This is a genomic window from Actinospica durhamensis, assembly GCF_018139695.1.
In the GTDB taxonomy this organism is placed as follows: domain Bacteria; phylum Actinomycetota; class Actinomycetes; order Streptomycetales; family Catenulisporaceae; genus Actinospica; species Actinospica durhamensis.
The window spans coordinates 56,575-113,184 of sequence record NZ_JAGSOG010000001.1 but is presented as its reverse complement, the minus strand read 5'-3'; the positions used below and the strand labels follow the sequence as shown (position 1 = coordinate 113,184).

Genomic DNA, 56,610 nt, shown 5'->3' with positions numbered 1-56,610 from the left:
GGCCTCGACGGGCGCGAAGTAGGGCATCAGGCGAGACAGGGCGTGCAGGGTGTCCACGCCGGCCGCGGCCACGAGTGTGGTGAGCGGGATTCCCTCGTCGACGAGCTCGACGATCCAGGTCGACCTGGCCCGGCCGAGCAAGATGCCAGGGTCATCCGATCCCCTGCGGGCGCGTGCGACGAAGTTGGCGATGATGTTCTTGCCGCGCGTCGGCGCGTCCGGCCGGATCAGGAACTGGTCCGGCTCCAACGCTCCTGCCGCGTCGATCAGCAGTTTCTCCCAAGCGTGACGGCACACGGTGATCCGGTGCCTGGTGCCGGTCACCTCGACCCGTACCGCACCGTTCTCGGCATCCCGACGCACGTGCCGGGCGCGCACCCACTGGGCTTCGGGAGTATCCAGGCCACAGCCCAGGCCTAGCGCCATGAGGCTCTTCATGCCCGTGCGCAGGTACGGAGTCGGCCGGCTATTGGCCCACTCCCATCGGTCGGTGAGCTCCGCCGGCGAATACGGCCTGGATGAGCGGGACCCGGAAAGGCGTGCGGGATCGCCTGAAGCGAGTTCCGGTCCGAGGACGGCTGCGCGCAGGCGCCGCAGCCTACTGCGGTAGTTGCCCTGCGTGGACTCCGTCACGTGCGCACGCCGCGAGGTAATGAACGCTTCGATCATCTCGTGCGTCAGCCACGCCTCGGCGCTGGCGACCATTCCGCGCCCGTCTGCGAAAAGCGCGAGCTGCGCCATGACGTACACCAGTTGCCTGGCTACAGGCGCCGCTGTTGGCTGGGTGCGCTTGACGGCGCGGCGTACCTCGCCGGCCACCCGTGGCCATGCCGGGCCCGCGTTATGCGGGGCATAGGCGTCGATGACGTGCGTGCCCACCATCCACTCCCAGTCCAGTACCCCGGGCGCCGATCTACCTACAAGATCGCACGGGGCGGGTTCGGAGGTAAGGGGAGCAGGCGGATCTGCGCAGAAGAGTGCTGATTGGACTTCTCGGCGTGCCGAGCCGTCGGTTTCTCCGGAACCGTGGGGCTTGCGCATACCCATGGGACATCTCGTTTCTCCCGTGCCGCATGGTTGCGGACACGGAGGGACGAGGGCGCGGCGCAATCCCAGCCGACATCGAGGAGTCGAGTATCGTGCTGAGAGAACACCGACCCTTTTGCTGGAATCGTGCTGTTCATCGGCCGCCGTCGAGCTCTGAACCTCGACGGCGGCCACCTGTTTCTTTATGCCCCGGCGGACCTCTGATCGATTTCGAAGTCGTCCGCCGCGCTGCCCCGAGTCTGCGCAGGGACGCCTGGCTCAGCTTTGTACGTAGCCAGAAGAGGGCTACCCGCGGGCAGGAACGATCCGTCGGCGAGACGAACGGCAAGACCTGCGGCGGCCAGATCCAGCAACGCGTGCCGGGCGCCTTCCCGCGCTGTCTTGGAAATCGGCTGGCCCTTGCCCTCGTACGCTTCGGCGACATCGCGCGCGCGGACTGGCCGGGTCATCCCGATCGTGTTGAGCACCTGCAACGCCACCTCTCGACGTGAGACCGTGCCCCGCAGCGCCTGGACTTCCTGGTCAGACAGAGTGCGCGGCGGCGAGTCCGCTTCGGGATCTGCTGCCGGCTCCGGCCCGGGGCAGTCGCTTGGCCCGCTCCACGTGCTTTTGCGCCGGGCGAGTTCGCGTCCGACCGCTTCGGCGAGCAGCCGATTGTGCTCCATCTCCTCGCGAGTCTGCGCCAGTTCCTTTTCACGGAAGGCTAACTCGGCCATCAGACGCTCGTACTCCGCGCGCACGCCGTCCAGCGTGGCTTGCAACGCGTCGCTCAACGCGTGGTCTTGCACCTGCACGATTCGCCTCTCAACGCGCCGATTCCCCCAGAACCGCATCGTAGGCACCGTGATGATCATAAAGAAGCACATTGCGCCTATGCCGGGCGCGTGTCGCGCATCATGCCTCGCGGGGTGCCTATTCGGAAAGACCCGATAAGTCGGACTATCCGGATAGGCTGCATGTCGCTTTCAGACTCGGCGATACCGCTGGTGAGACCACACATTCCACACGCTGGCGGCGGGCGTGAGCGGCTCACGCAGCAGCCGCCGTACCGGGCGTGGCATTGGCACCCCTGGTGGTACCAGTGCAGCACCTGTGCGCGGCTGTGGGCGACCCGGCATGTCCACGGCACCTTGCCCAGGAAGGGCTTTCAGACATGGTGATCCTGCTGGCGAGACCACGCCTTCGCTACGTACCGGCGGCTATGAGCAGCTCCCGTCGCGGCCGCCGCGCCGGGCGTGGCATTGGCACCCCTGGTGGTACCAGTGCAGCACCTGTGCCAGGCGGCAGCCGACCGCAGTGCCGCATCAACCAACGTCCGCTCGGTTTCCTGCGGTTTTTTATGGATGTTCGCTCCACATGCGTGGACCCGATGTGGCACGGTGGTAGCCGCCTACATCGACCCGGTGCTGATAAGCCGAATCCCATCGACGACGGCAATCACGGCGAAGATCGCGAATATGCCGCAGCCCACTCGGTTCCATCCCACCACGAACCTCTGCTGCTCTGGATCGGACGATCGCCCTGCCCAAGGTACGCGCTGGGCGAAACCATGGAAGTCAGCTGCAATCGCCGCAAGCAGCAGCAAAGCGACGACACTGATCACCAGAACGATGACACCCGTTCCTCGACCGTGGAGCTGCGTAGCCGGAGCAGCCTCATACATCAACGACATGGACCCCTCTCTCATTCGGACCTGAATCGTAGCTGGATGACAGCAGTGGCAACCACTTTGGAGTCAACCGCGCGGACGTTCCCGGGGGTAGCACTAGCTGTCGGCTCCGGCCGGCAGGATCCCCCGCCGTGGGCCGGTACCGTCCAGAGCAGCCCCGCTTCTGCCCCTGAGCTCCGGGACGTACTTGTAGATCGTCGAGCGGGAGACGCTCAGCAGCCGGGCGATCGATGCGACCGAGTTCTCGGGCCGCGACAGAAGATCGCGAGCATGCGCGACCTGCTCCGGCGTCAAGGCTGGCGGGCGCCCGAGGCGCTGCCCGCGAGCCCTCGCCGCCTCAAGCCCTTCGCGGGTACCTTCGACGATCAGTTCTCGGATGAACTCAGGGCGGCGAAGACGTGGAAGACCAGCCTGCCGCCTGGTGTGGTGGTATCGAGCGCCTCGTGCAACGAGGCGAAATCGATCCCGCGGCGGCGCAGTCCGGCGACGATCGAGATCAGGTCCGCGAGGGAGCGGCCGAGCCGGTCGAGCGAGGCGACCACCAGAGTGTCGCCAGGGCGCAGGAAGTCCAGTGCCTTCCACAGTTCCTCGCGCTTGATGTTCTTGCCGGACTTCTTGTCGGCGAACACCCGGATGCACCCGGCTGCCGTGAGCGAGGCAAGTTGGCGGTCGAGAGGCTGCCCGGCGGTTGAGACCCGGGCGTAGCCGATCTTCGCGCCGGTGGCGAGCGGCGGATCGAGTTCGAGTTCGTTCACGGCGGCCGAGTGTAGGGAAAACGGCGCCCCGACCCGGGACTACGGCTGGATTTTGCAACAGCGTTTCCGCGACAGTCGGGGCGGGCCGACAACCACCCGCGCGGGTGAGGTTGCGCCGGTGTCCGCGAATCGTTCGAATATCGACGACGTAGTCGCGGAGGCTGTCAGTGCTGGCTGGCAATCGGGCAGACCGGTCTACGACTATGTGTAACGTGTTGCCGTGCGGAGCTGGAAGCTGTCGTAACGCTCGGCTGGGTCGCTGTTTGCGGCCAGGATCAATACTGAACAGGCCGTCAAATTAGCCACTGCATCGCCTGGCCATGGCCCCGGGCCCATGCGAGCGGGCGGCCATCCAACGCCAGCACGTTGTGCAGGGTTTGGTCCGGCGGCATCGGAAGCCCGGCGAAGGTCACGACGTCCGGAGCCTCGACCGAGATCCAGTGGCCGGGCTGCGCGCGTACCGCGTTGAGGAACAGACTCCGGCGCGCGGCGGGCAACTGGTAGAGCACGGAGGTATGGAAGACCACCAGCGTCGCGTCGGCTGGCGCACGGGCAACCAGATGCGCCAGGTCGTCGACGAGGTCGCCGCGGATGAGTGTCGGCGGGTCCGCGGCCGCGATCGCGGCCGCGGACCGAAGCCGCTGTCGGCGATCGTCTTGCTCCGGCCAGATCAACGCCTCCAGCCAGGCGAGGTCGGCCGGGTCGGTCACATCGAGCGGATTCAGGTCCAGACCGGCCCGCCAGACGATCTGCGGCAGCCGGGCCGGCGGAGCTGTGCCGGTGAGTGCGCACTCGAGAACCGGGCCGCCGGTTCCGATTCGGTGGCGGCCGTAGCGGTACGAATACCGGTCCGGGTAGAGCCCGAGCCCGGCCGCCGCGCCGACCTCCACCAGGGCCAGCGGTTGCCGTAACGCCGCGAGTACCGGCAGCAGCAGCGCGCAGCGGCCGACCTCGTTGGTCTGCGTGGCCCGGCTGCGCAACTGCTCCTCGACCGCTGGCCAGTTGGCCATGGTGAAGTCGTGGAACGCGCTTGCGTCATCGACCGGTCCGCCAAGCAGCCGCACCACGGCGAGTAGCAGGTTCGGCTGCCGCTTCGGGGCGGGCACCCGCTCTAGCAGCGTGAGTACATCCGTATCCCGCGAGATGGCGAGCGACAACCGCTCATACGTCGGCGATGCACCGCGAGCCTCGCGGGTGGCGAATTCGGCATACATGGTCGCGACCGGCATGACGCGAGGATTCCACACCAACCTCGTCCAAAGCCGCCAGCGGGAAAGGATCAAGGGGAACGTGGGAATTCATCCAGTGTTTTGGCGCTCCAAGACTGGTCAGGGCCGTTCCGTCGGTGCACCACTCAGGTGCACCGACGCAAGTCGGGAGCACAAGTGGCGAAAGCCGCGACGGGATGAGCCCGGCAGAAGTGATCTAGGTCACTTCGGCCGGGCTTCTTCGTGTTCCGGGGTAGGTCGCTCGGCTGTGTCGGCGGGTCGCCGCGGTGGAAACGGGCCCAGCGCAGTACGCAGTAGGCCGGCCGCGCTGGAGGCGACACCGCCGCCGCCGTTGTCGGCCCGGCTGTCCTTCCATTCGCGGGCGATGACGCTGAACCCGACCTGACTGTAGGAGGCGCGGGGCCGGGGGCTGTTCGGGCTCCAGATGGTCCTCGACGGACTTGAGCGCCGGATAGAACGCACGAACACTGACACGGCGCGCGGTGCCGGGACGAGCGTCCCATGGGGATGAGCCCGGCGGCATGAGTCGGCAGAGGTGATCAAGGTCACTCGGGCCGGGCTTGATCGCGTTCCTGGGCGGTGCGGACGTGGCGCGGCGCCCTGGCCGAGACCAGGGCGCCGCACGTGTCCTTCTGGGTTGTCGCTTTGCGTTCGGGCTACGGGGTGACCAGCCCGGCTTGGACCGGGGTCATGTCGGGGCGTTCGCAGACGTTGCTCAGGGTGCCGAGCGACGTTGCGGTGGCAGAGTCGGGGGCGAACACCGTGAGGGTGTTCGGACCGGGGTAGGTGCAGGCCACGCCGGCCGCGTTGTCGCCCCAGTTCAGGATCGCCGAGCCGGTCGCGCCGGGAGAGAGCGTGATCTGTGCCTGGGAGTAGTTCTTCGCGGTGTAGGGGTCATGCGGGTTGTCGCCCGCGGTGACGAGTGTCTTGCCTGCGCTGCTGACCAGCGTGGTGGTCGGATATCCCTCGACTGTGCAGGTCGATCCGCTGATGTTCGTGAGGACCAGGACCCGGTAGTGGGCACCGTTGGTGCTGTAGGTGCCGCTCGAGCCAAGGGTGATCTTGAGATCACCGGTGCCGCAGACCGGCGAGCTGCCGGAGTGGAGATCACCGGCAAGGCTCCGGGTGAGCTGTTGGACCATGGTCGGGTCGAGGGTGCCGTAGTCGACCGTGGAGAGATACGCCGACTTGTCGAAGTTCACCGTCAGGTCGACGGCCTCGATCACGTTGCCCTGCTGCACGAAACAGGCATGGTCGGATGTGCCGTCGCCTGCGGGGTGGCCGGTCGGGGTGGTGACGTTCGACCAGCACTGGCTCTCGGCCGCGGAGCTCGTCTGCGTGGTGGTTCCGGTCGTCTCGCCGCCCGTCGTCGGGTTCGTGCCGGAATCCGTGGCGACGCAGTGGTGGAAGCCCGAGCCGATCGCGTTCCACGCGGAGCTCGCCGCGGAGGAGTCCGAGTAGAAGTAGACGAGGTGTTCGACGTCGGCCGCGATGGCGTTGTCGGCGGTGCTCAGGAAGGTGTTGTTGTCGGCCCCCGTGTAGTCCTCGTACTCGGTGGCTGGTGCGGCGTTCAGCGAGGAGATCTGACACCCGTCACCGAAGTAGGCGAGGTTGGTGGAAGCGCCGTCGCCGGACGACTCCACTTCGCCGACGTTCCCGCCGATCCTCGTCCCGAGCATGTCGGAGACGGGCACCCAGACGAGCGTGGACGAAGCCAGCGGCAGATCGGTGGGCTGGTACCAGTTGCCCGGGCTGTAGGTTCCGGGCACCAGCGAGCTGGTCGGGTTCGACGTGGCGGGGTTCGCGGACGTGCTCGCGCCGGCCGGGGTGCTCGGGGCCGAGTCAGGGCTCGGAGAGGCCGGTGTGGAAGCCGACGCCGAAGCCGATCCGGTGGGGACCGCCGCGCCGGTGTGGCCGGTCGGCAGCGGGGTGCCGTGGCCCTGGCCGAGGCTGGTGGCGGCCACGCCTCCGGCGGTGCCGAGCAGCGCCAGGCTCAGCGTGGAGGCGGCCAGACGCTGCCGGGTGCGGCGCTGCCTGCCGCGCTTGCGGGCCAGGGCGGGGCCGGGGGCGCTGTGCGCGCCGGCCGAGTCGACCAGGCCGGCCATGAGGTCGTCGAACCGCTCAGACATGGGGGACACGCTCCTCACGAGACTTGCTCGGCTTGGACTTCGGCTGCTTGACGGTCGCCGGCGCGGATTCGGCGAATTCGGACAGGTGCGGAGCCAGGGCCCTGCGGCCGCGGGCGAGGCGGGCCTTGACCGTGCCGGTCGGCGCGCCGGTCTCCCGGCTGATCTCCTCGACCGAACGGTCCAGGAAGTGGTGCAGCACGATGACCTGGCGCTGCTCGGGCGTGATCAGGCGTAGCGCGTTCATGATGGCCAGCCGATCGGGGCTCAGCGCGGGCTGCTCCTCGGACTGGGCCTGGCGCTTGTGGGCGGTGAAGCGGCTCATCGTCTTGCGCCAACTCGAGACCGAGATGCGGAACGCGACGGACCGTACCCAGGCCTCCGGGTCCTCGTACTCGCTGATCTTGTTCCAGCTCTGCCAGGCCCGTGCGTAGGCTTCCTGCACCGAGTCCTCCGCCTCGGCAAGGCTGCCCGTCATCGCGAAAACCTGGCCGACCACGCGATGGAAGGTCGCATGGTAGAACTCGTCGTAATCGAGCCCTGCGGCCACTTCTGCCCTCTGCTTCACTTGCGTCTCCGGCGCCGCAGCGGGCGCGTTCGAGGTAACACGTACGACCCCGCGGGCCGGTTGCCTCGAGAGCCGGGGAATTTCCGAGACGCGCGAAGCGCCGCACTCGCGCTGCCCGGCGAGGACGAGACGGCCGTCGCGTACCGCCGCCGACAGCAGCAGTGCCCCGGACCATGAGCGGTCCGGGGCACCGGTGTGCTGGGTGATGCGGTGATGCGGTGATGCGTGATGCGGTGGTGCGGTGGAGCAGTAATGCGGTCTAGCGGTCGTGCGTTGTGCCTGGTGTCAGCGCGCGAACGCCGACCCGCCCAGCCGTGCGGTCGGGGCTGCCACGGCGTTGCCGGCCAGCGGGGACTTCACGTTCGCCGAGGGCTTGGCATTCGGCGAGGAGGGCGGGGCGGTGGTGGCCAGGGGCTTGGCGAAGTAGCCGAAGAAGTCCGAGATCAGCTGGATCGAACCGCTCGGGGACCCGTTGAGGTAGTCCTGGACGCCGTTGGTCATCGGTGCGAGCACCCCGTTGGCGATGGTCTGACCCTTGCTGAAGTTCAGGTTCGAGACCGACGGCAGGTTCTTGATCGGGTCCGGCACGACGCTGACGTACCCGGAGGCGGTCGGCGCGGTCACCGTGACGTTGTAGAGCGAGGCGGTGAGCGCGGCGACCGGCACCTGCAGGGCGTAGGCCATGGTGTACGACTCGTAGTAGAACGGGTCGAGCGCGCCGCCGTACTTGCGGGTGTCGAACAGCCGCGTCGGGTAGTAGGGGACGAACTTCGAGGTCGCCGAGTCGGAGAAGTACCCATCGAGGTCGCCCAGGATGTCCACGGCTCCGCTGCCGCCGTTCTTGAAGTCGATCGTGCGGTCCGCCGGGACGGCCACGATCACCAGGTTCGGCAGGTTCTCCGAGGCCGGGAAGTTGAGGTTCGAGGCGTTCGGGGTGGTGCCGTCCGGGAAGACCGAGATGACGCCCGCCTTGCTCGGCGCGACCGCGGTCACGTTGAGCACGATCGCGGTGGCACCGGTCGGGACCGAGGAGGGCAGCTTGAGCTTGATGGTCTTGCCGCCCGCGACTCGGCCGCCGGCTCCGCCGGTGTCGTGGCGCGTGTCCAGGATGCGGGTCGGGGTGACCGAGCCGTATCCGGCGTTGGTCGGGTCATTGCCCGCGGTGTAGTAGCCCTCGAGGTCGGCGATGAGCTGCTCGGTGCCGCCGGAGCTGACCGAGAGTACGATCTTGCCGCCCGGCAGGATCGGGACCGTCACCAGGTTCGCGATGGTCTCGCCCTTGGAGTAGTTCAGGTTCGAGGTCGTCGGGTTCTGCGAGAGTCCGGTGGAGTACGCCGTGACCAGCCCGAGTGCGGTGGGCTGCGTGACGGTGAGGTTGATCACGACGGCGCTGAGGGTGCCGTGGCCGGAGTTCGTGATCGAGGTCGGCAGGGTGATGGTCACCTTTCCGTTCTTCGCGACCGGACCCTTGGTGCCGCCGGTGCCGTAGCGGGTGTCGAGCAGCCGCTGCGGGGTGACCGCGTGGTAGCCGTCGCCGACGGTGAAGTACCCCGTCGCGGAGGTGGTGATCTGGCCGGCGTCGGTCACCGTGACCGAGACCGGGTAGGTGCCCTCGTACTCCGCCTTGGTGGCGCTGCTGGAGGCCGAGACGGTGGCCGCGGCGCCGTCGCCGAAGTTGTACGAGTAGCTCGCACCGGCGGTGGCGTTGCTCTTGGCGGTCAGCGTGACGTTCGTGGAGCCGTCCGCGAGCGAGGCCCCGGCGACCGGGCTGGCCGAAGCGGTCAGGAAGGCCGGGATCGGGGTCGGCTCGGTCGCGTTGTATCGGATGAAGCCGACCAGCGGCGGAGCCGTGGTCTTCTCACACGTCTGGGTGAAGGTCGCGTTCAACTGGCTGAGCGCGCCGGTCGCGTCCGAGGCGATCTGATAGATCGTGAAGGTGCCGTAGTACTGGTCACAGCCACGGCCGTCGCCGTACAACGAGATGCCGGGCGCGGTGCCCGAGTTGAAGGGATAGCCGGTGGCGCCGGTGTAAGTGCCGGGAACGAGCAGTCCCCCGGCCGGCGCGGAGAGGTCCAGGGTCCAGGTGCCCGCGCCCACGGTGGCCGTGCCCTGGGTTCCGCCTACGACCAGGTTCGCGCCAGTGAAGTCAACTGACGAACCGACCCCGATGTAGTCACCCGGAGCGCTGTTGAAGGAGAACTCGTCGGCGTTGGCCGAGGTGGTGCCGGAGTTCGGCGGGTCGGTGATGGCCTGCGCCGCGTTGGGCGTCGTCGGCACCGGCGTGTCCACGGTGGCGTTGTAGCGCAGGAAGCCCACGCTGTCCGGCACTGAGGCGCTCGGGCCGCAATCGAGGCTGAACGTCGCGTTGACGTCGGTCGCGCTCATCTCGATGATCGTGAAGGAGCCGGTGGCGCAGTTGTAGGAGGTCCCCATCGTCACCGTGATCGATACACCGCTGGTGTAGGTCCCCGGAGCGAGGGGGGCCGAGGAGGACAGAGACAGTTCCCATCCCTGGATGTTCGCCGTGACCGTTTTCAGGTCCGACGACACCGACACGGACGGGCTGGTGTTGTCGATGACGGTCCCGCCGCCGATAGAGGCGTCGTTCCCGTGCGCGAGATAGAACTCCGTCGAGGCGGTGCCGACGTCGTGCGGAGTGGCGGTGGCGGCCTGAGCCGCGGTCAGCGGAGCGATCGAGCTCGTGACGGCTACGGCCAGAGTGAGCGCGCCAAGGGCACGCAAGCGCATGAAAATCCCCCATTGTGCGAAGCGGACTGAGCCGTGGTCAGACGTCTCAGGTGTAGCTGAAAATCTCATTATCCTGCGGAAATAGCGCACCACTCAACTCACTTCTTCACAACCTTTTGTCACGACTGTGCTACGACTCGAGTCGGGCCGCGAATGCCGACCCTGAACCGCGCGCGGTGCCGAGCCCGGCGCTAAAATCCACAGCTGAACAAAAATGAAGAAATCTTCATGATCAGGGTGGGGAAACATGTGTAAACGCACGCTCGCAACGAGCGCTGTGCTCGCGATATCCGTTGCCGCGCTGGCTCCCGGCGCGGCGCATGCGGACGCTTCGAGTCCGACCACCATCTACGTTGAGCATGACAGCGCCTCCTGCACGGACAGCGGCACGGGGACGCATGCCGCGCCCTTCTGCACGCTGCAGGCCGGCATCGATGCCGCGAACGTTCCGGGCGACACGGTCTCCGTACTGGACGGCTACCTCTATGCGCCCGTGACCATCAGCAATGCGGGTACCGCTTCCGCGCCGATCACGATCGAAGCCGGGGGCAAGGGCGCCGAGCTCGGAACCGGACCCACCACCACGGCGCCCGGCTTCACGTTCGTCGGCGCAAGCTATGTGACCGTCAAGGATTTCCTCGTCGGTGAATCGATACCACGGCTTGCCTACATCTCCGCTTCGAACCACATCACGATGGACAGCGACAGCGGCGGCATCGAGTCGGCTACCGGTGGCACCGTCACCGTGCCGGGAATCGAGATCGCCGGCTCCTCGTCCTACGTGACGCTCAGCCGAAACCAGATCGACGACGTCGGCCGGGACGCCCCGAGCATCCAGGTCGACCCGGGCAGCACGGGCGATGTCATCACGACCAACGGCATCCGCGCCGGCGTGCCCGCCATCCTGGTCAATGGAGCTCCCGGTACAGCCGTGACGAGCAACACGGTCGTCCTCGCGGGCGGCTACCTGTGCAATACGGCGCTCAGCCTGACCGGTGCCTCAACTGGGTCGTACATCGAGAACAACGTCCTCGAAGCCGGCACCTCATGTGACGGCTCATCGACTCCGAGCGGGCTGCTGAGCGTTGCGAGCGCCGCGACACCGGGCACGACGGTTGACTACAACGACCTCGACCCCAACCCGAATCTCGTTCCCCAGCCCGGTGATGACGAAGGCCCCGACGAATACACGTACGACTGGGCCGGGAAGTACTACGAGACGGTGGCGCAGTTCACCGCCGCGAGCGGCCAAGGGCAGCACGACGTGATCGGCGATCCGGACGTCACCGGCCCCTGGGGTTTCGAGGTCGAGTCGGACTTCAGCCCGGTGGTCAACTCCGCGAACTCTGACGCCCCGGGCGAACTGGCCACCGACGTCAACGGCAAGTCCCGCGTCAACGACCCGCTCAAGCCGGACACCGGCGCGGGAACGTACTCCTACTACGACCGCGGCGCGGCGCAGATCCAGCCCCCGGCCAACCCCGGCACCACCTTGACCACGACGGCGAACGGCGCCCTGGGTGTCACCGCGCAGTCCGTGGCCTGGCTCTCGGACGGCTGGAGCTTCGACTTCGGCGACGGCAGTGCGCCGGTGAGCGGGAGCTACGGGGCCGCGTCGCACACCTACGCGAAGCCGGGCACGTACACGATCACCGTCACCGGTACGTCGATGGTGAACGGCCAGCCGTTCACCGCCACGGGCACCGTCACCACCACCGGGTCCGACTACACCCCGCTCGACCCGACCCGGATCCTGGACACCCGCAAGGGCATCGGCGCGCCGAAGGCGAAGATCACCCCGGACAACCTGGCCTCGCTGAACATCGCGGGCAACGGTTCGATCCCCGCGGACGCGACCGCCGTGGTGCTCAACGTCACGGTCACCGACACCACCGGCAACGGGTACGTCAGCGTCATCCCGTCCGGCGGGTACCTGAGCGTGTCGAACCTGAACTACCTCAAGGGCCAGACGGTCACGAACGCGGTGATCGTGCCGGTCGGCGCGGACGGCACGGTCCAGCTCTACGACATGGGCCCGGCCGGCGGCAGCGTCGACCTGATCGCGGACGTGTCCGGCTACTTCACCCGGTCCGCCGGCAGCGGCTACACCGCCGTGACCCCGGCCCGCATGCTCGACACCCGCCACGGCACCGGCGCCCCGGCCAAGCAGGTCGCCGGGAACTCCGGCCTGTCCGTGGGCATCGCGGGCGCGGACTCGATCCCGTCCGGGGTCACCGCCGTCGCGCTGCACGTGACCGCGACCGACACCACCGGCAACGGCTGGATCGCGGCCGAGCCGGACGGCGCGGGCACGCCCACGACCTCGAACCTGAACTACCTCAAGGGCCAGACGGTCTCCAACACGGTGATCGTGCCGGTCGCCCAGGACGGCAGGATCGAGCTCTACAACGGCGGCGGCACCGGCTCGGTGGACCTGATCGCGGACGTCGCCGGATACTTCTCCACCGACTCCGCCGACGCCTACAGCTCGGTCACCCCGTATCGCGCCTGGGACTCGCGCAAGAGCGGCACCCCACTCAAGGCGGACGGCACCACCACGTACGCGCTCAACGCGAGCGAGTACAACACCACGGTGCCCCCGGTCATGCCGGCCGGCGCGACGCTGATCACCAACCTCACCGTGACGGACCTGACCGCCAACGGCTTCGTCACCGCCTTCCCGGCGGGCACCACCCGGCCCGGGGTGTCCAACCTCAACTACCTCACCGGCCAGACCGTGGCGGGCCTGAGCCTGCTGGCGAGCACCGGCTCGAACCAGCAGGTCAGCCTGTACAACGAGTCCACCGGACACGGAGACGCGATCCTCGACGTGTTCGGCTACTTCTCCGGCTGATGCGGGGACCCGGGGCGAAAGCCTCGACGTGAGGGGCCTGGCCGAGGTGACCTCGAGTCACCTTGGCCGGGCTTTTTCCTGCTCTGCGACACTCGGCTCTGCCACACTCGGCTTCATCACAGACGGGGAAGGATCTGCGGATGTACGACTCAGAGTCGATGTGGCGCGAGGTGGACGCGTACTTCGCCGGGGAACTCGTCCCGGAGGACGAGGCGCTGGTGCTCGCTCGGGAGTCCGGGCCGCGCACCACGATGCCGAAGGCCGAGGTGGCGCCGAACCAGGGGAAGCTGCTCGCGCTGCTGTGCCAGATGTCGGGGGCCAAGCGGGTGCTGGAGTTCGGCACGCTGGCGGGCTACAGCACCGTCTGGCTCGCCCGTGCGGTCGGAGCGGACGGACAGGTCACCACGCTGGAGCTCGAGGAACAGAACGCTGCGATCGCCCGGGCGAACCTGGAGCGGGCCGGCGTGGCGGACCGGGTGGAGGTGCGCGTGGGGTCGGCCGCGGACTCGGCCCGGCGGCTGATCGAGGACGCGACCGAACCCTACGGCTTCGTCTTCATCGACGCGGACAAGCCGAGCAACCCCACGTACCTCAAGGCGGCGCTCGAACTGACGCATCCGGGCAGCGTCATCGTCATCGACAACGTCGTGCGCAACGGCGCGGTCGTCGATGCGGACAGCTCCGACGCCCGGGTCCAAGGTGTGCGCACGGTGCTGGCCGACATCGCCCGGGACGAGCGGCTCGAGGCGACGGCGCTGCAGACCGTCGGTGCCAAGGGATGGGACGGGTTCACACTGATCCGGCGGACGCGCTGACGCCGGAGTCCGCAGGGGAGTTCGCATGTCTGGTTTCAACCATCCGTCCGCAGTCGTCTTCGATCTCAACGACACCCTCATATCCGGCGGCGAGCGCGGACTGCGCGACGCCCTCTCCCGTGCCGCGGCGCGGGATCTCGGGGTCGATCCCGAGGCGTTCGCGGGCGCGGTCCGCGACAGCTTCGACGCGCGGTGCCGAGGCGCGCTAGGCGACCTGTACGAGACCTACTCCCGCCTGGCCGAGGGGCTCGGAGCGCACCCGGATCCGGCGGCCGTGCGGACGGCCGTGGCACGCCGGCTCCACTTCGAGCGCGGCCGCCTCATCCCCTCGCCTCAGGTGCTCGAGGCGCTCGATCGGTTGCGGGGCAAGGGATATCGCCTCGGGCTGATCAGCGACTGCTCGGCGGAGACGCCGGCGATCTGGCACGAGACCGCGCTCGCGGAACGGTTCGACGTGGCGGTCTTCTCCTGGGAGCGAGGCGTGCGCAAGCCCGATCCGTCGCTCTACCTCGCCGCGGCGGCGGCCCTTGGCGTGGCGGCCCAGGACTGCCTGTACGTCGGGGACGGGGCTTCGGACGAGTTGGCCGGGGCCGAGCGAGTCGGGATGAGGGCGCTGAGGCTCGAGTTCGAGGTGGTGGACGCGGCGACGCAGGCGGATCGCTGTGAGCTCTACGGCGCGCGAGCGTGGGACGGTCCAGCCGTCGAGGACGTCGGTGAGCTGGCGGCGCTGCTCGGGGCGCCGCGTTCACCCAGCGACCCGATGCCGGTGCCCGGCAGATGACGACGCCGTGGGATCCACCTACAACGGCTGCGGGCGTCACCGGCCGGTCAGCCCAGTACATTGATCCACTCTGGCGGATCTCGGTGAGTCTGAGCCCCCTGGAACGGGATCTGCTGCGCACCGAGCCGTTGCGGCGGCTGCACATGGTCGCACACGGCGGCGCCGCGTCGATCACGACGACACAGACCTACTCGCGCCTGGAGCACAGCCTCGGGGTCTTCGCACTGGCCGCGTGCTTCCATCCGGATCCCGCCGACCAGCCGCTGCGTGCCGCCGCACTGCTGCACGACGTGGGCCATCTGCCGTTCAGCCACACCTTTGAAGGTGTCGCAGGACTCAACCATCACGCACTCGGCGCCGATCTCCTGCGGGAGCCGGCCATCGCGGACGTACTCGCGGCGCACGGGCTCGAACCGCACGAGATCGCGGACCTCCTGTCCGGCCGGACGCCGTCCGCGTTGACTCCGGCGCCGGGACTGCTCAGCCTCGACCATCTCGACTCGTATGTGCGCAGCGCCCGCTTCGGCGCGAGGCTCGAGGTCGAGCCCGCTCGTCTTCTCGCCGCCCTGCGTCTCGTGGACGGCGCTGTCAGCACCGACCTGCCGACGGCCCGGATCCTCGTGGATCTGGTCTGTGCGGAGGCGCGGCTGCACGCCTCCTGGGACAACCTCGCACCCGCTGCCGTGCTTCAACGCTTGGTCACGCGGCTGCTCGACGCGGGACGCCGCGAACCGGCTCGACTGGCCCGGATGACCGATGCCCAACTGTGGGCCGCGCTCGACGAGGCTCCGGAAACCCGCGACGAAGCCGAGATGCTGCGCACCCGGCCGCATCTGCTGCGGGTGCGGTGCCTGCCGGATGCAGCGCAGGCGGACGTGCGGGTCCCGGAGTACGCGGCGTCGGGATGGGATTTCGCGCTCCGCAAGATCTACAGCTCGGCGCCGCTCGTCGGCACTGTGCCGCTCGAATCCGCCGCACCGGACCTCGCCGAGCAGCTCGAAGATCTCCAGGCGTTGCCGATCAGATACCGGGTCTGGTGGGCTGGAGCGGAAAGGCGGGTCTCCAGGTAAACCTCCACCGGCCCGTGTGCGTAAAGGGATCGTGAATCGACAACCCGCGGACTTCGGCACGTTCTACCTCCAGTCCCGAGACGGCTGCCTACGCGCCGTCTACGGGACCGTGGGCAACCTGTCCCTGGCCGAAGAACTCGTCGCGGAGGGGTTCGCCCGGGCATTCGCGTCCTGGCGGAAGGTGTCCGTGCATCCGGCCCCGGGTGCCTGGGTGGTGCGGACGGCGCTGAACCTGCACATCTCGTGGTGGCGTCGGCGTCGGCACGAGACAGCCTGGGACCAGCGGTTCGACCGGCTGGACCAGGCGCCCGCCGAGCCGCCGCTGGACGCCCACGTCCTCGCGGCGGTGAAGGCACTGCCGTTGCGCCAACGCGAGGTGATCGCGCTCCGGGTCTTCATGGACCTCGACACCCAGGACACGGCCCAGGCGCTCGGCATCGCACCGGGCACGGTCAAGGCGCATCTGTCCCGGGCGATGGCCACCCTGCGCAACGAACTCGCCGCACGACTGATCGAGGAGGAATCCCGGTGAATCCCAACGAAGACGATCGCGTGCTGGTCGGCGTCCTGGAACGCTCCGTGGGCGAGGTGCGCTTCGACCGCGAGACGCAGGGGATCGTCTCACGCGGGCGTACGCTGAGCCGGCGCCGACGGGCCGTGCCGGCACTGGCCACGGCCGGGGTCGTGGCGGCGTCGCTGAGCTTCGCCGTCACGACGACGCAGCACGGCAAACAGACGCAGCAGGCACAGGCCCGGCAGACTCCGTCTCAGCACCCGGGGTCGGGCGTGCTCAACGTCGAGAACGCGTCCTTCACCGTGCACACCGACGTCACCACCGGCGTCGTGACGGTCAAACTGAGCCTGCTCGCCGACCCGTCCCAGCTTCAGGCGCTGCTGAAGAAGGCGGGAATCCCGCTCGACATCGTCAACAAGGAACTCCCCGAGAGCAACTGTGTCTGGACCGGTGCCAAGGCCGTCGGGATCCCCAGCGGCGTGGTGGGCGGTCCCACTGTGGACGCCAAGGGCTACCTCACCGCCGCGTCCACGATCACCTTCGATCCGGCCAAGATGCCCAAGGGCGACGTCCTGGGCGTGGTCGAGATCATCCACAACGGCGAGACCGCCGGCTCGGCCGTGACGGGACTGTCCAACTGGCCCACCGGCTGCGTGACGCAGTAGTAAGACCCCTGCCCAGGGCGTGCGTCGCGAAAAGCCTTGGCGGCTATGGGCCGGCGCCCACTAGGGTGCGGCCGACGACGGTCGGCAGGATGGGAGACGAGATGCGCCTCGGCATGGTCACGGTCACCGCCTCTCCGCAGGAGCCCGGGCCGCGGATCCGCTAGCGCGGCCGCGCCCAGACGCAGGGCACTGACGCCCCGCGCCGCAGCTCCTTCGGCGAGACGGACACGGACTTCCGACCGTCTCCCTCCACCGAGGAGCCATCCTTGTCTGCCCGAAACGCGCCGCTCGGCGCGGGATTCCGCATGCTCTGGGCCGCATCCACCATCTCCACGATCGGCGACGGCGTCACGCTCGCCGCCGGACCCATGCTGGTCGCCTCGATCACCCGCGATCCGGCCGCGGTCGCCCTCGCGGCCTTCGCCCTGCAAGTGCCCTGGCTGCTGTTCGGCCTGATCAGCGGGGTGTACGTGGACCGGTTCGACCGCCGCCGCCTGGTCGCGGGGGTCAACCTGGTGCGCGCGGCCGCGCTGGGCCTGCTCTCCGGAGCCGCGGCGCTCGACGCGGTGACACTGCCGCTGGTCTACGCCGTCTTCTTCACCCTCGGCACCGCGGACACGCTCGCCGACAACGCGAGTTCCGCCCTGCTGCCCGCACTCGTCGCGCCCGACCGGCTCGCCGAGGCCAACGCCCGGCTCTCGCTCACCTTCAACATCGGCAACCAGTTCCTGTCCAAGCCGCTCGGAGCCTGGCTCTTCGCGCTCTGGGTCGGGGCTCCGTTCGGCACCGACGCGCTGACGTTCCTCGTTGCCGCGGCACTCGTCGCGACCCTGCGTCCGGCCAAGGTGCCGACTGCGAAGCCGACCCCGACGCCGCGCCCGCGTCTGCGCACCGACCTCACCACCGGAATCCGCTGGCTGGCACGTCAACGCGTCCTGCGCACGATCTCCATCGCCATGGGCTTGGGCAACGTCGCGTTCTGCGGCGCGTTCTCCATCTTCGTCCTCTACGTCCATCGGCGACTCGGCCTGACAGACCTCGGATACGGGCTGCTGCTGACCACGTTCGCCGTCGGTGGCACGCTCGGCACGCTCTCGGTCCGCCGGCTCAGGCGAAGGTTCGGTGCGACGAGCCTGCTGCGGGCCGGGCTGTTCGTCGAGGCGCTCACCCACCTCGTGCTCGCCGCGTCGACGCACGCGTGGATCGTCGCGGTCACGCTCGTCGTCTTCGGCGTCCACACGATGGTCTGGGGTTCGCTCGCGGCCACGCTCTACCAGCAGCGCGTGCCGGACGAACTGCGTGGACGGGTGGGCAGCGTGCGCATCCTGTGCGATCTCGGCGGCGCGGCGATCGGCACGCTGCTCGGCGCACTGGTGGCCGGGCTGGCCGGGTTGACCATGCCGTTCTGGATCGCGGGCGCGGCCATGCTGGTGGTCGCGGTGTGCGCGTGGCGGCCGCTCGGCGAGGCGTCGGCCGCGTCCGAGACCCGGCAGGCCCCCTGCACACCCCTACGCGCCGACAACACTTGTTGACAGCAAATGTTTCTATGAATAACCATTGTCCTTGTGAAGACAGACACGGGGACGAACACGGAGACAGACGCCGAGACCGCGGCGCCGGCGAGCGGGTCGAGCCCGCGCGGCGGCCCGCGCCCTGACGTGGCCGCCTTCGAGCGCCTGACCCGGGCGCTGGTGGGCGTGACCGCGCAGAGCCTCGACGCACTCGACGGGGCCGTCACCGTCTCGCAGTTCCGGCTGCTGCGGACGCTCGATGGCCTCGGCCGAGTGCCCTCCTCCACCCTCGCCGCCGCGCTGGGCGCGGCCGCCTCCTCGGTCACCCGGCTGGTGGACCGGCTCGAGGCGGCCGGGTACGTCGCGCGCGGGGCGGATTCGCACAGCCGCAGCATCGTCACGGTCGAGGTCACCGCGGCCGGCCGGGAGGTGGTCGCGGCCGTGCTGGCGCGGCGGCACCGGCTGCTCGAATCGGTCCTCGACCTGATGTCGGCCGAGCAGCGCGCGCACGCGGCGGACGCGGCAGAGCGCTTCGTGCGCCTCGCCGGGGACGCCGCGGTGGAAGCGGCGGAGAACGGGCCGGTGGCGCTGTGATCCCCGCTGCCGCGACCCGCGCGCCCGGCGCCGCGCCGCGCGAACGCCCCGCGCACCTCGGCGACTTCGACGTCGACCCCCGCGTCGTGCCGATCACCGGCCTCGCGCTGCTCGTCGGCGGCGCGGGCGCGCTCGCCTCCTTCCTGCTGCTGCGGCTGATCGGCCTGATCACCAACCTCGTGTTCTTCCAACGCGTCTCGACCGCCCTGGTCGCCCCCGGCTCGGGTCGCCACGACCCGCTGCTGGTGCTGTGCGCGCCGATCGCCGGCGGCCTGGTGGTCGGGCTGATGGCCCGCTTCGGCTCCGAGAAGATCCGCGGCCACGGCATGCCCGAGGCCATCGAGGCGATCCTGACCGGCGGCAGTCGGGTGGCGCCGCGGGTGGCCATCCTCAAGCCGATCTCGGCGGCCGTGAGCATCGGCAGCGGCGGGCCGTTCGGCGCGGAGGGCCCGATCATCATGACCGGGGGCGCGGTCGGCTCGATCCTGGCCCAGGCCCTGAATCTCACCGCGGACGAACGCAAGACCCTGCTGGTCTCCGGCGCCGCGGCCGGCATGGCGGCCACCTTCAACGCCCCGCTCGCCTCGGTGCTGCTCGCGGTGGAGCTGCTGCTGTTCGAATGGCGTCCACGGAGCCTGATACCGGTCGGCGCGGCCGTGACCGTGTCCGTGGTCTGCCGCGGCTGGCTGCTCGGCACCGCGCCGGTCTTCCCGGTCGCCACGCTCGTGCACCCCGGGCCCGCCGCCGTCACCCTGGCCCTGATTCCGGGCGTGACCGGCGGTCTGCTCGCGATCGGCGCCACCGGGCTGGTCTACCTGTTCGAGGACGCCTTCGGCAGGCTCCCGATCCACTGGATGTGGTGGCCCGCGATCGGCGGCCTGGTCATCGGCGTCGGCGGCCTGTTCGAGCCGAGCGCGCTGGGCGTGGGCTACGACGTGATCGACCGGCTGCTGACCGGCCGGGCCGGGCTGAGCCTGATCCTCGGCATCCTCATCGTCAAAACCCTGATCTGGTCGTTCTCGCTCGGCTCCGGCACCTCGGGCGGCGTGCTGGCCCCGGTGTTCATGATCGGCGGCGCCCTCGGCGCACTCGAGGGGGACCTGCTGCCGCACGTCTTCCCCGGCTTCTGGGCGATGGCGGGCCTGGCCGCGGTGGTCGGCGGGGTGATGCGCTCCCCGCTCACCGGCATCGTCTTCACCCTGGAGCTGACCCACGCCTGGAACGACCTGGTGCCGCTGCTCGTCGCGTCGGTCAGCGCCTACCTGCTCTCGGTGCTGCTGCTCAAGCGTTCCGTGCTCACCGAGAAGATCGCGCGCCGCGGCCTGCACCTGACCCGCGAGTACTCCACCGACCCGCTGGAGATCTTCTTCGCCCGCGAGGTGATGACCACGAACCCGGTCACGCTGCGTGCCGACGATCCGCTCGAGCAGGTGCTGCGAGCGCGCGTGCCGGTCACGACCGAACCGCGGCGCGAGCCCGCGCTCTATCCGGTCATCGACGCATACGGCGCGCTGACCGGGATACTCACCCACCGAGAGCTGCTGGCCGCCGGTACGGAGCGGTCCCCGGCCACCGCGCGCACCGTGGGCGATCTGGCCAGGCCCGCGCGTACAGTGATTCACGCAGACCAGACGCTTCGCGAGGTGGTCAACGCGTTCGCCTTGCACAGCACCACCAGGGCTCCCGTCGTGGACCGGGCCGACCCGACCCGGCTGCTCGGCGTGGTCACCCTCACCCAGCTGCTGCACGCGCGCCGCGAGGACCACCGCGAGGAGCACCACCGGCAGCGGCACCTGCTCGCCCGGCCCGGCGTCGAGCCGCCGCGAGAGCAACTCCCGCTTCCGGTGACGGTGGTCGCGGCGGCGAGCGCCACCGCATCCGCCGCCGCGACCACGACCGTGACCAGTGAGGGATCATGACCGAGCGCTCCGCCCCACGACCGCGCGTGCTCGCCGAGTTCGACCGGCTGCTGTCCTCGGCGCAGAGCCCGCAGTGCGGCCCGCAGCCGTCCGGCGCGCTGTGGCGGCTGGAGGAGGCAGAGCGCCAACTCGACGCCAACCTGATCCGGCTGCCGCCGAACCACCGCGTCGAACTGCACCGCGAGCCGGACGTGGACGTGCTGCTCGTGGTGTTGTCCGGTGACGGGGCGGTGCACACCGACGAGGGCACGCTGGCGTTGGCGCCGTACGTGGTGCTGTGGCTGCCGCGCGGTTCGCAGCGGGCCCTCGAGGCCGGGCCGGGCGGCCTGGCCTACCTGACCACGCACAGGAAGCGCGCCGGAATGCGCATCCGACTGCCGAGCGACCCCGAGGCCCTGCGCCGGCTCGAGGCACGCGAGGAGGAGGGCGAGGGCGGCGAACCCGCCTGCCTGCTTCCCCGCCTGTGTCCCGAGTGCGGTGCGCCCAGGGGGTCATCCGGGCAGGCCTGTCCGACCTGCGGAGCCGAACCGGCCCGATAAAACTGGTGGAGAGAGAAAGGCGGGAGCCGCGATGACGACGATGGAGATCCTGGACGAGCGCGAGGATCACAACCGTTTCGCCGCCTATGTGGAGGGCAGGCGGATCGGCTATGCCAGCTGGATCCAGGTGCGCGAGACAGTGCTGCTGCCCCATGTCGAGGTGGATCAGGACCGCCACGACCTGGGTATCGGCTCGCTGCTGGTGCGGCGGGTGTTCGACGAGGCCAGGGCGCACGGCTACACCGTGCTGGCGCTGTGCCCGTTCGCCCGCCGCTGGGCGGACCTGCACCCGGCCTACCGGGACGTCGTGCGCACGCCCAAGGCCGGCGAGATCGCGGCGGTCACCTCGCTGCTCGCCGCCGACCAGACCATGCGGCTGCTGCACCGGGACGAGTCGAAGCAGCTCGAGCAGGTGCTCGAGCCCGAGGCGGCCATGCCGGAGGCCGTACCCGAGGCGATGCCCGAGGTGATCTGACGCGTCATAATCTGATGCGCCACGATCTGATGCGCCACGATCTGATGCGCCACGATCTGATGCGCCACGATCTGACGCGCCACGATCTGGCACGTCGAACCGACGCGGCGCCGACGCCGGTGCGCAGGAGTAGGCGGCGGGCCTACCGCGGCTACTCCAGGTACCGCGCGCGGTCGAGCGCGTAGATCGCGACCGTGGTTCCGTTGCCCGGCACCACGGTCTCGCGCGTGTAGCCGAGGCCCAGCTTCTCCATGACCCGGCGGGACGCGGCGTTCTCCACCCGCGGCAGGCTCAGTACTCGGTCGAGGCCGACCTCGGTGAAGGCGTAGTGCAGCATCGGACGCGCCGCCTCGGTGGCGTAGCCGCGTCCCCAGTGCCGCCGCCGGAACCGCCAGCCGATCTCGACCGCGGGCAGCACCTCCGGCAGGAAGTCGGGCGCGGCCAGGGTGACCCACCCGAGGACCTCGCCGGACTCGCGCGCGGTCGCGGCGATCAGCCCGTAACCGCGCTCCTCCCAGCCACTGCGGACACGGTCGATCAGCCCGGCTGACCGCTCCTTCGTCCGCTCGTGGACGCGGCCGTCGCCGATCCAGCGCATGACCTCCGGATCAGCGTCCATCTCGTCGAAGGCCTCGATGTCGTCGTGCTTCGGCACACGCAGGATCAGGCGAGGCGTCTCGATCGTCGGCATCAGCCCATCATGACGCGGCGGTCGCGCTCGCGCGCGCGGATATCGGCGCGGTCGCCTCCTCGAGCAGGTCCTCTTCGGTCGCGCCGCGGCGCCAATAGCCGGTGAAGGTGACGTGGCGGCGGTCCAGGTTCCCGTCCCCGACCAGGTACCGCCGCAGCTTCCTGACCTCGCCCGACTCGCCCGCGATCCACGCGTACGGCTGCAGGGCAGCGGGATCCGCCGCGCGCACGGCCTCGGTCAGCCGCGTCCCGGCGTCCCGGATCAGCCAGTTGATCTCGGCGTCGGCCCAGGTCGGCAGGTCCTGCACGTCCTCCGGATGCCCGACCTCGATCCAGGCGCGCACCCGCAGGCCGGCGCCGAGATGGGCGAGGATGCCGCCGATCGCGGGCAGCGCGGACTCGTCGCCCGCCAGCAGCACCACGTCCGTGCCGGCCGGCGGCCGGAAGTCCACGCCCCCGTTCTCCCAGTCCGTCGGCCCGAGTGCGAAGAGCCGGTCCCCGGCCAGGCAGCCGCCGGCCCACCGTGCGGCCGGCCCCGGCTCGGCGTGCAGGGCGAAGTCGACGTCGATCTCCCCGAACTCGCGGCGCTGCTCGCGCACCGTGTACGTGCGCATGATCGAACGCTGAGCCGGGTCCTGCGCCCGCCACGCCGCGTACCACTGCTCGCCGGCCTGCACCGGGACCGGCAGGGTGGGCCCGTCGGACTCGGGCCGCGGCAGGAAGAGCTTGAAGCGTTGATCCCGGCCCCCCGAGGCGAATTCGGCCAGGCCGCCGGGCTGCGCGCCGCGGAAGGTCACGCGCTGCATCCCCGGGCTGAGCCGGCGGGTCCGGGCGACTTCGAGGTCGAAGAAGCGGAACATCTCAGGCGACCTTCCGGGCGGAGGAGAGCGCCGTGGCGAAACCGGAGACCACGGGCGCGAGGGCGGTATAGGAGTAGCGCAGCTCGCTGGCCCAGCCCACGATCTGCTCGGCCTTGACCGCGGGCATCCGGGACCAGACCGGCTTGCCGGTCAGGTCCTTCGGCTGCAGCGCGGAGCTGCGGTCGTCGAGCAGGATCAGATCGGCCTCGTACTTGTCCGCGTTCTCCCAGCTCAGGCTCTCGAAGAAGCCGCCGACCACCTTTGTCGGCCGCACGAACTGCACACCGAGCGAGGCGAAGTAGGTCAGGTCCGGGTAGACGGTCGGGTCGGCCACGTAGAGCAGGTCGGCACTGGCCGAGGCGGCCATCACCTTGATCGAGCTCTGCGACTTGGCGATGGTGCGCAGCTTCTCCGCGGCCTGCTGGAAGGAGGACTTCGCCGAGACCACGGCCGAGGCCGTCAGATCGGCGCCGAGCAGCCCGGCGAGCTTCTCGTAGCGGGCGAGCGGCTCGGTCAGCGGCGTGCTGGTGACGGTGATCCCTATGCTGGGCGCCAGCTTCAGGATCGTAGCCTCGCTCTCGTCCGGCACGTACCAGAGCGCGTCCTTCTCCCACATGTTGGTGACCAGCAGCTGCGGATTGAGCGTCGCGTACTTCTGCACGTCGAACTCCCCCCACGCCTGCCCGAGGACAGTCACCTTGTCCACCGGGAGGCTGCCGGCCATCGGGTCGGGCGAGCCGTCGGACTGGGTGGTCGGCCCGAACACGCCCACGATCCGGTCGGTCACGCCGAAGTCGTAGAGCGCCGCCGCCGTGTCGATGTACGCGACCACGCGAGTCGGCGAGGAGCTCAGGCGCACGGCGGTACCGCGGTCGTCGGTGAAGGCGAACGGACCCGAAGCCGAACTCGAGGCCGAGGGATCGGCGCTGCCCGAGTTCGCCAGACCACACGCGCTCAGCAGCCCCGCCGCGCCCACCCCGAGCCCGGCGCCGACACTGGTGCGGAGCAGGCGGCGGCGGGTCGGTGCCGCGTCGCGGAGCGTGGGGATCGGGACGGACAGGGGCATGGCGTTACCTCGGTTTCTCGGGCGGATCCAGGCGGATTCAGACGGATTCGCGGGCGCGGCGTCGGCGGGGGCGCCGGTCTTCGACGGGGTCGAAGGGGCCGCGATTGAGGTTAGGGTAGCCTAACCTTATTCACAGCGACCACAGGAGCCCCATGACGCACCGCCGCGCCCTCGGCATACCGGCAGCGCTCGGCGTGCTGTGCGTGATCTGTCTGCTGAGCCTCGCGATCGGAGCACTGCCGCTGTCCCCGGCGGCCGTCTGGCACGGCCTGACCGACCCGGCCTCCAGCGCCTATCCGGTGGTGCGTCAGATGCGCCTGCCCCGCACCGTGCTCGGCCTGCTCGTCGGCGCGGCCCTCGGTGTCGCGGGCGCGCTGATGCAGGCCCTGACCCGCAATCCGCTCGCCGACCCGGGCCTGCTCGGCGTCAACGCGGGGGCTTCGGCCGCCGTCGTCACGGCCACCGCGCTGTTCGGCATATCCGGCCTGGGCGGCCTGATCTGGTTCGCCCTGGCCGGAGCGGGGCTCATCTCCGTGCTCATCTACCTGATCGGCGGCAGCGGCGTCGGCAGCCCGGCCCGCCTCGCCCTGGCCGGCACCGCCGTCAACGCCGCCCTGTACGCCTACGTCGGCGCGGTCGAGTTGCTCGACACCGACGCCCTCGACCGGATGCGGTTCTGGACCGTGGGCTCCCTCGCCGACGCGGATTTCCCCACTGTCACCCGGATCGCGCCGTTTCTGCTGCTCGGCGCCCTGCTCGCGGCCGGCTGCGCCCGCCCGCTGGACGCGCTCGCCCTCGGCGACGACGCGGCCACCTCGCTCGGCGGCCGACCCGCCCTGACCCGCGCCGTCGCGATCCTCGCCATCGTGCTGCTGTGCGGCGCCGCCACCGCCGCCTGCGGCCCGATCGTGTTCGTAGGGCTGATGATCCCCCGTCTCGCCTCCCGGTTCACCGGCCCCAGCCTGCCCAGAATCCTGCCCTACTGCGCGATCCTGGCCCCGGTGCTGCTGCTCGGCGCCGACGTCCTCGGTCGCGTCGTGGCACGTCCGGCAGAACTCGAAGTCGGCATCGTCACGGCCGTGCTCGGCGGCCCGGTGTTCCTGCTCGCCGTGGTGGGACGCCGCTCATGAGTCGCCTCGTGACCGCCGGTGTCACCGCCTCCCGCCGCCGCCCCGTCCTCGTCGGCGTCGGCTGCGTCGTACTCGCCCTCGGCATCGCGCTCGCCTCGCTCGAACCGGGCAGCCTGTTCACCTCGATGACCTCGGCCGACGTCTTCGTGTTCGAACAACTCCTGCTGCCCCGGGTCCTGATCGCCCTGTTGGCCGGCGCCTCGCTCGCCCTGTCCGGTGCGGTCTTCCAGTCCCTGACCCGCAATCCGCTCGGCAGCCCCGACGTCCTCGGCTTCACCCAGGGCGCCGCGACCGGCGCGCTCGTCGGTGTCACGGTGCTCGGCGGCGCCACCCTCGTCGTCGCCGGATCCGCCTGGATCGGCGCGGTGGCCAGCGCCGCGCTCGTCTACCTCATCGCCCGACGCGGCGGCGTGACCGGCGGACCCCGGCTGGTCCTGGTCGGAATCGGCGTCGCCGCGATGCTCGGCGGCGTCAACGACTACCTGATCACCCGGGCCAACATCAGCGACGCCGCCCAAGCCGCGCTGTGGATCACCGGAAGCCTGGACGGCAGCACCTGGAGCGGGGTGGTCCTGCTCGCGGCGGCCGCCGCGATCCTGATGCCGCCGCTCATCCTGGCCTCGCGCGCCCTGCGCATCTTCGAAATGGGCGAGGACCTGGCCGTCGGCCTCGGACTGCGGACGGAACTGCTGCGGCTGAGCGCTCTCGCCGCAGCGGTGGTGCTCGCCGCGACGGCCGCCTCGCAGACCGGCCCGGTGGCCTTCGTCGCCCTCTGCGCCCCGCACGTCGCCCGCAGGCTCACCCGCGCGAGCGGCCCGAACCTGGTGCCCTCGGCCCTGGTCGGCGCCGTACTCCTGGTCGCCGCCGACTGGCTGGCCCGGTACGCGATCCCCGACCGCGAACTGCCCGTCGGCGCCGTCACCGGCCTGCTCGGCGGCGGCTACCTCGCCTTCCTCCTCGCCCAGCAGCGCAGAACCGGACGGATATAAGCCCGCATGCAGCCGAACCACGCCAGCGGCCCCGCGAGCCGACTCGCCGCCCGCCGCCTGACCATCTCCTACACGCACCGCACCGTCGTGCGCGAACTCGACCTGGAGATCCCGGACGGATCCTTCACCGTCCTGATCGGCCCCAACGGCTGCGGCAAATCCACCGTCCTGCGCGCGCTGGCCCGCGTCCTGAAACCGAGCGGCGGCGAGGTCTTCCTCGACGGCACCCCGATCGCAGGCCTGCCCAGCCGCCACGTCGCGCGGACCGTCGGCCTGCTGCCCCAGGCCCCGATCACCCCGGACGGCATCACCGTCGCCGAACTCGTGGCCCGCGGCCGATATCCGCACCAGGGCCCGCTGCGCCGCGAATCGCCCGAGGACCGCCGCGTCGTCGAACGCTGTCTCGAGCAGACCGGCATCGGCGACCTCGCCGCCCGCCCCATGGCCGAGCTCTCCGGCGGTCAGCGCCAACGCGCCTGGATCGCGATGGCCCTGGCCCAGGACACGGAACTGCTGCTGCTCGACGAGCCCACCACGTACCTCGATCTTGCCCACCAGATGGACGTCCTCGACCTGTGTGCCCGCCTGCACCGGGACGGGCGCACCGTCGTCGCCGTCCTACACGACCTGAATCAGGCCGCCCGCTACGCCACCCACCTCATCGCCATGCGCGACGGCGCGATCCTCGCCGCCGGCCCGCCCGCCACCACCTTGACCGCCGACCTGGTCCAGCAGGCCTTCGATCTGCCCGCCCGGATCATCGAAGACCCCGAAAGCGGCACGCCGCTCGTCATCCCGCGCGTCCACCGCTGATCCCCGGCGGGTGCGACACTGCCTGGTGGAACACTGCGATCTCGGGAGGCTCCGGCATCATGACCAGTAAGTTCACAGAGCTCGCGATCGACTGCGCCGACCCCCGCGGCCTGGCCGGGTTCTGGTGCGCGGTGCTCGGCTACGAGGTGCAGGACGAAGACCACGAACTCACCATCATCGGCTCGCCGCTGGTGCCCGAGGGCAAGAAGCGCCTGGGCCCGGTGCCCCCGACGCTGACGTTCGTGCGGGTGCCGGAAGGCAAGACCGTCAAGAACAGGCTGCACATCGACGTCAATCCGACCGACTTGTCACAGGACGAAGAGGTCAACAGGCTGCTCGGACTCGGGGCGCGGCACGCGGATGTGGGACAGGGCGAGGACGTGAGCTGGGTCGTGCTGGTCGACCCCGAGGACAACGAGTTCTGCGTTCTCGCGGACCGCTGCCCCTGAGCGGATGCCGCTGAGCGGATCCGCGGTTCGGCGCTACTTCGGGCGGTGGGCCGCGACGAGGGGCATGAACAGCTCGTCCACGATCGCCAGGACCCGTTCCGCCGGGATCGACTGGTAGGTCATCAGCATGTCGTGGCGCATCAGGTCGAACGGCATGGTCAGGATGACCGGCGGGATGCGCTCGAGGTCGATCTCGCCGCGTTCGTGCGCGCGGGCGAAGATCTGGTCCGTCCAGAGCGGGCGGTCGGCCAGGATCTGCTCGCGTACCTGGCCCGGGGTCAGATCGGTGTCGGCCAGCAGGCCGGAGAACGCGGCGCCGATGATGGTGACGAAGCCGATCCGCGCGTTGGTGGCGTTGCCGAGCAGCGCGATCATGTCGCCGCGCAGGCTGCCGGTGTCCGGGATCTCGACCGGGCGCGTCTCCCCGTAGTACCGGATGGCGGCCAGGACCAGGTCGTTCTTGTTGGGCCAGCGCCGGTAGAGCACGGCCACCCCGGTCTTCGCGCGGGCCGCGACCGACTCCATGGTCAGCCGGGCGAAGCCGACCTCGACCAGTTCCTGCCACGCGGCCTCGAGCAGCGCTGCCTCCAGTTCTTCCCCGCGCCGCCGCTGCCGGACGTGTGCCTGCTGAGCCATGGCAGCAGGATAGCGGCGCGAAATAAGAGATGCTTGCATTCCTTATCTCTCCGCCCTAGCCTCGTAAGAGAAGGATTCATCTCTTATTGGGGGACGGTGGCATGGCAGCGACACCCACGAGCCCGGCGGCGAACCCGGCCGGCGCGGCAGGCCCGGCGAGCGCGGCGAGCGCGGCGAAGCCCACGAAGCCCGCCGCGGAGAAGCTGGATCCGGCCGTGGTCAAGACGGCCCTGATCCTCATCGTCGGCGCGATGGCCGTCATCTTCGACACCACGATCGTCAGCGTCGCGCTGCACACCCTCGCGCTGCGGCTGCACACCTCGGTCACCACGATCCAGTGGGTGACCACCGGCTACCTGCTGGCGCTCGGCATCGCGGTGCCGCTCAGCACCTGGGGCCTGCAGCGGTTCGGCGGCAAGCGGCTGTGGATCTTCTCCCTCGCCGTCTTCCTGGCCGGCTCGATCGGGGCCAGCCTCGCCTGGAACGTCGGCTCGCTCATCGGCTGGCGCGTCGTACAGGGCCTCGGCGGCGGCCTCATGCTCCCGCTGCTGAGCACGCTCATCTTCCAGGCTGCGGGCGGCAAGGCGCTCGGGCGGCTCGTCACCTACGTCGCGCTCCCGGCACTGCTCGGTCCGATCCTCGGTCCGGTGGTCGGCGGCGCCATCCTGACCCACCTGAGCTGGCGCTTCATGTTCTGGGTGAACGTGCCGTTCTGCGTCGTCGGCATCGTGCTCGCCTGGCGCCACCTGAAGCTCGAAGCCCCGGCCCGCCCGGACGCCGCCGCCGGCAGGCCGAAGCTCGACGTGCCCGGACTCCTGCTGCTCGCGCCCGGCACCTGCGCCACCCTGCTCGGCCTCGCCGACGCGGGCACCGCCGCCGGATTCGCCCACCCGAACGTCGTGATCCCACTCGCGATCGGCGTCGCGCTGCTCGCGGCCTTCACCGGCTACGCGTTGCGCGCCGGCCATCCCCTCGTCGAGATCCGGCTGCTCGCCAAGAGATCGGTCGCCTCCTCCAGCGCGGTGCTGTTCTTCTCCGGGTTCGCCCTCTACGGCGCGATGCTCCTGCTGCCGCTGTACTACCAGGACATACGGGGGGACTCCGCGCTCACCGCCGGAGCCACGCTCATCCCGCAGGGGGTCGGCGCCGTCCTGTCCCGCAGTGTCGCCGGCAGCAACATCGACCGCGTCGGCGCGCGCCTGATCGCCGTGCTCGGCTTCGTCCTCGTCGCCGCCGCGACCGTGCCGTTCGCCCTGGCCGGGCCGCACACGAGCGAGTGGCAGTTGGCCGGCTGGCTGGTCCTGCGCGGCTTCGGCCTCGGGGCCGTGACGATGCCGGTGATGGTGGCCGGCTACATCGGCCTGGACAAGCAGCAGATCCCGCACTCCAGCGTGGTCACCCGCACCGCCCAGCAACTCGGCGGCTCGTTCGGCACCGCCGTCCTTGCCGTGATCCTCGAAGGCGCCCTCGTCACCCACCCGACCGCACCTGTGGACGCGTTCCATCAGGCGTTCTGGTGGTCCGTCGGTTTCTCCGGCGTCGCCGTGCTGCTCTCGCTCTGGCTCCCCGGTGCCCGTCCGTCGGCGCGGCAGAACGCTTAGACGCCCGGCGGTCTACCTCGGCTTCGAGCGCTCCGCGACGTCCTTGGCGGCCTCGACGAACGCGGCCAGCGCCGGCGACGGTTCGCGTGGCTGCCACGCCAGGCCGATTCGCCAGCGCGCCGCGGGATGGTCGACCGGGATCAGACGCAGCCCCGGTGCGATGGCGCCGGCGCGGGCGGACACCAGTGCACCGCCGATGCCCGCAGCCACCAGGGCCAGCACGGTCTGGACGTCGTTGGCACGTTGGAGGATCCGGGGACGCAGGTCGGCGGCCGCGAGGTAACGGTCGGTCAGACCGACGAACCCGGGGCTCCCGGAACGGGTCAGACAGACCAGCCCCAGCTCGCTGATCAGAGCCTCGGCGCCGGGTTCCGGATCGACGCCCTCGGGGACCGCCAGGACCAGTTCGTCGCCGCCGAGTTCGACGGCCGGCACGCCCGCGTCGACCGGGAGGCGGACGAAACCGGCGTCCAGTTCTCCGCGCCGCAGGCGTTCGAACTGGACCGCCGAGGACAGGTCGTCGAGCGCCACCCGGATTCCGGGGCGTCGTCGCCGGAACTCGGCCACGGTGCGCGGCGCGATGTCGATCGTCGACAGGCCGAAGCCGACGGCGAGCGTGCCAGCTCCGCCCGCGGAAAGGCGACGGGCCCGCAGTGCGAAGGCGTCCAACCGCTCGACGGCGTCGCGGGCGTCGGGCAGCAGGGCCCGGCCGAGCGCCGTGGGTTCGGCGCCCTGCCGCCCGCGCCGCAGCAGCGTGCCGCCGACGCGGGCCTCGAGTGCCTGGATCTGCTTGGTGAGCGCGGGCTGGGTCACGGCCAGCGCGCGGGCCGCGGCGCCGTACGTGCCGTGATCCGCCACCGCGACGAACGCCCTCAACAGCCGGTCTTCCATTCCACAAGCTTATCGATCGCCCTCGAACATTCATTAGACGCATGTAAGCCGGGCCGGTTCGATGGGACTCATGACGATCCGAGTCGCGACAGTCCAGTTCCAGTCCCGTCCCAAGGACAAGGAGTACAACCTGGCCCGCGTCGAGCACTTCACCCGCACCGCGGCCGACGGCGGTGCCCAGATCGTGGCCTTCCCCGAGCTGTGCCTGGTCGGCAACAGGCACCTGGCCACCAGCACCGCCGAGGCCTTGCGGGAAGTCGCAGAGCCCGATGACGGCCCGTCGGTCGCCCGGGTCAGTGCACTGGCACGGCGCCTCGGGGTCGGCATCGGCGTCGGGCTGCTCACCGAACGCGATGCCTGGCTGTTCAACGCGTACGCGGTCTGCCTGCCGGACGGCGCGGTCCACATCCACCGCAAGCTGCACGCCTCGGGGTACCCGGGGATCTCCGACGGCGGAAGCTACACGGTCTTCGACACGCCGTGGGACGTCCGGGTCGGGGTGCTGATCTGCCTTGACAACAACATCGTGGAGAACGTGCGGGCCACCGCCGTGCTCGGCGCGCAGATCCTGCTCGCGCCGCACCAGACCGGCGGCACGCACTCGATGATCCCCTTCGGCGAGGACCCGATCCCGTTGTCGCTGTGGGAGAACCGCGCGGCCGACCCCGGCGCGCTCGAGGCCGCGTTCGCCGGCCGGAGTGGACGCGCCTGGCCGCTGCACTGCCTGCCGTCGCGGGCCCACGACAACGGCATGTTCATCGTGTTCAGCAACGGCGTCGGCCGCGACCACGACGAGGTCCGCACCGGAAACGCCATGATCGTCGACCCCTACGGCCGGATCCTCGCCGAGAGCCGGGCCATCGAGGACGACCTGGTCGCCGCCGACCTGGACCTGGATCTGGTCTCCGGCTCGGTCGGGCGCTGGTGGATGAGGGCCAGGCGCCCCGACCTCTACCGCCCGCTGACCTGTCGGCCCGCGGCCTGACCAGGGCTGATTGAGGCTGCTCTGGGCTGCTCTGGGCTGGTCAGCTCGGACCAGTCCGGACCAGCCCGCCGCGGCTGCCGTTGCGCTGAAGTAGGCATGCGCCTACTATCTTTCTATGACCACCGTCCCCGGCCCGCGCCGCATCCCCTGCGCGCTGGCCTTCGCCGCCAGCGTCGGGGTGTTCGCCACCTCGCTGCGGCAGTGGCCCGCCGCCCTGCTCGTCCCACTCGCCGCCGTCTGGCTCGCCGTGATCGTCGCCGGGGCCCTCGCGCCGCGCCGGGGACCGGTCATCCTCATCGTGCTCGCCTCGCTGACCAAGGCCCTGACCGTCGTGCTCATCGTCTGGGCCCTGACCCACCCGCACTCGCCGATCGGTCCGCACTCGCCGCTGGACTGGATCCCGCTAGGCTCGCTGAACGCGGCCACCGGGCTCTGGCTGCTCGCCGTGATCCGCGGCCGGGCCCGCTGAGAACGGATGGGAGCTGCGACGATGAGCGACGGCGACGGCGGCGAGAGCGTGGCCCGGGCCACCCGCAGGACCCGCCGGTCGGCGGCCGAGCGGCGCGGCGAGATCCTCGCCGCGGCTCGCGGCCTGTTCGCCGAGCGCGGCTTCCACGGCACCACCACCCGGGACCTGGCCGCGGCGGCGGACATCAACGACGCCCTGCTCTACCGCTACTTCGCCAACAAGCAGGAGATCCTCGAGGCCCTCGTCGACGAAGCCGTGGCCGTCTTCGAATCCGCACCCGCCGTGCCCCGCGACGCGCCGATCCCGCTCGAACAACTGCTGACCTTCGCGGGCCTCGGGTTCATCGAGCGGGCCAGAACCAACCTCGACCTGCTCACGATCCTGATCGCCGACAGCCGCGCCCTCGCGGACGACACCCGCTTCGTCGCCTTCATCGACCGCGCGGCGACCGGCCTGGCCGAGCACGTGGACCGGGCCGGCGGGGGCACCGGGACGGATGCCGGCCTGCACGCCGGCTACCTCACCGCACGCGCGTACTTCGGCGCGCTGATCTCCTTCGTGCTGCTCCAGGACCAACTCGGCCTCGACCGGATCCGCCCGCTGGACGCCACCGAGTACGTCAGTCACCTCGCCCGCGCCACCTCGCTCGCGGTCGAAGCCGAGGGCCGAGGGGCGCCGTGACAGAGTTCTGTGGCGTTGGAGTCCAGGCGCGCCTAGCATCGCCGTATGGGTGTCGGTGAGGCCCTGCTCCTGCTCGCGATCGACCCGCGTCGCGGCACCATCTGGGCGCCCCAGCGGATGGCGTTCGCGCTGCGTGCCGGTGAGCTGCTCGATCTGGTGTTGGCGGGCCGGGCCACGGTCGACGACGGGCGGATCGAGGTCACCGACGCCTCGGGGACGGGGAACGACCGCTTGGACGAGACATTGGCCGAGATCAGCGCGATGACCGCGCCGACAGTGCCGTCCTGGGTGCGGGGAACCACGCCCGGGATCGGCATGCGGTATTTGTCCAGGCTGGAAGACCAGCACGTCGTCCAGATAGGCGCGGGGCGAGGTTCTTCGCAACCTCCGCGTATCACGCTGATCGATCCGGCGCGTCGGGACGGGATACAGGCCCGGGTCGACCGAGTGGCGCGCGGCGAGCCGGCAAGTGAGGAGGACCGGTCGCTGGCCGGCCTGGTGTATGCCTGCAGCCTCGACGCGCGCTTGTATGGAGGCTTACGGCGCCGGGCGCTGCGCAGACGGCTGGCCCGGCTCGGCGAGCAGCAGACCGCTGCCGTCGTCCACCTCGCGTCGGCGGGCTTCGAACCGGTCGCGAACGCGTCCACCGACGTGGTGACGCGGCTGAACTGGGCGTTGGTCGGGATGCTTCGCCACGAGTACGAATCCGGGCTCTACGACCAGCAGTACGACTCTGGGGGCGGGCATCACGGCGGTGAATCCCACCATCACGGCAGTGAATCGCACCATCACGGCGTTGAATCCCACCATCACGGCGGGATCGACACCGGAGGCGGCCACCACGGCTGATCCGGCCACGGTCCCGAACCGCGGTGTCGCGGGCCGTCTCAGGCCAGGACCGGGTAGGACATCTGGTAGGCCAGCCGCGCATCGGCCCCGTCACCGATGCCGGTCAGGATCCCGTCCAGCTTCATGAACTGCTCCCATGTGCTTCGCCCGGCGGCCCGCGCGAGCTCGGCCACGACGAGGTCTTCGAGGTCCGCGACGCGCTTGTTCTTCCAGACCTTGTCGGCCAGGCTCACCCGCCACCCGCACGGGCAACGGCCGGAGCGTCGGCTTCCGGGTCTCGCCGAGCGCGATCGAAAGCACGTCGATGATTGCCATCACATCAGGGTAATGACCCAGGTGCTACGCCGTCGCCCGCAGGACATGGTAGTTCCAACGTGTGAGGGACCGGACGACGGCTTGCGCGCCGATGGGGTTGGCGCTGTGTACGAAGACCGTCCCGATCCGGAACGGCCGTCCGTTGAAGGCGGCTTCTTCCAGCACGGTCACCACGGGCATGATGGTGTCGTCGCCGCCGAGATCGTGATCAAGCCAGAGCTCGTCGATGAACCGGTCGCGGTGCTCCTGCAGCAGCTGGATGCCTTCGCGGCTGGTGCGGGCTATCCGGGTGGCTCTGGGAAGCGGCCGGAGATCGTCTATGCCGAGGATGACGGGCGTCGGCGCGGCCGGTTCCCCGTTCAACTGGGGCTCCCGGTCGTCTCGCGCAGCGTCACCGTCGCGTGGCCCTCCTGCAGGCTCTGGTCGGAGACCAGGGTGAGCCGGGCGGTGGCCTGGAAGCGCGGCACGGTGGTGGCGCCGCAGGAGACCATGGTGGCCCTGAGCTTCGCGATCGTGGTCGCGAGCCCTTCGGAGAGGTCTCCGGCGTAGGGCACGAAGCCGTCGACGCCCTCTTCGAACAGCAGTCCCTGGGTGCCCTGGCCGTAGCGCTGCCAGTTGCGCGCACGGTTCGAGCCTTCGCCCCAGTACTCCTTGACGAAGCCTTCGCGGGTCGGCACCTTGGCTCCGGGCGCCTGGTCGAAGCGGGCGAAGTACCGGCCCATCATCACGAAGTCCGCGCCCATCGCCAGCGCCAACGCCACGTGGTAGTCGTGCGCCAGGCCGCCGTCCGAGCAGATCGGAACGTACTCGCCGGTCTCCTCGCGGTAGGAGTCGCGCGCGGCCGCGACATCGAGGACCGCGCTGGCCTGGCCGCGTCCGATGCCCTTCTGGTCGCGGGTGATGCAGATCGCGCCCCCGCCCACACCGACCTTCACGAAGTCCGCGCCGGCTTCGGCGAGGAAGCGGAAGGCGTCGCCGTCCACGATGTTGCCGCCGCCGATCGGCACCTCCGGGTAGTGCTTCTTGGCCCAGCGCAGGGCCTCGGCCTGCCAGTCGCTGTAGCCGTCCGAGGAGTCGAAGCACAATACGTCCGCGCCGGCCTCGACCAGCGCGGGCACACGTTCCCGGTAGTCGTGGGTGTTCACGCCCGCGCCCACCCGCAGGCGCTTGGCGTCGTCCACCAGCTGCGCCGGGAAGCGCTTGTTGTCGGTGTAGTCCGCCCGGAACACCAGATGCCGCAGGCGTCCGAGCTCGTCGACGACGGGCAGGCAGTCCAGCCGCTCCTCCCACAGCCGGGCGTTGGCCTCGGACAGCGTCACGTCCGCGGTCGCGTGCGCCACCTCGGTGATCGGCCTCATCCGGCTGGAGACCGGTGCGTCCGGATCGTGGCGCTGCGGGTGGAAGTCACGTGAGGTCACCAGGCCGAGCAGCCGTCCGGTCGCCCCGCCGTTCTCGGTCACGGCCGCCGTACTGTGCCCCGTGCGCGCCATGACCTCGTTCAGGCGCCGCAGGCTGTCCTCGGGACGGACGTTGGTGTCGCTGACCACGAAGCCCGCTTTGAAGTTCTTCACCGTCACCACGTCCTCGACCTGCTCGTCGATCGACCGGTTGTGGTGCAGGAAGCCGAGGCCGCCGTTGCGGGCGAGGGCGATGGCCAGCTCGGGCGAGCTCACCGCCTGCATGATCGCCGAGGTGAACGGGGTGCGCAGTTCGATCGTCGAGCTCTGTCCCGCGGCGTACCGCACCAGTGGGGTACGCAGGTCCACGGCCGCCACCGAGCAGTCGAGGGCCGTGCGATTGGGCAGCAGCAGGTATTCGTTGAAGGTCCGCGAGACTCCTGCGATGATCTGCGCCATTGGCACTCCCGTGTCCTCGGGCCGGCGTGGTGCCGCCGACCGCACCGTCGCGCCCCCTTCGGCTCGGCGGGAGTCCGGGGTACGTCGGAGCGCGGGCGCTTGAAACGGGGGAAGTGAGCGACCGCTGCCTACGTCGAGGGGTTGCTGTGACCTGCACCTTACTGATCCGGCGGCGGAGATCCAAATCAATGCGCTGTAGGTACTGCGTTTCGGTGTCGCACACACGTACCAACTCCTGGTCCTTCAGCCGCGGCGCCTGAGCGGCATGACGAAGCCGTCGCGGCGCTGTGGCGAAGCTGTGAAGGTTCTGAGTCTCTTATGAGTTCTGGCCTAGATATCAAGGCTAGGCAGCGGCTGCTACGGCCGGGCAACGCTCTTCGCTGAGAGGAACCAAGGCCGTGCGCATACGGCGAAATCTCCTGCCGACGGCCGCTTTGGCAGCTGTGACCTTCGGCCTCCTGCCCGGTTCCGCTTACGCGGCCGGAGCCACGACGGCGGCATCCGCCTCGTCCCCGGGCAACGCCGGCACCGCTTTGCACGTCGCACAGACCCCGTCGCTGACCTCCACCGCATTCAAGAAGTTCAGCAGTCCGGCATCCCAGGCGCGGCGCGTGGCCTCCACCTCCGGCAAGGCGGCGGCACGCGCGAGCGCAGACGACTCCGCCGGCGTCACGACGATCTACGCCGGCAATCCGCAGAACTGCCTCGGCTTCAGCTCGGACTCCGGCACGGGCACCGCCACGAATCCGTACTGCTCGATTCAGGACGCGGTGAACGCCGCCTTGCCCGGTGACACGATCTCGATCGCGAACGGCTACGGCTACTTCTACGGTCCCGTCGTCATCGGCACCTCGGACCTGACACTCGAAGCGCCGAACGGAGCGGCTATCGAGAACTCGACGGCGGGCGGCGTTCCCGGATTCGTGCTCGACGGAGTCGACGACGTGCATGTCTCCGGCCTGAGCGTGTCCACGTACGACTCGGTCGCACTCGAGATCGAGGGCTCGACGAATGTGGTGTTCGATTCGGGAGCGGCCTTCGGCGGCGGCGGGTCCACCGCCGTCACCATCGACGGCGCATCGAGCGGCATCACGATCACCCGCTCGCAGATCCTGCCCAGGTACGACGACCCCGCCGACAGCGGCGTCAGGATCGCTTCCGGCGCGAGCACCATCGACCTGGCATCGAACGTGTTCGCGGACTTCCCCTCCGGCAGCATCGTGGCCACCGGCGTGGACGGGCTGGACGTCGTGGGTAACACGATCCAGCGCTCTTGCGACAGCGCCGTGGGCGTCTCCGGCGGCTCGACCGGCGTGTACATCGAGAACGACGTCTTCATCGACGGCACGGACCTGAGCCCGTCGAGCTGTCCGACCGACAACCTGAGCTGGGAGCCGGACGTGACGGTGGACGCGAGTTCCGCGTCCGCAAGCACCAGCGACTACAACGACTTCGCGCTCTACGGATCGGCCGACCAGTACGGCACGGCCCCTTACTCGTGGGCCGGAACGACGTACGCCACGTTGACCGGCTTCCGCGGCGCCGTCTCCGAAGGCGTCCACGACACGCCCGACACGACGACCTTCGGAATGCTCAACGCGGCAGGCACCTGGTACAACATGCAGGCCGTCCCGGCGTGGAACTCACCCGCCGTGGGCTCGGCGAACGCCTCGGCACCCGGAGCCGTCTCCACCGACCTGTACGGCCGGAGCCCGTACAACAGCCGGGGGGCGATCCAGTTCGAGCCGCTGTTCCCGAATCTGAACGAGACCCCCACGCTGACCCAGACCGGCCCGTACTCGGTCACGGCCACGGACACCGGGAACTACGGACCGAGCGCCAAGGACGGTCTGTTCACCCTCACGTTCAACTGGGGTGACGGCACGTCGACGACCCAGGCGCTGACGATCGGCTCGGGCAGCTACGGTTCCCCCATCGCGCACACCTACAGTGCCTACGGCTCCTACACCGTCACGTTCACGCTCGACGACAACGCGGGAGACAAGGTCACCAAGACCCTGACGACCGTGCTCAGCGACCCGGACCCGAACCTGGCCGCCGGATTGGGCATGACCGGCGAGGACACCAGCGCACTGAGCGTCGCCGTCGACACGGCCACGGCCTACCCCGCCATCTCCTACGGCCTCGCGCTGGTCGAGACCTACACCTGGGGCGACGGGACCACCTCGACGGTAGCCAGCAGCGCCGGTCTGACCACCCCTACCTCGCACACGTACAAGGCCTCGGGCACGTACACGGTGCAAGTGCAGGTGACCGACAACGCGGGCGACACTGCGGTGAACTCGATGTCGGTCACCACCGCGGGCTCGGAGTACACGCCGTACGGGCCGACCCGCATCCTCGACACCCGTAGCGGCCTCGGCGCCCCCGCCGCGCTCGGTTCCGGCAAGGTCCTGCACCTCAAGGTGGCCGGCGCCGGACCCGCCGCCACCCCGATTCCCGACGACATCACGGCCGTGGTCCTGAACGTCACCGCGGTCTCGCCGAGCGCGAACGGCTTCCTCGCGGTGTACGGGAACGAAGACGTGACCGGAGCGAGCGTCTCGGTCCCGGGGACCTCGAACCTCAACTTCTTCACCGGCGTCAACGTGCCGAACCTGGTCGTGGTGCCGGTCGGCGCCGACGGCGTGGTCGACTTCTACAACGGCTCGCCGAAGGGCTCGGTCCAGGTCCTGGCCGACGTCGCGGGGTACTTCACCCAGACCGCCGCGAGCGCGTACAAGTCCATCACCCCGGTGCGGATCCTCGACACGCGCAAGGGCACCGGAACCGGCAAGGTCGCGCAGATCCCGGCGAACGGCAGCATCACGCTGACCGTGGCCGGGGCCCAGCACGGAGCAGTCCCGGCTAGCGGCGTGTCCGCCGTCGCGCTCAACCTGACCGCGGTGGACTCGACCCGCAACGGAGTGATCACCGCCTACCCGGCCGGCCGCCCGCTGCCGACCGTCTCGAACGTCAACTACCTGGCCGGCCAGACCGTCGCCAACATGGCGATCGTGCCGCTGGGGAACGGACAGATCGTGCTGCACAACAACAGCAGCGGTCCGGTGGACCTGATCGCCGACGCCTTCGGCTACTACAGCTCCACCGTCGTCGCCGGCGGCGGCGCCTACCTGCCGATGTCCGCGCCCGAACGGATCCTCGACACCCGCCGATCCGGCGACGGCCCCGTCCCGGCCGGCTCGATCGGGTACGTGGAGCTCAGCTCGCTCTCCTACGTCACCGCCTGGGTCTTCAACGCGACGGTCACCCAGACCACCGGCAACGGCTTCCTCGCCCTCTACCCCTTCGCCCCGCAGAACCCCTACGTCCTGCCGACGACCTCGAACCTGAACTACCGCTCCAGCCAGACGGTGCCGAACCTGGCGATCGTGCAGCCCGGAACCTCACTGGACAGCGACGGCTACTACGACGTAGGCATCTACCTCGGCGGCAACGGCACGGCGCAGGTGATCCTGGACTGCTTCGGAGTCTTCGAGGACCAGTAGGACAGCAGCGAGACCAGCCGCCGCCCGGGAACTCCCGAGCGGCGGCTGTCCTATGTCCGGCCTACGTATTACGCCCTACGCCCTACGCTGAAGGGAGCGGTCGGCTCCCGGCTTGGCTGGGACAAGGCGAAGCCTGCTTCGTCGCCACCTCCGTCACCCGGGCGTTTTGCGGCTCGCAGGATATTCGGAGCACTTCTCCGACGGTACGGCCGCCGGCAGCGAATGCTTGCTCAGCCGGCATGCGAGGCCGCCGTCTCGGCTTCGCTCAGCCAGTGCAGGTACCAGCTCTCGAACGTCGCGGGGTCGCCGTCGATCATGACCGGGGCGAGGTTGCCGCCGTCAACGCGGTTGTCGCGCCAGATGGTTCCGCGTGCTTCGCCGGTCACCACGAGCCACTCGCGTTCTGCGCACCCCATGTGGCATATGCAGATCGCACCGGCCGTGCGGGCGGGGGTCCAGATGGCCTCGAGCTCCTTTTCTTGCCAGGCTTCGTGGGCGGCGTCGAATTCGTCGATGTCCTCGAAGGATTCCTCGTCGGGTTCGGTTGAGTACACCTCCTCGACCACCTCGGACCCGATGGGGCCGGGGAAGGGCTGGCGGACCAGCTCCAGGTCGGCGAGATCGGCCCCGTCGCCGGCCCAGCGCCATGTGCCATCTGTCCGTTGCGCGGGAAACACGCCGTAGCTCGGGCCTGCGCCCCCGGCGGCGACTTCGAGCAAGAAACTGCGATAGCCGGCGGGGAGCTGCGTGCCAAGCTGGCGTTCGAGCTCGGCCAGTTCCTCCAGGCTCAGCGGCTCCTCCAGCTCGAACTTGTGCCCGAGCGCGCCGAACACCGTGTCCGGGCGGGCCGTACGCAGATCGAGGACCCGCTTGCGAATACCAGGCCATTCACTCATGGCCGGGAGTCTATGGTCGAGCAATGACATGGGCGGACTCTGTAGGTGTTGTAGGGACCGACTTGGAGCGATCCGCCTACCTACATACCGCTCAGCTGTTCTGCATGTCCACGAAGCGGGAGTAGTGGCCCTGGAAGGCCACGGTGATGGTGGCGGTGGGACCGTTACGGTGCTTGGCGATGATGAGGTCGGCCTCGCCGGCGCGGGGGGATTCGCGCTCGTAGGCGTCCTCGCGGTGGAGCAGGATGACGACGTCGGCGTCCTGCTCGAGGGAGCCGGACTCGCGCAGGTCGGACATCATCGGCTTCTTGTCGGTGCGCTGCTCGGGGCCACGGTTGAGCTGGGCGATGGCCACGATGGGCACGCCGAGCTCCTTGGCCAGCAGCTTCAGGTTTCGGGACATCTCGGAGACCTCCTGCTGGCGGTTCTCCGGGCGGCGCGAGCCGCTGGCGCCGCTCATCAGCTGGAGGTAGTCGACGATGACCAGGCGCAGGTCGTGGCGCTGCTTGAGCCTGCGGCACTTGGCCCGGATCTCCATCATCGACATGTTCGGCGAGTCGTCGATGAACAGCGGGGCGGCGGAGACCTCGCCCATCCGGCGGGCCAGGCGGGCCCAGTCGTCGTCGGTCATCGTGCCGGAGCGCATGTGGTGCAGCGCCACCCGGGCCTCGGCCGAGAGCAGGCGCATGGTGATCTCGTTGCGGCCCATCTCCAGCGAGAAGATCGCCGAGGTCAGGCCGTTCTTGATGGAGCAGGACCGGGCGAAGTCCAGGCCGATGGTGGACTTACCCATGGCCGGGCGGGCCGCGACGATGATCATCTGGCCGGGGTGCAGGCCCTGGGTGAGCGAGTCGAGGTCGGTGAAGCCGGTGGGGACACCGGTCATCTGGCCGGAGCGGTTGGCGATCGACTCGATCTCGTCGAGGGCGCCTTCCATGATGTCGGACAGGGGGGCGTAGTCCTCGCCCGCGCGCTGCTCGGTGACGCTGTAGATCTCGGACTGGGCGCGGTTGACGATCTCGTCGAGGTCGGAGCCGTCGGTGGCGTAGCCCATCTGCGTGATCCGGGTGCCGGCCTCGACCAGGCGGCGCAGGATCGCGCGCTCGTGCACGATCTCGGCGTAGTAGCCGGCGTTGGCCGCGGTGGGCACCGACTCCATCAGGGTATGGAGATAGGCGGGGCCGCCGATCCGGGCCAGCTCGTTGCGCTTGGTCAGCTCGTTGGCGACGGTGACCGCGTCGGCGGGCTCGCCGCGGCCGTAGAGGTCGAGGATCGCGTCGAAGATCTGCTCGTGCTTGGGCTGGTAGAAGTCCCGGCCCTTGACCACGTCGATGACGTCGGCGATGGCGTCCTTGGACAGCAGCATGCCGCCCAGCACGCCCTGCTCGGCCGCCACGTCCTGCGGCGGGGTGCGCTCGAAGGTCGCGGGGCCGCCGCCGCCGGAGCGCGGGCCCGGATCGTGGTACCCGGGCTCGTACGCGGGGGGCGGCTCGACCGGGTTGAAGACCTCGGTCCCGTCGTAACCGGACATGGCGGCGGGACCTCCTTCTCGGGTTCTCAGGCTTCGAGCCCGGTGGGGCTCGGACGGCCGGACTGCTGCGGGTGACTGCGGGAACTGCTCGGTGCGCGACTTCGGTGCGGTCTCGGCCACCTCCTGTGCCGTGCCGGGTCGCGCGGGGCTGCCCGGGCCGTCGGGCTCGCTTGTGGCGTCTCGACGGTGTTCGGCGTGGGTGCGGAAGAACCACGGTAGGGCTGTTGCGGCCCGAGAGCGAGTCAGTCGTCCACAGGGCCTGTGGATAACTTGGGGATAAGTGGGTGCTGGCTGTGGAGAAACCGGGTCACGCCTGTGGGTGACTCGGTGGACAGCCGAGCCGTGGCGGCTCGGTCGGCCCCGGCTGCGGTCTCTGGCCTGCGCGGCGCTCCGGGGCGGGAACCCACAGGCTGTGCACAAAAAATTCCGGGCGCCGTATTCCCCCTTTCGGGAGAAGACGGCGCCCGGAACCGACGTGACGTCGCGTCAGGTCCGCCGTCAGGCGGCGACGATGGTCACACCGACGGTCGCGGAGACCTCCGGGTGCAGCCGGACCGAGACCTTGTGCGCGCCGACGGTCTTGATCGGCGTGGTGATCTCGATCTTGCGCTTGTCCACCGCGGGACCGCCCGACTGCGACACCGCGTCCGCGATGTCCGCCACGGTGACCGAGCCGAACAGCCGGCCGGACTCCCCGGCCCGGGTGGCCAGGCGCACGTTGAGCCGCTCGAGCGCCGACTTGAGCTCCTGGGCGTGACCGAGGTCACGCACCTCGCGGCTCTTGCGGGCCTTGCGGATGGTCTCGACCTGCTTCTCCGCGCCCTTGGTCCACGCGATGGCGAAGCCGCGGGGCAGCAGGTAGTTGCGGCCGTAGCCGTCCTTGACCGTGATGACATCGCCCGGGGCACCGAGGCCGGTGACCTCGTGAGTGAGGATGAGCTTCATGATTTAGTCCACCCTCTCCTTAGCGAACGGTGCTGGTGTACGGCAGCAGGGCCATCTCACGGCTGTTCTTCACAGCCGTGGCGATGTCGCGCTGGTGCTGGGTGCAGTTGCCGGTCACACGACGGGCACGGATCTTGCCGCGGTCGGAAATGAACTTCCGCAGCAGGTTCGTGTCCTTGTAGTCGATGTACTCGGTCTTGTCCTTGCAGAACGCGCAAACCTTCTTCTTGGGCTTGCGCACCGGGGCCTTGGCCATGGTGTCTTTCTCTCCTGAAAAAAGATCAATTAGAACGGGGGCTCGTCCGAATAGCCGCCGCCCCAGCCGCCACCTGCGCCACCGCCGGTGGCCCAGGGGTCGTCCTGTGGGGCGGGGCCGGACTGCTGGCCACCGCTACGCTGCACGGAACCTCCGCCGGAGGAACCCCAGTCGCCACCGCCGGCGGGCCCGTTGCCGGAGCCGCCGCTGCCGCCGCCGTAACCACCGCCGCCACCACCCGAGCCGCGCTGCGACTTGGTGATCTTGGCCGTGGCGAAGCGCAGCGTCGGGCCGACGTCGTCGACGTCGAGCTCGATGACGGTGCGGTTCTCACCCTCGCGGGTCTGGTACGACCGCTGCTTGAGGCGGCCCTGCACCATCACCTGCATGCCCTTGGTCAGCGACTCGGCCACGTTCTCCGCGTACTGCCGCCAGACCGAGCAGCGCAGGAACAGCGGATCGCCGTCCTTCCACTGGCTGGTCTCGCGGTCGAAGCTGCGCGGCGTGGAGGCCACGGTGAAGCTGGCCACCGCGGCGCCGCTGGGGGTGAACCGCAGTTCGGGGTCGCCGGTCAGGTTGCCGATGACGGTGATGACGGTCTCGCCTGCCATGGGGTCCTACTCGCCTTCCGCTGTTGGTAGCAGTGCCCGGTGCAGCGTGCTACCGCTGGTCGGGACGGATGACCTTGGTCCGCAGCACACCCTCGTTGAGGTTGAGCTGGCGGTCGAACTCCTGGACCACCGCGGGGGTGGCGTTCAGGTTGATGACGGCGTAGATGCCCTCGGACACCTTCTTGCCGCTCTTCTTGATCTCGTAGGCGAGGCGACGACGGCCCCAGATGTCGGTCTTCTCGACGGTGCCCCCGTTGGAACGGATCACACCGAGGAAGTTCTCGACGGACGGAGCGATCTGGCGCTCCTCGAGGTCGGGGTCGAGGATGACCATCACTTCGTAGTGACGCATGTGCGTACCCACCTCCTATGGACTCGAACGGCCGCGGACTTTCCGCGACAGGAGGGTCATGCATCGATCCAGGTCCACGCCCCCGGGGACGGGAGACGAACCAGGATCGGTCAAGTGTACCGGCACCCGATCGGCCCCTTGAAATCGGGATGTTCCGGGTTGATGCTGACACAAGACGCGTACGGATCGAGTCGTGACCGTGCGCAGTGACAGGTAGGGAGGTCTTCCTTGTGAGCCAGACCGTTTCTTCCCGGCACAGCCACCTCACCCTCAACACCGACGGCAGGCCGCATCCGTTGCAGAACACCCTGGCGGTGTTCGCCGCGGTGTTCGCGGTCATCTCGATCGTCAGCGCCTGGTACCCCTCGACCCACCTGCTCGGATCCTGGGCCGGAGTGGCGGGGCTGGCCACCGCGCTGTGGTCGCAGATGATCTCGGCCACCACCGCCGAGCGGTGGATCAACGTCTGCGCCATGGTCGTCTCCGGGGTCGGACTCCTGTTCGGTCTCGCTCACGGTGGACTCTACTGACGCCCACCGACAAAAACCGGGCCGCCGCTCACGGGCGGAAACCGGCGGACTGCGCGAATGTCGGCGGGCCTCGCTAGGCTCGACGCGTGACTCGTATCGGTGCCACCGTCGACCAGCACGACCCGATCTCCGCCGCGCGCGAACGCGGCGCCGACGCCGCGCAGATCCTGCTGGGCGACCCGCAGGCCTGGACCAAGCCGGAGGCCGCCTACCCGGGCGGCGCGGCGGCCCTCGCGGATGCCGCGAAGGCCGCCGACCTGCGGCTATACGTGCACGCCGCGTACGTGATCAACGTCGCCTCGCCGAACAACCGCATCCGCATCCCGGGCCGCAAGCTGCTCCAGCAGACTCTGACGGCCGCGGCCGAGCTGGGCGCGGCGGGCGTGGTGGTGCACGGCGGCCACGTGACCAAGGACGACGACCCGGCCACCGGCTTCGACAACTGGCGCAAGGCGGTCGAGGGCCTCGAACTGCCGGTCCCGCTGCTGATCGAGAACACGGCCGGCGGGAACTTCGCCATGGCCCGGCACCTCGAGGCGATCGAGCGGCTGTGGCAGGCCGTCTCCGGGCACCCGCACAGCGACCGGATCGGCTTCTGCCTGGACACCTGCCACGCCTTCGCGGCGGGCCTCGAGCTCGACACGGTGGTCGAGCGGATCCTGGGGATCACCGGCCGGGTGGACCTGGTGCACGCGAACGACTCGCAGGGCGGGTTCGACTCGGGGCGCGACCGGCACGCCAACTTCGGCGCGGGCAAGATCGACCCGGAGCAGCTGGCCGCGGTCGCCCGGGCGGCGGCGGCCGCGGGCGCCGACTTCGTCTGCGAGACCCCGGGCGAGGCGGCCGGGCAGGGTGCGGACGTGGCCTGGCTGCGCGAGCGGCTGGACGTCAAGGCGCAGTGAGCCGACGACCGGATGACGCGGTCATATCGGATACAGCCGGGAATACGGTCAGTTGACCGTATTGGTATGACATAGCCGGGCGCGTCGACTCGGTCCCGGGCGCGGAGGCGCGGATACTGGACGGCTGATGGAGATTCAGCTGACCGACCGCTCCCTGCTCCGGGCCGCCCCGCGGGTGCCGCCCCAGGCGCTCGCCCGCGCTGTGGCCGATCGTGTCCGGATCGAGGTCCGGGAGATCGAGAGCGCCGCGCACCTCGGCTTCCTGCTGCACCGGGCCGAGCCGGAACAGCTCAGCTTCCTGCAGGCTCCGGTCTGGGGCCGGGTCAAGGCGGGGTGGCGTGCCGAGTCGCTCGGCTGGTTCCAGCGCGGCGAGCTGGTCGGGACGGCCCTGGTGCTCTACCGGGACCTGCCGCCGCTCCCGGTACTCGGCCGGCGCTGCCTGGCCTACCTGCCGGAGGGGCCGACGCTCGGCTGGTTCGCCGACGGGTGCGTTCCGGCGGATTGGCTCGATCCGCTGGTCAGGCACCTGCGCGCGGCGGGGGCCTTCTGCGTCAAGCTCGGACCCAAGGTCGTCGCCCGCCGGTGGAGCGCCGCGAGCGTGAAGGCGGGCATGGCGGACGCGTCGGTGACCGACTTCGCCGAACTCGCGGCGGACGCGGTGGAGCCCGAGGCCGCGCGGCTGGTCGAGGATCTGCGCGCGCTCGGCTGGCGTCGTCGGGCGGCGGCCGGGCACGGGATCGCCGACCAGCAGCCGCGGCATTTCGTGCGGATCCCGCTGGACGGGCGGACCGAGGCCGAGCTGCTCGGCTCGTTCCACCCGCAGTGGCGCCGCAACGTGCGGACCGCCGAGCGCACCGGCGTACGCGTGTGGCGGGCGGGCCCGGAGCAGCTGCCGGTTTTCCACAGGCTGTACCTGGAGACGGCTCGGCGGGACGCGTTCACGCCGCGACCGCTGACCTACTTCGAACGGATGTTCGATGTACTCGGGCAGTGCGAGCCGGACGGGATAAGGCTGTATCTCGCGGGCGTGGACGGGGTCGCCTCGGCGGCGGCCACCACGGTCCGGCTCGGCCGGCACGCCTGGTTCGGCTACGGCGCCAGCGGGGACTACCGCCGCGACCTGCGCGCCTCGAACGCGGTGCAGTGGCGGATGATGCGCGACGCCCTGGCCGACGGCATGGAGTTCTACGACCTGCGCGGCGTCGGGTCCACCCTGGACCCCGGGCACCCGATGTTCGGGCTGCTGCGGTTCAAGATCGGAACCGGCGGCGAGGTGGTCGAGTACCCCGGCGAGTACGACTATGTGATCAACCGGGGGCTGGACGCGGCGGTGCGCGCCTACCTCCGGATGCGCTGAGCGAAGCGCGACCGGCTATTGCCCGCGCTTCGGCTACTGCCCGCGCTGCTTGCGTTTGGCGATGAAGCTGCCGACGCCGACCAGGACGAGCCCGGTCACGGTCAGTCCGGTGTCGAGGGTCTGCTTGGCCTCGGCCTTGCTCATCGCGGCGACGGCGGCGAGAGTCCGGCCGTGCACGACGGCGTGGTCCATGAGGTGGGCGGCGTCCATGCTGATCTATCTGCGCCGCAGGCGGCGAGGTCACACCTCGCCGCCCGCGTGTCGCGCTCTCGTCTCACCCGGTCACGGTAATCGAATGATGATATGACCGAGCGAGCTCCTCAGCTTGGCGCCGCCTCAGCTCAGCGCCGCCGCGGCCGAACCGCTCGGCACCTGCTCCAGTTCCGGTTCCGGCTCCTTCGGCGCGGGTGAACCGAAGCCGTAGACGTCCGGTGCCTGATCCAGCACGCCGCCCGCCGGGTCGTCCATCCCGCTCATCCGCACCGGGTCGCGGCGCGGGTCGATCGCGTCGCGGATCACCTGGACGCAGAAGAAGATCGTGCCGGCCAGGTGCAGCCCGATGGCCATGTCGTAGGCCACCTGCGGCAGGCCGCGGTTGGGCGTGCTGAGGTCGGCCAGGTAGAGCCAGATCGCGCCGTAGTAGACGACCTCGCACACCTGCCAGATCAGGAAGTCGCGCCAGCGCGGCCGGGCGATCACCGCGAGCGGGATGAGCCAGAGCACGTACTGCGGCGAGTAGACCTTGTTGAAGATGATGAACGCCGCCGCCACCAGGAACACGACGTGGCCCACCCGCGGCCGGAATCTGACCAGCGAGGTCAGTATGCCGATGGCCACGCAGGAGAACGCGAGCAGCACCGCGAACAACAGCGTGATCCGGGAGGCCGAAAACACGATCGGGTGGATCGGGTTGTACTCGAGGAAGAGCCAGAACGAGCCCCAGTCCGCCCCGCGCGCGTCGTTGAACTTGTAGAAGTACAGCCAGCCCGCGTAGTTCTGGATCATGAACGGCAGGTTCACCACAAGCCAGGAGCCGACCGCGCCGGCCAGGCACAGCGACCACTGCCGCATCTTCCCGGCCCGCCAGCACAGCATCACCAGCGCCACCAGGATCAGCACCGGGTAGAGCTTGGCCGCTGTGCCGAGGCCGATGAACACCCCGGCCAGCACCGGCTTCTTGCGCGCCCAGGCCAGCAGGCCCACCGCGGCCAGGCCCACGGCCACCAGGTCCCAGTTGATGGTGGCGTTGAGCAGCAGGCCCGGCGCGAGCGCGAACATGGCCGCGTCCCAGGGTCTGCGCCCGTTGAGCCCGGCCAGCGCCACCACCGTGATGCAGGCGAAGGCGAGCAGGAACCAGGTGGTGATCAGGTAGAACCAGCGGCCCTGGTTGTTGGTGTCGCCGGGGATGTGCCGGGCGATCAGCGCCGCGGTCTCCATCGCCGCGCCGGTGACCACCGGGTACTCGAGGTAGTCGCTCTGGTTCGTCGAGACGTACGGGACCTGGTCGTTGGAGAACCCGCGGCCCTGGTACATGAACGGGATGTCGCTGTAGCACATGTGCGTGTACTGCTGGTTCCCGCCGCCGGTCCAGGCGGTGTTGAAGCAGGGCTCGCGCATCCCGATGCCCACGGACATGGTCAGCAGGGTCAGCACGATCAGGACGAAGGCCACGGTGCCGCGCGCGAGCACGCTCGCCCGCAGTCTGGCCCGCTTGCCCATCACTCCGCCGACGCCCTCGGCGCCCAGGTTGGGCAGCGGGTCGTCCAGGCTGGGAGCGATCAGGTCCCCGGGCTCCGGCCCGGGCTCCGGCGTCTCGTCCGTGTCGTCGAACGCGCTCGTGCTGACGGTCATGCGCAAACCCTAGCGTCGCTTTCTGATAAGCGCCCCCCGCCCTCGGGGCGGATTTCGCGTGCGGTGAGGAAAACGGCGCGGGCGCGACGGTGATCCGTCGCGCCCGCGCCGTACCTTTCATGCGTCCCGCGGCTATGTGCCGCCGGTTCCGCCGCCGTTGCGTCTACCGGTGCTGGTGTCGCTGGGCGACGCACTGGCCGAGGCCGAGTCCGACGGCGTACTGCCGCCGCCGTTCCCGGTGCCGTCGCACTGGTCGATCAGGCTCGGCGTGCAGCTGGCGCTCGGGCTGGCCGTGGGCGTGTACTGCGTCTGGGTCGGCGGAGCCGGCGACTGCGTGGTCTTCGACGGTGTCGGGCTCGGCGACGGGCTGGCCGACGGGCTGTTGTAGACCGTGGCGTTCGGGTTGGGCTGCGGCGTGGTGAAGGTCTCGTCGCCGCCCATCGACGTGCCCTGCATCTGCTTCATGAAGTCGGCCCAGATCGCGAACGGATAGGTGGCACCGTAGTCGAGGCCGGAGTCGGCGATGTTGTCGACGGGCAGCTGGGTCGCCACCTGTTGCCCGTTGAGCGTGATGTTCGTCCACCGGCTGATGCCGACGGAGATGGCCAGCTTGCTGCTGTATCCGTCGAACCAGATACCGGCGGTGGTGAACGTGCCGTCGTGGTTGTTGTAGCCGACCTGGCTCATCGCGGTCTTGGTGCTGGCGGTGTAGTCCATGGTGGACGTGCCCGTCTTGCCCGCGATGTTGGTCATGTCGAGGCCGGAGCTGCGGTACGAGGAGTTCGCCGTGCCGTCCGAGTTGTGGATGACGCCGGTCAGCAGCTTGGTCTCGGTGGCCGCGACGTTGCTGCTGACGACCTGGGTCGTGGTCGTCTGCGGCTTCCAGATGGCGCCGTTCGGCTCCTTGATCTCCTTGATCTCCGTCAGCGAGTGCAGCGTGCCGTCGGCCGCGAGCACGCCGTAGACCGAGGCCATGCGAGCCGGGTCGGTCGGGCACACGCCCAGGGTGAAGCGCGCGTTGTCACAGCCGCCCTGGTTGCTGGTCCAGCCCGGCGTGCTCGAGGACATGCCGAACTGCTCGGCCATCTGCTCGACCGACGTGTAGTTGTTCGGCTGGGCCATCTCGAGGCGCACGAACGCGGTGTTGACCGACTGGTCGGTGGCCTGCTGCAGCGTCATCCAGCCGACCTTCGCCGTGCTGCCGTCGTTGGTGATGTCCGGCGCTCCGGCGTCCTGGGTCTTCTCGTCCGGGTTGACGGTGACGTCCGGCCACACGTTTCCGTTGAGATAGCTGTCCGGAGACCAGTTGTTCGTCAGTGCCGTGGCCAGGGTGAACGCCTTGAAGGTCGATCCACCCTGGGCTGTTCGCTGGGTCGCGTTGTTCTCGTAGGTGGATCCGCCGTAGAACGCGACGAGGTCACCGGTGGATGGATCCACCGCGGCCAGACCGGGTTGCAGCGTCGACTGGTCGAACTTCGTCTCCTTGGACAGCAGCTCGGTCTGCACCGCCTGCTTGGCCAGGGTCATGTACTTCGCGTCGAACGTGGTCACGACGGTGTAGCCGCCGTTGTCCTCGATCTCGGCCTTGGTCGGCGCGTTCGGGTCCGTCGTCTTGTGCGCGGAGTCGTAGCTGTCGAGCCAGTCCAGGGAGGCCTGCTTCATCTGGGCGGCGGTCATGCTCTCGCTGTCCGACGTGGTGCTCAGCGCGACGACCTTGGGCGGGCTCGCCACGGCCTGGGCGTAGACGTCGGGGGTGATCAGCTTGTACGCCTCCATGTTGGAGAGCGTGTCCTTCCACCGGCCCAGCGCCGCGGTCTGCGCGGCCTTCTGGGTGGCCGCGGTCTGGCTTGGATCCCATCCGGCCGAGTACGTCGATGGCGAGTTGAGCATCATGGACAGGAACGCGGATTGGGAGGCCTGTTCGGCCGCCGGTTCCTTGTTCATCTGGGCCAGGCTGATGTTGAACCACGCCTTGACGCCGGCCTCGATGCCGTCGGTATTTCGCCCGAAGGGTGAGGTGTTCAGATAGTCCGCCATGATCGTCTTCTTGTCGTACATCCGCGACAGCTTCAGTGCGATGAAGATCTCGTCGACCTTGCGGGACGTGGTCTGAGCCTGGGTCAGATAGGCGTTCTTCACGTACTGCTGGGTGATGGTCGAACCGCCCTGGAGGCTGCCGCCCATCAGGTCCACCATCAGCGCGCGCGCAGTGCCGGTGTAGGAGACGCCGGGGTTGGTCCAGAAGGTCTTGTCCTCCTGGGCCACCACGGCGTTCTGGATCATCATCGGAATGTCCGAGTAATCGGCTATGGTCCGGTTGCTCGGGCCGTCCGTGGCGAACGAGGTGGAGGCGTCGTCGTAGGTGAAGTTCGACTCCTGCGCGAACGCGGTCGAGTTCACGTCCGGGATGACCACGGTCTCGTACTCGAACACGACCAGGCCGAGCACCATGAAGAACCCGGCCAGGAAGCAGCCGGTGACCTGCTTGATCGAGGGCGCCCAGTGCTTCCAGCCGTACTTGCCGGTGCGCGGGTAGTCGAAGTAGCGGTGGTAACCGGTCTTCTTCACCGGGCCGCCCGGGCGCCCGCCGCCGGCGGCACGCGCACGCGCTCCGGCTCGGGAGGCGGCTCCGTTGCGGGTCGAGCGGCCGTTGAGCGCGCTCTCCGGGTACTGGTCGGACCTGGTCTGGCTGGGGTCGCGCACGTCCCCGCCGCGCGCGGCCCGGCGCTCCTCGAGCCGGCTGCGGCGCGGCTCGGGCACCGCGGCGCCCACTTCGGCCGCGTCCTGGACCCGGGTCGCCCCCGGATCCGGCGAGGGCCGGGTGCCGGCGCCCGCCAACTCTCCAGTGATCGGCTCGTTGTGGCCGGCACCGCCGCGTCCGCGCGAGCCGGAACCCGAGCCGTAGCCGCGACGTCCGCCGCCGGCCGCGCGGCCGCCCGAGGGGGCCGCCGGAGACGCACCGGGCGCCGGGGAGCCGCCGTACGGGTCGTAGCCGCGGGTGCCGCCGCCCGAGCCCGCCGAGCCGCCCGAGCCCGCTGCGGCGCCCGGGGACGGATGCTGCGGCGTGGGTGGGGGTTGCTGGACGAACGGGTCGGACCCGCCGCCCGCGCCCGGCGAGCCGTACCCTCTGGTACCGCCGCCCGACCCGTAGCCGCGCGACTGCGGCGACTGCCCGCCGCCGGCCGCGCCATCACCGTCGCCGGAGGAGCCGTAGCCCCGGCGTCCACCGCCGCCCTGCCCCCGGGAGCGGGGGTCGTCGTCGGTCGAGTCGCCTCGTCCGTACTGATATCCGCCCATCGGTTCTGCTCCCTCGGCGTTGCTCCACCTGTGCCACCTGTGCGCCCCAAGAAGACGGCTCTCCCGGGCTGCGCGGTTGCCAGCAGGGTACGCGGCTTGCCTGATGTAGGTGAGCCGGGGTGAGGTTCTGTCCGGTTCGCGTCGCCTTGGCGCCGATTCCGCCTTATAAACAGGGGAATGGAGCAATACCGCTGGGCGTGGCGGCGGGTGGACTTGTCAGTGGCGTACGGTCCGATCTATCGTGGGGATGTATCGAAGCGATACATCGACGGATAAGTCTCGGAGGGAGGGCCCGGTGGCAAAGCGCTCGGGAGTGCTCGAGTTCGCCGTGCTGGGCCTGTTGCACGAGTCGCCCATGCACGGTTACGAGCTGCGCAAACGGCTCAACCTGCTGCTCGGGTCGTTTCGCGCGTTCTCGTACGGCACGCTCTATCCGTGTCTGAAGGGTCTTGCCGCCTGCGGCTGGATCGTAGAGGACCGGCCCGTGGTGGAGCCACGCGGGGTCGAGACCAACCGTCGATCGAAGATCGTCTACAAGCTGACCCCGGCCGGGGAGGCACGCTTTCAGAGCCTGCTCTCCGACGCCGGGCCTTCGGCCTGGGAGGACGAGAACTTCGGGGTTCACTTCGCCTTCTTCGGGCGCACCGACGCGGCGATCCGGCTACGGATCCTCGAAGGCCGCAGGACTCGCCTTGAAGAGAGGCTGGATCTGATCCGCCAACAGGTCACCAAGACCAGGGAGCGGATCGACGGATACACGCTGGAACTCCAGCGCCATGGTCTGGAGTCGGTCGAACGCGAGGTCAGATGGCTCAACGAGCTCATCGCCACCGAGCATGACCAGCAGCAGGTGGGTCCACCTGCGTCCTGACGACCGGACCAAACCAGTCCGATCAATCCACCCCTGTCCCCTGACGATCGAGGGCGCGACCATTCCGCCCTGCGAAGATCGACTGATTGAAGGAGCATTCACCGCATGGGTTCGGTTCGCGTAGCCATTGTGGGCGTGGGTAACTGCGCCTCGTCCCTCGTGCAGGGCGTCGAGTACTACAAGGACGCCGACCCGGCTTCGCGGGTCCCCGGCCTGATGCACGTACAGTTCGGCGAGTACCACGTCAGTGACCTTGAGTTCGTCGCCGCGTTCGACGTGGACGCGAAGAAGGTGGGCCAGGACCTCGCGCACGCCATCCACGCGTCCGAGAACAACACCATCAAGATCGCCGACGTCCCGCCGACCGGTGTGAGCGTGCTGCGCGGCCAGACCCTCGACGGCCTGGGCAAGTACTACATGCAGACCATCGAGGAGTCCACCGAGGCTCCGGTCGACGTGGTCCAGGTCCTCAAGGAGACCAAGGCCGACGTCCTGGTGTGCTACCTGCCGGTCGGTTCCGAGCAGGCCGCGAAGTACTACGCCCAGTGCGCCATCGACGCCAAGGTCGCCTTCGTCAACGCCCTTCCGGTCTTCATCGCCGGCACCAAGGAGTGGGCTGACAAGTTCACCGAGGCCGGCGTGCCGATCGTCGGCGACGACATCAAGTCGCAGGTCGGCGCCACCATCACGCACCGCGTGCTGGCGAAGCTGTTCGAAGACCGCGGCGTGGTGCTCGACCGCACCATGCAGCTGAACGTCGGCGGCAACATGGACTTCATGAACATGCTCGAGCGCGAGCGCCTGGAGTCCAAGAAGATCTCCAAGACCCAGGCCGTGACCTCGCAGCTGCAGCACGACCTCGGCAAGGGCAACGTGCACATCGGCCCGTCCGACTACGTCGCGTGGCTCGACGACCGCAAGTGGGCGTACGTGCGCCTCGAGGGCCGTGCCTTCGGCGACGTGCCGCTGAACCTGGAGTACAAGCTCGAGGTCTGGGACTCCCCGAACTCCGCCGGCGTCATCATCGACGCCGTGCGCTGCGCGAAGATCGCCCTCGACCGCGGCATCGGCGGCCCGATCCTGTCGGCGTCGTCCTACTTCATGAAGAGCCCGCCGGTCCAGTACTTCGACGACCAGGCCCGCGACGCCGTCGAGCAGTTCATCAAGGGCGAGGTCGAGCGCTGAGCTTGACCGCGGACTAGGCCGTTCGCACGGGCCCCGGCTACGCTGCTCCCCATGTCACGCAAGGTGCTGTGGGGGATCGTGGCCGGGGCTCTGGTCATCGCCGGCTATCTGTACTGGGTAAGCGACGGCAAGCACACGAATCTCGCCGTCGGGGACTGCGTCTCGGTCTCCGGCAGCGGGCAGCTCGACGTGGTCGACTGCGGTGCCGGATCCGGCGTCTACAAGATAATCGCCGAGTACGACGGCACCGACTCCAACCAGTGCGACGCCGTCACCGGGACCGTGAAGTCCTTCGTCATCAGCCAGTCCGGCAGCGGTGGCCTGGTGCTGTGCGCCGGCGACGCGAAGTGACGGTTGCGCATAAGCGGCTTGCCCCCCGGGTGGGTACCCGTGAGACACTGGCCGCTGCCGGGAGGGCTCGCCTAGTGGCCGATGGCGGCAGTCTTGAAAACTGCTAGGACGGGGAACCGTTCTCGTGGGTTCGAATCCCACGCCCTCCGCTGAGTAGTACTTATGCAGTTCAGGGCCGGTTCCAGACCTCTGGAACCGGCCCTGAGCTGTCTCTCATCCCTGGACTGCCTTACACAGGCCTACGTGGTGATCGCGGCACATACGCGGCACGGTTTCAGTCCATGGAAGGCCATGGACTGCTCGCCGAAGCATCCTCAGTCGCCTGAGGTTTCCTCGGTTCGTGCCGGTTCCTTACTTGGGCGGCTGCTCGACGCGAGCGGCCGGCCTCACGACTTCTGCACCGAGGGACGGACGGGCGCGGGCGGACACCGTCTAGTGCTGCGTGGGGGCGGTCTGTAGACTCTCGCTGTTTTCGCCGCGTATGAGAATGGTGATAAGCATGTCAGCGCATATTCGGGTACAGCGCGCACACACCGTCCAGGACCGCCTCAGCACCTACGGCGTCTATATCGACGGTGTGAAGGTGGGCAAGGTCCGGGACGACTCCGAGGTCGAATTCGAGGTCACCTCGGGGCAGCACCAAGTACAGATGCGGGCCGCCTTCTGGAGCCGCGGCAAGGCCATCACGGTGAACGTTCCGGAGGGCGGGTCCAGCCACCTGCTGACCAGCGGGGGCCCCATCACGGGAGCGTTCGGGCTTGCCGGAGCGGCGGTTGCGGCAGCGTCCAGCAATGGGCAGCAGAGCGTGAGGCGCCTGCAGCTCGTCGAGTTGAATGCCGTTGCCGCTGAGTAAGGCGGCAGATTTCGTCGGGGCCGGTTCCGGGAAACGGGGCCGGCCCTTGGTCTTGCTCTGTAGGTGGCTCGGTTCTCGGCTCGGTTCGCGGCCGTCGGCGGACGGCCGGGATGCGGGTGGAACGGGCGGCCATGATCGGCATATGGACCACAAGCCCGACGGGGCGCAGCGAAGCACCCGGACCTGTTCGTCACGGTTGGCGACCCGGATGACGCCGACTACTTCGACTTCACCAAGCAAACGGGGTAGGCCGCCGGCCCGGCGACCGGGGGTGGGCCCGCAGTACGATGCGCCGAGTATCTGACTATCGCCGTGGGGGGTGGGGGGGCTGATGGCGAAGCGTGGGCATTCGAGGGGCAAGGCATACCGGCGTCCGCTGCCGGAACGTGGCGCTGTGCTCACGTTGGCCAATGTCGAGGACATTGCGCCGGACCGGGGCATCTTCATTCGGTTCGTCGCGCCGGTGCTGCTCTGTGTGGGTCTCGCCTGGGCGGGGCTGGCTACTTTCGATTCGCTCTCCGCGGTGTTCGGCAACGGCGTGCGGGGCACGTTCACCGCGCAGTACTGCGAGCAGGGCAAGGGTGGCTGCTTCTGGGTCGGTGACTTCGTCTCGGCTGACGGTCGTGATGTGCGGTACGGCGTCGGTGTGGACGGATCGAGTGTGCTCACCACTCCTGGACAGCAGATTGCCGCCCTCGATACGGGCAACCCGATGGACGTCTATCCGGTCGGGTTCAGGTATGCCTGGGGTGCTCCGTCGATCTTCACTGTGGCCTTGTTGTTCGTGTTCGGGGCGTGGGTCGTCAAGGTGCCGGTCTCGGCGATGCGGAGGCGGGCGCGGGTCCGTCGGAAGCCCAGGCCGTGATCCTGTCGATCGAGGACGTCCAGCAGCTCGAGTGCGAAGTGGGATACCAGGACTCGACCGGCGTTCGTGGATCTGGTTCGCGCAGGTGCGGCGGGGTGAGGGCGGGGCATACGGCTGTTGACGTCCTGACCGGAAAAGTACCGAATCCGCGAGAAGGGTGAGACGGCGGCCACTGCGCGGCCGCCGGGTGATCACCGGTCGTTCACCGGTGAGGCCTACGTTCCGGAGATATGAACTCCGTTTCGCGTATCACCCGGGTGGCCTCCGTCGCGGCCGCCGCGACCCTGCT

Annotated in this window: 53 protein-coding genes, 1 tRNA gene and 2 pseudogenes (2 of these 56 cut by a window edge); 31 read left to right on the top strand and 25 right to left on the bottom strand. The window is 69.5% G+C overall.

Translation table 11 applies throughout. From position 1 onward, the window contains the following. The 8 genes and pseudogenes from KDL01_RS00535 to KDL01_RS00500 all read right to left on the bottom strand — a co-directional run. Positions 1–879: the 5' portion of a hypothetical protein gene (locus tag KDL01_RS00535; RefSeq protein WP_212526252.1), read on the bottom strand. 36 nt of this gene lie to the left of the window's left edge; only the first 879 of its 915 coding nucleotides appear in the window; its start codon is at positions 877–879; its stop codon lies off the left edge, out of view. Positions 880–1,229: 350 nt separating this feature from the next. Then, a complete protein-coding gene (locus KDL01_RS00530; RefSeq protein ID WP_212526251.1) occupies positions 1,230–1,901 on the bottom strand; it encodes a hypothetical protein in 672 nt (223 codons plus the stop codon). 536 nt (positions 1,902–2,437) lie between these two features. After that, complete coding sequence (locus KDL01_RS00525; RefSeq protein WP_212526250.1) at positions 2,438–2,719, bottom strand: hypothetical protein; 282 nt, start codon at positions 2,717–2,719, stop codon at positions 2,438–2,440. A 93-nt stretch (positions 2,720–2,812) separates the two neighbouring features. After that, a pseudogene (locus tag KDL01_RS45800) lies at positions 2,813–3,471 on the bottom strand (recombinase family protein). Positions 3,472–3,764: 293 nt separating this feature from the next. Beyond that, positions 3,765–4,700 carry a DUF2332 domain-containing protein gene (locus KDL01_RS00515; protein ID WP_212526249.1) on the bottom strand — a complete coding sequence of 312 codons (936 nt, stop codon included), beginning with the start codon at positions 4,698–4,700 and terminating at the stop codon, positions 3,765–3,767. Between the two features lie 656 nt (positions 4,701–5,356). Next, positions 5,357–6,829, bottom strand: a complete 1,473-nt coding sequence (locus KDL01_RS00510) for a DUF4232 domain-containing protein (RefSeq protein WP_212526248.1) — start codon at positions 6,827–6,829, stop codon at positions 5,357–5,359. Beyond that, entirely contained in the window at positions 6,822–7,394 is a 573-nt protein-coding gene (locus tag KDL01_RS00505) for a SigE family RNA polymerase sigma factor (RefSeq protein WP_307845994.1), read from the bottom strand. The genes KDL01_RS00510 and KDL01_RS00505 overlap by 8 nt, the downstream gene beginning before the upstream one ends. Before the next feature lie 285 nt (positions 7,395–7,679). Continuing rightward, complete coding sequence (locus tag KDL01_RS00500; RefSeq protein WP_212526247.1) at positions 7,680–10,142, bottom strand: PKD domain-containing protein; 2,463 nt, start codon at positions 10,140–10,142, stop codon at positions 7,680–7,682. Positions 10,143–10,389: 247 nt separating this feature from the next. Between KDL01_RS00500 and KDL01_RS00495 the strand changes: the two genes are divergently transcribed. From KDL01_RS00495 to KDL01_RS00445, 11 genes are all read left to right on the top strand, one after another. Continuing rightward, the gene (locus KDL01_RS00495) at positions 10,390–12,996 is read left to right on the top strand and encodes a PKD domain-containing protein (RefSeq protein WP_212526246.1); all 2,607 of its coding nucleotides are present in this window, start codon (positions 10,390–10,392) and stop codon (positions 12,994–12,996) included. Positions 12,997–13,136: 140 nt separating this feature from the next. Beyond that, positions 13,137–13,811 (top strand): O-methyltransferase, encoded by a 675-nt coding sequence (locus KDL01_RS00490; RefSeq protein ID WP_212526245.1) that lies wholly within the window; start codon positions 13,137–13,139, stop codon positions 13,809–13,811. 25 nt (positions 13,812–13,836) lie between these two features. Beyond that, positions 13,837–14,592 (top strand): HAD family hydrolase, encoded by a 756-nt coding sequence (locus tag KDL01_RS00485; protein WP_212526244.1) that lies wholly within the window; start codon positions 13,837–13,839, stop codon positions 14,590–14,592. Between the two features lie 83 nt (positions 14,593–14,675). Beyond that, the gene (locus KDL01_RS00480; RefSeq protein ID WP_212526243.1) at positions 14,676–15,662 is read left to right on the top strand and encodes an HD domain-containing protein; all 987 of its coding nucleotides are present in this window, start codon (positions 14,676–14,678) and stop codon (positions 15,660–15,662) included. A gap of 31 nt (positions 15,663–15,693) precedes the next feature. Continuing rightward, entirely contained in the window at positions 15,694–16,194 is a 501-nt protein-coding gene (locus KDL01_RS00475; protein ID WP_212526242.1) for a sigma-70 family RNA polymerase sigma factor, read from the top strand. Then, positions 16,191–16,841 carry a hypothetical protein gene (locus KDL01_RS00470; protein WP_212526241.1) on the top strand — a complete coding sequence of 217 codons (651 nt, stop codon included), beginning with the start codon at positions 16,191–16,193 and terminating at the stop codon, positions 16,839–16,841. The genes KDL01_RS00475 and KDL01_RS00470 overlap by 4 nt, the downstream gene beginning before the upstream one ends. 266 nt (positions 16,842–17,107) lie before the next feature. Continuing rightward, positions 17,108–18,373, top strand: coding sequence for an MFS transporter (locus KDL01_RS00465; RefSeq protein ID WP_212526240.1), 1,266 nt, complete (start codon positions 17,108–17,110; stop codon positions 18,371–18,373). A 33-nt stretch (positions 18,374–18,406) separates the two neighbouring features. Continuing rightward, a complete protein-coding gene (locus KDL01_RS42890) occupies positions 18,407–18,946 on the top strand; it encodes a MarR family winged helix-turn-helix transcriptional regulator (RefSeq protein ID WP_212526239.1) in 540 nt (179 codons plus the stop codon). Positions 18,947–19,032: 86 nt separating this feature from the next. Further along, positions 19,033–20,865 carry a chloride channel protein gene (locus KDL01_RS00455; RefSeq protein ID WP_368861488.1) on the top strand — a complete coding sequence of 611 codons (1,833 nt, stop codon included), beginning with the start codon at positions 19,033–19,035 and terminating at the stop codon, positions 20,863–20,865. After that, a complete protein-coding gene (locus KDL01_RS00450; RefSeq protein ID WP_212526237.1) occupies positions 20,862–21,404 on the top strand; it encodes a cupin domain-containing protein in 543 nt (180 codons plus the stop codon). The genes KDL01_RS00455 and KDL01_RS00450 overlap by 4 nt, the downstream gene beginning before the upstream one ends. Before the next feature lie 31 nt (positions 21,405–21,435). Further along, a complete protein-coding gene (locus tag KDL01_RS00445; RefSeq protein WP_212526236.1) occupies positions 21,436–21,879 on the top strand; it encodes a GNAT family N-acetyltransferase in 444 nt (147 codons plus the stop codon). Positions 21,880–22,030: 151 nt separating this feature from the next. Here KDL01_RS00445 and KDL01_RS00440 read toward each other — a convergent pair whose 3' ends face one another. The 3 genes from KDL01_RS00440 to KDL01_RS00430 are packed head-to-tail and all read right to left on the bottom strand — an operon-like array spanning position 22,031 to position 24,495. Beyond that, positions 22,031–22,570 carry a GNAT family N-acetyltransferase gene (locus KDL01_RS00440; protein WP_212526235.1) on the bottom strand — a complete coding sequence of 180 codons (540 nt, stop codon included), beginning with the start codon at positions 22,568–22,570 and terminating at the stop codon, positions 22,031–22,033. Between the two features lie 7 nt (positions 22,571–22,577). Further along, on the bottom strand, positions 22,578–23,429 hold the full coding sequence (locus KDL01_RS00435) for a siderophore-interacting protein (protein WP_212526234.1): 852 nt from the start codon (positions 23,427–23,429) through the stop codon (positions 22,578–22,580). 1 nt (position 23,430) lies between these two features. Further along, positions 23,431–24,495: an ABC transporter substrate-binding protein gene (locus tag KDL01_RS00430; RefSeq protein ID WP_212526233.1), complete on the bottom strand. Its 1,065-nt coding sequence runs from the start codon at positions 24,493–24,495 to the stop codon at positions 23,431–23,433. A gap of 152 nt (positions 24,496–24,647) precedes the next feature. Here KDL01_RS00430 and KDL01_RS00425 point away from each other — a divergent pair, with 152 nt between their 5' ends. The 4 genes from KDL01_RS00425 to KDL01_RS00410 are packed head-to-tail and all read left to right on the top strand — an operon-like array spanning position 24,648 to position 27,876. Beyond that, complete coding sequence (locus KDL01_RS00425; RefSeq protein ID WP_212526232.1) at positions 24,648–25,625, top strand: FecCD family ABC transporter permease; 978 nt, start codon at positions 24,648–24,650, stop codon at positions 25,623–25,625. Continuing rightward, a complete protein-coding gene (locus KDL01_RS00420) occupies positions 25,622–26,614 on the top strand; it encodes a FecCD family ABC transporter permease (protein ID WP_212526231.1) in 993 nt (330 codons plus the stop codon). Before KDL01_RS00425 ends, KDL01_RS00420 begins: the two co-directional genes overlap by 4 nt. A gap of 6 nt (positions 26,615–26,620) precedes the next feature. Next, positions 26,621–27,427: an ABC transporter ATP-binding protein gene (locus KDL01_RS00415; protein WP_212526230.1), complete on the top strand. Its 807-nt coding sequence runs from the start codon at positions 26,621–26,623 to the stop codon at positions 27,425–27,427. Positions 27,428–27,486: 59 nt separating this feature from the next. Continuing rightward, complete coding sequence (locus KDL01_RS00410; RefSeq protein ID WP_212526229.1) at positions 27,487–27,876, top strand: VOC family protein; 390 nt, start codon at positions 27,487–27,489, stop codon at positions 27,874–27,876. A gap of 33 nt (positions 27,877–27,909) precedes the next feature. Here KDL01_RS00410 and KDL01_RS00405 read toward each other — a convergent pair whose 3' ends face one another. Further along, complete coding sequence (locus tag KDL01_RS00405) at positions 27,910–28,512, bottom strand: TetR/AcrR family transcriptional regulator (RefSeq protein ID WP_212526228.1); 603 nt, start codon at positions 28,510–28,512, stop codon at positions 27,910–27,912. 101 nt (positions 28,513–28,613) lie between these two features. Between KDL01_RS00405 and KDL01_RS00400 the strand changes: the two genes are divergently transcribed. Next, positions 28,614–30,113 (top strand): MDR family MFS transporter, encoded by a 1,500-nt coding sequence (locus tag KDL01_RS00400; RefSeq protein ID WP_212526227.1) that lies wholly within the window; start codon positions 28,614–28,616, stop codon positions 30,111–30,113. Between the two features lie 12 nt (positions 30,114–30,125). Here KDL01_RS00400 and KDL01_RS00395 read toward each other — a convergent pair whose 3' ends face one another. After that, a complete protein-coding gene (locus KDL01_RS00395) occupies positions 30,126–31,004 on the bottom strand; it encodes a LysR family transcriptional regulator (protein ID WP_212526226.1) in 879 nt (292 codons plus the stop codon). A 70-nt stretch (positions 31,005–31,074) separates the two neighbouring features. Here KDL01_RS00395 and KDL01_RS00390 point away from each other — a divergent pair, with 70 nt between their 5' ends. The 4 genes from KDL01_RS00390 (at position 31,075) to KDL01_RS00375 (ending at position 33,988) form a co-directional block, all read left to right on the top strand. Further along, entirely contained in the window at positions 31,075–31,989 is a 915-nt protein-coding gene (locus tag KDL01_RS00390) for a nitrilase-related carbon-nitrogen hydrolase (RefSeq protein ID WP_212526225.1), read from the top strand. 115 nt (positions 31,990–32,104) lie between these two features. Beyond that, entirely contained in the window at positions 32,105–32,458 is a 354-nt protein-coding gene (locus KDL01_RS00385; RefSeq protein ID WP_212526223.1) for a hypothetical protein, read from the top strand. Positions 32,459–32,479: 21 nt separating this feature from the next. Further along, a complete protein-coding gene (locus tag KDL01_RS00380; protein WP_212526222.1) occupies positions 32,480–33,139 on the top strand; it encodes a TetR/AcrR family transcriptional regulator in 660 nt (219 codons plus the stop codon). A 45-nt stretch (positions 33,140–33,184) separates the two neighbouring features. Continuing rightward, entirely contained in the window at positions 33,185–33,988 is an 804-nt protein-coding gene (locus tag KDL01_RS00375; protein WP_212526221.1) for a GOLPH3/VPS74 family protein, read from the top strand. 38 nt (positions 33,989–34,026) lie between these two features. Here the strand turns inward: KDL01_RS00375 and KDL01_RS00370 are convergent. The 3 genes and pseudogenes from KDL01_RS00370 to KDL01_RS00360 form a co-directional block, all read right to left on the bottom strand. Continuing rightward, positions 34,027–34,221, bottom strand: a pseudogene (locus tag KDL01_RS00370) (phosphohydrolase); the annotation flags it as partial. Positions 34,222–34,327: 106 nt separating this feature from the next. Then, positions 34,328–34,666: a cyclic-phosphate processing receiver domain-containing protein gene (locus tag KDL01_RS00365; protein WP_212526219.1), complete on the bottom strand. Its 339-nt coding sequence runs from the start codon at positions 34,664–34,666 to the stop codon at positions 34,328–34,330. Continuing rightward, positions 34,663–36,159, bottom strand: a complete 1,497-nt coding sequence (locus KDL01_RS00360) for an IMP dehydrogenase (RefSeq protein ID WP_212526218.1) — start codon at positions 36,157–36,159, stop codon at positions 34,663–34,665. Before KDL01_RS00360 ends, KDL01_RS00365 begins: the two co-directional genes overlap by 4 nt. 443 nt (positions 36,160–36,602) lie before the next feature. Here KDL01_RS00360 and KDL01_RS45015 point away from each other — a divergent pair, with 443 nt between their 5' ends. After that, positions 36,603–39,668, top strand: coding sequence for a beta strand repeat-containing protein (locus KDL01_RS45015; RefSeq protein ID WP_212526217.1), 3,066 nt, complete (start codon positions 36,603–36,605; stop codon positions 39,666–39,668). A 230-nt stretch (positions 39,669–39,898) separates the two neighbouring features. On the opposite strand, the gene KDL01_RS00350 is transcribed toward KDL01_RS45015, so the two are convergent. The 6 genes from KDL01_RS00350 to rpsF all read right to left on the bottom strand — a co-directional run bounded on the left by KDL01_RS00350 (position 39,899) and on the right by rpsF (position 44,259). Beyond that, complete coding sequence (locus tag KDL01_RS00350; RefSeq protein ID WP_212526216.1) at positions 39,899–40,564, bottom strand: SMI1/KNR4 family protein; 666 nt, start codon at positions 40,562–40,564, stop codon at positions 39,899–39,901. Between the two features lie 91 nt (positions 40,565–40,655). Beyond that, positions 40,656–42,095, bottom strand: coding sequence for a replicative DNA helicase (gene dnaB / locus KDL01_RS00345; RefSeq protein ID WP_212526215.1), 1,440 nt, complete (start codon positions 42,093–42,095; stop codon positions 40,656–40,658). 498 nt (positions 42,096–42,593) lie between these two features. After that, a complete protein-coding gene (gene rplI / locus KDL01_RS00340; RefSeq protein ID WP_212526214.1) occupies positions 42,594–43,040 on the bottom strand; it encodes a 50S ribosomal protein L9 in 447 nt (148 codons plus the stop codon). Positions 43,041–43,059: 19 nt separating this feature from the next. Then, positions 43,060–43,296: a 30S ribosomal protein S18 gene (gene rpsR, locus KDL01_RS00335; protein WP_034266792.1), complete on the bottom strand. Its 237-nt coding sequence runs from the start codon at positions 43,294–43,296 to the stop codon at positions 43,060–43,062. A gap of 29 nt (positions 43,297–43,325) precedes the next feature. Further along, a complete protein-coding gene (locus KDL01_RS00330; protein WP_212526213.1) occupies positions 43,326–43,907 on the bottom strand; it encodes a single-stranded DNA-binding protein in 582 nt (193 codons plus the stop codon). 49 nt (positions 43,908–43,956) lie between these two features. Continuing rightward, positions 43,957–44,259, bottom strand: coding sequence for a 30S ribosomal protein S6 (rpsF, locus tag KDL01_RS00325; protein ID WP_212526212.1), 303 nt, complete (start codon positions 44,257–44,259; stop codon positions 43,957–43,959). 230 nt (positions 44,260–44,489) lie between these two features. Here rpsF and KDL01_RS00320 point away from each other — a divergent pair, with 230 nt between their 5' ends. From KDL01_RS00320 to KDL01_RS00310, 3 genes are all read left to right on the top strand, one after another. Then, positions 44,490–44,789, top strand: a complete 300-nt coding sequence (locus tag KDL01_RS00320) for a hypothetical protein (RefSeq protein ID WP_212526211.1) — start codon at positions 44,490–44,492, stop codon at positions 44,787–44,789. Between the two features lie 86 nt (positions 44,790–44,875). Beyond that, the gene (locus tag KDL01_RS00315) at positions 44,876–45,691 is read left to right on the top strand and encodes a deoxyribonuclease IV (protein WP_212526210.1); all 816 of its coding nucleotides are present in this window, start codon (positions 44,876–44,878) and stop codon (positions 45,689–45,691) included. A 127-nt stretch (positions 45,692–45,818) separates the two neighbouring features. Next, positions 45,819–47,048, top strand: a complete 1,230-nt coding sequence (locus tag KDL01_RS00310) for a lipid II:glycine glycyltransferase FemX (protein ID WP_212526209.1) — start codon at positions 45,819–45,821, stop codon at positions 47,046–47,048. A gap of 33 nt (positions 47,049–47,081) precedes the next feature. Here KDL01_RS00310 and KDL01_RS00305 read toward each other — a convergent pair whose 3' ends face one another. The 3 genes from KDL01_RS00305 to KDL01_RS00295 form a co-directional block, all read right to left on the bottom strand. Next, a complete protein-coding gene (locus KDL01_RS00305; protein WP_212526208.1) occupies positions 47,082–47,258 on the bottom strand; it encodes a hypothetical protein in 177 nt (58 codons plus the stop codon). Between the two features lie 126 nt (positions 47,259–47,384). Then, positions 47,385–48,899, bottom strand: coding sequence for a glycosyltransferase family 87 protein (locus KDL01_RS00300; protein ID WP_212526207.1), 1,515 nt, complete (start codon positions 48,897–48,899; stop codon positions 47,385–47,387). Positions 48,900–49,031: 132 nt separating this feature from the next. After that, entirely contained in the window at positions 49,032–52,196 is a 3,165-nt protein-coding gene (locus tag KDL01_RS00295) for a transglycosylase domain-containing protein (RefSeq protein WP_212526206.1), read from the bottom strand. 295 nt (positions 52,197–52,491) lie between these two features. Here KDL01_RS00295 and KDL01_RS00290 point away from each other — a divergent pair, with 295 nt between their 5' ends. The 7 genes from KDL01_RS00290 to KDL01_RS00260 form a co-directional block, all read left to right on the top strand. Then, on the top strand, positions 52,492–53,067 hold the full coding sequence (locus KDL01_RS00290) for a PadR family transcriptional regulator (protein WP_212526205.1): 576 nt from the start codon (positions 52,492–52,494) through the stop codon (positions 53,065–53,067). Between the two features lie 105 nt (positions 53,068–53,172). Next, a complete protein-coding gene (locus tag KDL01_RS00285; protein ID WP_212526204.1) occupies positions 53,173–54,252 on the top strand; it encodes an inositol-3-phosphate synthase in 1,080 nt (359 codons plus the stop codon). Between the two features lie 51 nt (positions 54,253–54,303). Beyond that, entirely contained in the window at positions 54,304–54,603 is a 300-nt protein-coding gene (locus KDL01_RS00280; RefSeq protein WP_212526203.1) for an LppU/SCO3897 family protein, read from the top strand. Positions 54,604–54,663: 60 nt separating this feature from the next. Continuing rightward, positions 54,664–54,752: transfer RNA gene (locus KDL01_RS00275), tRNA-Ser, on the top strand. A gap of 350 nt (positions 54,753–55,102) precedes the next feature. Continuing rightward, positions 55,103–55,456: a hypothetical protein gene (locus tag KDL01_RS00270; protein WP_212526202.1), complete on the top strand. Its 354-nt coding sequence runs from the start codon at positions 55,103–55,105 to the stop codon at positions 55,454–55,456. Between the two features lie 394 nt (positions 55,457–55,850). Further along, entirely contained in the window at positions 55,851–56,321 is a 471-nt protein-coding gene (locus tag KDL01_RS00265) for a hypothetical protein (protein WP_212526201.1), read from the top strand. Between the two features lie 230 nt (positions 56,322–56,551). Beyond that, on the top strand, positions 56,552–56,610 hold the beginning of the coding sequence (locus KDL01_RS00260) for a tyrosine-protein phosphatase (RefSeq protein ID WP_212526200.1). Its footprint extends 1,078 nt past the window's final position; only the first 59 of its 1,137 coding nucleotides appear in the window; the start codon lies at positions 56,552–56,554; its stop codon lies beyond the right edge, outside the window.

What these genes read in the sequence shown, in the direction of transcription:
- KDL01_RS00530 (WP_212526251.1), bottom strand. Translation starts at nt 1,901, where the DNA reads ATGATCATCACGGTGCCTACGATGCGGTTCTGGGGGAATCGGCGCGTT.
- KDL01_RS00525 (WP_212526250.1), bottom strand. Translation starts at nt 2,719, where the DNA reads ATGTCGTTGATGTATGAGGCTGCTCCGGCTACGCAGCTCCACGGTCGA.
- KDL01_RS00515 (WP_212526249.1), bottom strand. Translation starts at nt 4,700, where the DNA reads ATGCCGGTCGCGACCATGTATGCCGAATTCGCCACCCGCGAGGCTCGC.
- KDL01_RS00510 (WP_212526248.1), bottom strand. Translation starts at nt 6,829, where the DNA reads ATGTCTGAGCGGTTCGACGACCTCATGGCCGGCCTGGTCGACTCGGCC.
- KDL01_RS00500 (WP_212526247.1), bottom strand. Translation starts at nt 10,142, where the DNA reads ATGCGCTTGCGTGCCCTTGGCGCGCTCACTCTGGCCGTAGCCGTCACG.
- KDL01_RS00495 (WP_212526246.1), top strand. Translation starts at nt 10,390, where the DNA reads ATGTGTAAACGCACGCTCGCAACGAGCGCTGTGCTCGCGATATCCGTT.
- KDL01_RS00490 (WP_212526245.1), top strand. Translation starts at nt 13,137, where the DNA reads ATGTACGACTCAGAGTCGATGTGGCGCGAGGTGGACGCGTACTTCGCC.
- KDL01_RS00485 (WP_212526244.1), top strand. Translation starts at nt 13,837, where the DNA reads ATGTCTGGTTTCAACCATCCGTCCGCAGTCGTCTTCGATCTCAACGAC.
- KDL01_RS00450 (WP_212526237.1), top strand. Translation starts at nt 20,862, where the DNA reads ATGACCGAGCGCTCCGCCCCACGACCGCGCGTGCTCGCCGAGTTCGAC.
- KDL01_RS00445 (WP_212526236.1), top strand. Translation starts at nt 21,436, where the DNA reads ATGACGACGATGGAGATCCTGGACGAGCGCGAGGATCACAACCGTTTC.
- KDL01_RS00440 (WP_212526235.1), bottom strand. Translation starts at nt 22,570, where the DNA reads ATGCCGACGATCGAGACGCCTCGCCTGATCCTGCGTGTGCCGAAGCAC.
- KDL01_RS00435 (WP_212526234.1), bottom strand. Translation starts at nt 23,429, where the DNA reads ATGTTCCGCTTCTTCGACCTCGAAGTCGCCCGGACCCGCCGGCTCAGC.
- KDL01_RS00430 (WP_212526233.1), bottom strand. Translation starts at nt 24,495, where the DNA reads ATGCCCCTGTCCGTCCCGATCCCCACGCTCCGCGACGCGGCACCGACC.
- KDL01_RS00425 (WP_212526232.1), top strand. Translation starts at nt 24,648, where the DNA reads ATGACGCACCGCCGCGCCCTCGGCATACCGGCAGCGCTCGGCGTGCTG.
- KDL01_RS00420 (WP_212526231.1), top strand. Translation starts at nt 25,622, where the DNA reads ATGAGTCGCCTCGTGACCGCCGGTGTCACCGCCTCCCGCCGCCGCCCC.
- KDL01_RS00415 (WP_212526230.1), top strand. Translation starts at nt 26,621, where the DNA reads ATGCAGCCGAACCACGCCAGCGGCCCCGCGAGCCGACTCGCCGCCCGC.
- KDL01_RS00410 (WP_212526229.1), top strand. Translation starts at nt 27,487, where the DNA reads ATGACCAGTAAGTTCACAGAGCTCGCGATCGACTGCGCCGACCCCCGC.
- KDL01_RS00405 (WP_212526228.1), bottom strand. Translation starts at nt 28,512, where the DNA reads ATGGCTCAGCAGGCACACGTCCGGCAGCGGCGGCGCGGGGAAGAACTG.
- KDL01_RS00400 (WP_212526227.1), top strand. Translation starts at nt 28,614, where the DNA reads ATGGCAGCGACACCCACGAGCCCGGCGGCGAACCCGGCCGGCGCGGCA.
- KDL01_RS00395 (WP_212526226.1), bottom strand. Translation starts at nt 31,004, where the DNA reads ATGGAAGACCGGCTGTTGAGGGCGTTCGTCGCGGTGGCGGATCACGGC.
- KDL01_RS00390 (WP_212526225.1), top strand. Translation starts at nt 31,075, where the DNA reads ATGACGATCCGAGTCGCGACAGTCCAGTTCCAGTCCCGTCCCAAGGAC.
- KDL01_RS00385 (WP_212526223.1), top strand. Translation starts at nt 32,105, where the DNA reads ATGACCACCGTCCCCGGCCCGCGCCGCATCCCCTGCGCGCTGGCCTTC.
- KDL01_RS00380 (WP_212526222.1), top strand. Translation starts at nt 32,480, where the DNA reads ATGAGCGACGGCGACGGCGGCGAGAGCGTGGCCCGGGCCACCCGCAGG.
- KDL01_RS00375 (WP_212526221.1), top strand. Translation starts at nt 33,185, where the DNA reads ATGGGTGTCGGTGAGGCCCTGCTCCTGCTCGCGATCGACCCGCGTCGC.
- KDL01_RS00360 (WP_212526218.1), bottom strand. Translation starts at nt 36,159, where the DNA reads ATGGCGCAGATCATCGCAGGAGTCTCGCGGACCTTCAACGAATACCTG.
- KDL01_RS00350 (WP_212526216.1), bottom strand. Translation starts at nt 40,564, where the DNA reads ATGAGTGAATGGCCTGGTATTCGCAAGCGGGTCCTCGATCTGCGTACG.
- dnaB (WP_212526215.1), bottom strand. Translation starts at nt 42,095, where the DNA reads ATGTCCGGTTACGACGGGACCGAGGTCTTCAACCCGGTCGAGCCGCCC.
- rplI (WP_212526214.1), bottom strand. Translation starts at nt 43,040, where the DNA reads ATGAAGCTCATCCTCACTCACGAGGTCACCGGCCTCGGTGCCCCGGGC.
- rpsR (WP_034266792.1), bottom strand. Translation starts at nt 43,296, where the DNA reads ATGGCCAAGGCCCCGGTGCGCAAGCCCAAGAAGAAGGTTTGCGCGTTC.
- KDL01_RS00330 (WP_212526213.1), bottom strand. Translation starts at nt 43,907, where the DNA reads ATGGCAGGCGAGACCGTCATCACCGTCATCGGCAACCTGACCGGCGAC.
- rpsF (WP_212526212.1), bottom strand. Translation starts at nt 44,259, where the DNA reads ATGCGTCACTACGAAGTGATGGTCATCCTCGACCCCGACCTCGAGGAG.
- KDL01_RS00310 (WP_212526209.1), top strand. Translation starts at nt 45,819, where the DNA reads ATGGAGATTCAGCTGACCGACCGCTCCCTGCTCCGGGCCGCCCCGCGG.
- KDL01_RS00305 (WP_212526208.1), bottom strand. Translation starts at nt 47,258, where the DNA reads ATGGACGCCGCCCACCTCATGGACCACGCCGTCGTGCACGGCCGGACT.
- KDL01_RS00300 (WP_212526207.1), bottom strand. Translation starts at nt 48,899, where the DNA reads ATGACCGTCAGCACGAGCGCGTTCGACGACACGGACGAGACGCCGGAG.
- KDL01_RS00295 (WP_212526206.1), bottom strand. Translation starts at nt 52,196, where the DNA reads ATGGGCGGATATCAGTACGGACGAGGCGACTCGACCGACGACGACCCC.
- KDL01_RS00285 (WP_212526204.1), top strand. Translation starts at nt 53,173, where the DNA reads ATGGGTTCGGTTCGCGTAGCCATTGTGGGCGTGGGTAACTGCGCCTCG.
- KDL01_RS00280 (WP_212526203.1), top strand. Translation starts at nt 54,304, where the DNA reads ATGTCACGCAAGGTGCTGTGGGGGATCGTGGCCGGGGCTCTGGTCATC.
- KDL01_RS00270 (WP_212526202.1), top strand. Translation starts at nt 55,103, where the DNA reads ATGTCAGCGCATATTCGGGTACAGCGCGCACACACCGTCCAGGACCGC.